This is a genomic window from Clostridium beijerinckii, from assembly GCF_036699995.1.
Taxonomy (GTDB): Bacteria; Bacillota; Clostridia; order Clostridiales; family Clostridiaceae; genus Clostridium; species Clostridium helianthi.
This window is the reverse complement of record NZ_CP144906.1, coordinates 4,972,399-5,030,069: the sequence shown is the minus strand read 5'-3', so window position 1 is coordinate 5,030,069 and position 57,671 is coordinate 4,972,399. Positions and strand designations below refer to the sequence as shown.

The following is a 57,671-nucleotide window of genomic DNA, read 5'->3' as shown; positions in this document are numbered from 1 at the left end:
TTTATAATAATACTAACAGTAAAGAATAAAAAATGTTCGTAAGCATATTTTTCATTATCCTGCATTAGTAAAATGTTTGCGATATACCTAACATAGCATTATTTTGTTTCGTGTTTTATAAGAAGTATTAATATAGCTTTTAGACTGTTACTTTATTTTATGTGCTATAGATGAAATGATTTATAACTTAATGAATTGGTTATATTTTCTAGTAAAAAAGTAAGTTTATATTTAAACTGATAGGTTGTAAAATTTTGCGGGATTTGATTACGAATGTATATACTAAAAAATTAATGGATTATTAATAATATAAATATTGATAGATCTTATTAATTATACTATATTTTATATTAATAGAATTCAAAAGAGGTGAAGTCCATGGATAGGTTAAGAAGATTTATGTTTGGAAGATATGGTGGAGATGAATTATCCAAAGCATTACTTGTTTTATCTTTTATACTGTTGTTGGTAATGAATTTCGTACCAAATAATTTAAGATTTTTAGTAATATTAGCATATACTCCTGCAATGATATGTATGTTTAGGATATTTTCAAGAAATATATATAAGAGGAGAAATGAGAATTATAAGTATTTAAAAATTAAAAATAAAATAGTAATGTGGTTCAAGAATAATATAAATAGAATAAAAACATTAAAGACCTATAAATACTATACTTGCTCAAATTGTAAACAAAAATTAAGAGTACCAAGAGGAAAAGGAAAAATGTCTATTACATGTCCAAAATGCAAAAGTTCGTTTAAAGGAAAATCATAAAGTGTTTCACTTAGGGAATATGAATAAGACTATAGAAGTTTAATAAAAGTACCTTCCATAATATATAACTGCTGTATTATATTATGGAAGGTTATTTTTTATTTAGATATTAATATAATATTAGTCATTATTTTATATTATATGATTTTTAGGCAAATTTAATGAATACACATTAATACATTCATATAAAGGATATAAATGTCTAAAGGCACAAGGAAATGATTCGATAATAAATAATGGAATGTATTTAAAATTAGTAAAATAATAGTAATTTATTATAACATATTAACACATAAAGGATTTATATAAATTTAGGTATTTTTTATTTAATATAATTCTAAGATATGTCTTAATATGATGAGATAAATAGGCGAGCGGCTATATATAAACTAAATTTTGAATTTAAAGCACAATTTAAGGAGGACGAGAATGATGAGCAAGATTAAAAAAAAGTTTATAGCGCTAATAGTGGTATTTACGAGTATAATATCACTTTTACCACTTGGATTTAATTCAGAAGTAGCAAAAGCTGAGGATGTACCAGCAGAAGCTACAGCTAGCAGAGTAAATTTAGATGGGACTATGACACCTCTTCCAAGTAGAATAGATAGCACTACTCAAGAAGAGATACATACTGCTAATTCTCTTGAGGATAATTTTGACATATCTCTTAAAAATATTCAAAAGACTCAAGCTGAATTGATACAACAGGCGAAAGATTCAAAATCATCAATTACTGGAGTAACAAAGCAGGAAATAGTTGTTAAGGCTATAAATGAAGCTATACTAATCAATGATGATGGAACTGCTAATACAGACGGACAAAATGCTGTGGCAGGGATGGGAATAACTTTAAGTTATAGTAACAGTACAGGAAATGGTGGACCGACTCCTGTAGAAAATGATTCGGAAAGAATAGGGGTAAAGATAACAGGTTTACCAGCAGGGGTTAATAAAATTAAATATGCAGTTAAAATAACAACATTGTCAATAATATATAAAGAAACTAAAGATTCTGATGGGACTGTAACACAAGATGCAACTCCGGATCCAGCTGGAGAGAAGACAGTTACAAAATATGAAAAATCAATAACAATAGAAAATGGTAAGGATTATGCAACTAACCAAATAAGTGAAATGACATTTAAAGCTTATGTTGGTGATGCAGATGCATTTAATGATAAAGATGAGATTTCAGATCCTACAAAAAATGAAAATAATACAGTACCATTTTTGTATTCAACTGCAGTGACACCAGATCCGAATATGAAATTAAGATATAATTTTGATGTGCCAGACTCACTTTCAGCATTAAAATATATCATGACTTTTGGAGATATGATTAATTTAGATAAAGGTGTTGAATTATATAAGAATGGTATACGTGCTGTTGATGGAAGCTTCAGTCTTAACGGACAGAAATTATCCGGGGATTTATCAAATCGAAGCAAGTCGGATTTGATAGTAATTAAGGTAAACTCAGTTGCTAACGACAGTAGCTCTACTGTAAAGATAGCGAAGGCATATGCAGTAGAAATTAGATACAATAAATTAGATGCAGAAAAAGATTATAGTTTAAAAAATGCAGGAATAACAAAGCTTGACTTTAATGATGATGATGATGTTAAAGCATATATTGGAAAGTCGTTTACTGTTACAAAAACTACATCTGGCTTTTCAGAATATAAAGGAAAAATATATGTAGATTCAAGAGCTGGAATGATAAGTATAAATCCTACGTTAATAAGATCTCAATCCAGTAACAATGTAGCATATACTGTTACCAATAATTATAAGGATTCATCAGGTAAGACTAAAACTGAACAATCACAGCTAAAGAATGGAAAACAATATGTTAATTTTGATACGAGCTCAGATTATAATCAGATACAGATAGATGCCTATGAAGGAAAAGATGGAAATATAACTAATTCGTCAAAGATATTAGCGAGATATCTATTAGATGTCGTTGTTATAAATAATGATAATAACTTTACAATGAATTTAGAATTTAGTAAAACTACAGATAGCAATAGTGATGTTGTGTTAACACAACCAGGAGTAACTAAAGCGAATAATGGGGAAGTTAGTTTTACTTCATCGAGGCGTAGTTATGATTTGTATTATGGGTCACCTGATGCAAATTCAGTTATAGTTTCTTTTACAGGTCATCAAAGCGATAAGCATGAGTATATAAAAGTATTTTTTGCAGATGATGTAAATAGTACTAATCTTGAGGAGGCCACTGAATCAGTGAATAATCTACCTGATAGCGATCTTTTAAGAAGTACTAGCCTTAATGTGAATATTGCTCATAGTAGAAAGAAAATGGTTGTTCAAGCCTATTATGATAAGGTTGAAATAAAGAAAGATGAGAATGGACAGGATGTAAAAGTCAAAACTGGTACGTATACTGTAGGAGATAGTTATGTGTTTTATCTTCCAGAAAATTTTACAGGTGAAGTGACACCAGATCCAGGCGCAAGTTCAAGCAATGCTTCATTAAATTCATTAAAGATTTCAGGATATACTTTAACTGATAGTGATGGAAATTCTGGATTTTCAAGTGATAAATTAGATTATACAACTACTGTGGCAAAAGAAGATACAACAGAAAAAATAACAGCGATAGCCCAAGATGATAATGTTAAGTCAATTATTGCAAGTATTAATGGAAGTGATGCAACTTACGATTTAACTTCTGGAGAAGCAAATGAAATTCCTTTAAATACAAATGGCAATACAACCATAACTATAGTTGTTACAGCGCAGGATGGAAAAACTAGTAAGACATACAGTATTGTAATTAAAAATAATTCAAAAGGTAGTAATGCTAATTTAAAAAATGTTATTCTTAGCCAAGGAGATTATACATTTGATCCTAAAGAAGATATAACTAAAGTTCGAGTTGATCAAAGTGTATCTAAGATTAATGTAACTCCAATAGCAGAAGATTCTAAATCAACAATTAGTGTTAATGGAGAGGAATATTTAGATTCTGCAATAAGTGTTAGCCTTAAAGGAGCTCAGAAAACGGAGATTGATATAGAGGTTATATCTGAAGATGGCAAAGAGACTAAAACTTACACTTTAGAAGTTTATAGAGTTGATTCTTCGGATTGGGATAATGATGATAATAATGATAGCGGCAGTGATGATGATCAATTTTACGATGATTATAATGATTGTTGGGTAGATCTAACCAAATATGATGAATGGGGAACTGTAAATGGAAAGCCAGTGTATTTCGATAAAAAGAGCAGACAAGTTAAAAATGCATGGGTATCTACTGGCGGAAAGTACTACTATCTAAATAATTTAGGATATAGAGCATCAGGTTGGAAAGTTGATGATAAGACTGGTCAAACATATTATCTAGATCCAACAACTGGAGAGATGAGAAAAGGATGGATGAATTTAAATAATAGCTGGTATTACTTAGGACTAAATGGAGTAATGAAAAAAGGCTGGTTAAATTTAAATGGAAAATGGTATTACTTTACTCCAAATGGACAAATGGTTGTAAATCAAAGTATGTATATCGATGATGGTGTATATAAATTTGGACAAGATGGAGCTATGTACTAAAAATATTTATAGTTTTGTTGAGCTATGACTTCTAAGTGTACATATAGCTCATCGAAATAAAGATTATGCTATTTCTACAGTTTCCAATGAATTATGATTGGTGGATGTAAGATTATATTTACAAATCAAATACGTACGTGTATAGCAGGGATTTAGAAATTTCTATACAAAAGGCACTAAGAGGGAGGTTTTTCAACTTTCGCTTGTCTGATTAAAGATTTAGGCAAGCGAAAAGTGAGTTTGGCTTTCCTCTTAGTGTTTTTTTAAATATTAAGAGTTCAAATTAAAACAAATGTATTTGATTTTAAACAAGTATCATATAGAGGCGAACTTTGGGGCAGAAATATACAAGGGAGTTTTTATTGACAACTGGAATTTTAGGGAATATAATAATTATAGTTCAAAATTCGAACAATAAATGCTATGTTTAATTAAAGGGGAGTTAGGTGTAATATGTTAGAAGATAGGATAGAAATTTTAAAGACGCTGAATGATAATTTTAATATTAATCAAAGAGAATTGGCTAAAAGAACTAATATATCCCTTGGGAAGGTTAATGCAGTTTTAAAGGAATTTACTATGGATGGATTTATTGACAGAATAACAAATAATAGAGGAACTTTATATAAAGTAACTGAAAAGGGCATGAAGTTTTTAGAAGAAAATATTGCTTCTGCAAAAAGTACTAGATTAAAGATTCATGAAGAAGAGAAAAAAATAGTTAAACAAGCTGTAATACTTGCAGCAGGTAAGGCAGAGGAATTTGGGAAACCTGTAGGAATGTTGGATATTGAAGACTTTAGGCTTATTGATAGAACTCTAAATATTTTAAAAGAAAATGGAATAACTAAGACTGTCATAGTAACTGGATATGAAAGTCAGTACTATGAAGAAGCTTTTAAAAATAGTAAAAATATAATATTAGTAAAAAGCGACACTTATAAGTGGACAGGAACAATGCATTCATTATCTTTAGCTAAAGATTATATAGATGATGATTTTTTACTTATTGAAAATGATTTGATTTTCGAAAAAAGAGCTATTAAGGAATTAGCGGAAAGTCCAAATCGTGATTGTATTCTTTTTACAAATGAAAGTGGATCAGGTGATGAAGCATTTGTTGAAATAAGGGATAATCACTTGTTTAAGATGTCCAAAGATATTCATCAATTTAATAGAATTGATGGAGAAATGATAGGACTTACTAAGATATCATATAAATTATATACAATGATGCTTGAAGAATTTAAGGGGAATGTAAATCCGTATTTAAATTATGAATATGTACTTTTAGATGTTGCTAGAAATTATAATATCGGTTTTGTTAAAATAGATGATCTTGCATGGGGGGATGCAGATAGTTCTAAAGAATATGAAAAAATCAAGAATTATCTTTATCCAACTATAAGAAGAAGAGAGTTAAGTTATGAGATAAGCAACATAAAATCTATTGTTAGAGAATCTTTAAAGGTAACAGATGAAGATATTACAGAAGTTGAGCCAGCAGGTGGTATGACAAATAAAAATTATAAAATATGTGTTAAAGGTGATAGATACATATTAAGAGTAGCAGGTGTTGGAACAGAGCAAATGATTAATAGAAACACAGAAATGTTTAATTCGGCGATTGCTTCTGAGAAAGGCTATAATGTAGAAGTACCTTATTTCAATCTTGAAACTGGAGTTAAAATATCTAGGTTTATAGAAAATGCAGAAACTTTAACTCATAGAAGTATTAAGAAAGAAGAAAACTTAAAACAAGTTACAGCTATCTTAAGAGACCTGCATGAATGTACTGATTTTCATATGGATAATGAGTTCAGTATGTTTAGAGAACTTGAAAAATATGAAGGGATTTTAAGAAAAGATAATGGAGACTTTTTTGAGGATTATGCTGAAGTAAGAGAAAAGGTTATGGCTCTTGAAGAAGAGCTAAATAGATGCAACAGAGTATATGTTCCATCTCATAATGATTTGGTTTCGGAGAACTTTGTTAAGGATACTGCAGGCAGAATTTATTTAATCGACTGGGAATACAGCGGGATTAACGATGATATGTGGGATTTGGCAGCTCTTTCTTTAGAAAATGAATTTTCAGAAGATGATATAGAGTTAATGTTTAGATTATATTTTAAAGGAAAAGATGCTGATAAAGATTCAAGAAGAAGATTATTAATTCATCAAATATGCCAAGATTTCTTATGGGCTGTTTGGACATTGATCAAGGAAGCAGAAGGAGACGATTTTGGTACTTATGGAATAGATAGATATAATAGAGCTAAGGAATATTTAAATAAACTTTAATTATAAATCGAATTTATAATTCTGGTTAGATATCACATAAGCCTAGGATATAATTTGTTTATTTATATGTATTGAAATTTAAGATGATTTATATATTTTTAATTAGCTGAGGAGAAAGTAGATATGAGAGCAATTTTAATGGCAGCGGGTATGGGAACTAGATTAAGACCATTAACCGAAAATACTCCAAAATCTTTAATAGAAGTCAATGGGATGTCTTTACTTGAAAGGCAAATAATAAATTTAAAGGAGATTGGGATTAACGAGATTATAGTATTAACTGGATATCTCCATGAAAAGTTTGATGATATAGTTAAGAAATATAATTTAATCAAAGTAGTTAATGATAAATACGATATCTATAATAATATATATACTATGTATTTAGTTAGGCAATACCTTAGGGATGCATTTGTAATTGACGCAGATAACTATATCACAAGGAATTTCTTACCTAAAAGTAAACCGAAAACATCATTATATTATTCAGCTTGTAAAGAAAATATAATAGGTGAGTGGATTTTGAAATATGATGAAGATGGCAGAATACATAGTGTTGAAATTGGAAAAGAAGGAGATAAACCTGATTTTATAATGTCAGGAGCATCTTTTTGGACTGCTAAAGATGGCGAATTTATTTCTAATAAAGTTGAAGAAGCAATAAACAAAGGAGACTTTAGAGATTTATATTGGGATAGTATTGCTGTAGATAATCTTAAGGACATGGAAGTGCATATCGAAAAGATACAATCAAATGATATATTTGAAATAGATTCATTGGAGGATCTAGCATATCTGAAAAACGCACTTAAATTATAATTTAATGATATAAAAGCAAAATATAATATGGAAATATGAAAAACTACACTAAAATATACTTATTTTGATAAAGGTATATTTTTGTGTAGTTTTTTATGTAAAAATATATGTTTAAAAGGCTACTGAATATGTCTATTATGCAAGTGAGATTGATATTTCCAGGAACTTAATTGTATAATATTTGGGCTGCTATCTATAAGAGCGTTATTATCTTTTGAAAAAATCACTTTTCTTAAAATTGATCTTTTCTTATTGTATGTACGATTATGTAGGCCTAATATTTTGTAGGAAAGTTTGAAAATATCCTTATGTATTCTCATTTTAGTTTTTAAACTCACATCTTCCCAACTTATCTCATAAAGAGTTCTACAAAACTTTAAAGTGTTTTTTATTCCTAATGAATTAAGATTTCTCTTTAGAATTTTAGATGTATAAAAAAGACCAGCACCAGAAGTTGTTGATATGGACAATCCTATTTTATCATTTATTTGGGATCTTGAGCTACTTAATAGGTAACAACAAGATAGTCTGTGCAAAAACAGTTTCATTTCATTGCTAATATCACATTTTGATACTGGAGAAGCTATTATAAGTAAATCAGAGCTATCTAATGAATTTATGATGTACTCCATACCATTAACAGTTTTTGAATCAATATCGGGATAAGAAAGACGTCCATTGTAAATATAATCTTTTGATAAGAAAAATTCCGTGACTTTTAATTCAATATTAAGTTTAAGAGCATTTAGCAAGAGTTGCACACAATTATATGTATTTGTCTCGCTTGAGTTATCATAAATGACAATTACATTCACAAGTGATCATCCTTTCACTATATATGTGTCTTTGAATTCTGAAATATGATTTTCTAAGAATCTACGTTCTTTATCAGTTAAGTTTTCGTGCTTATAAAATAGTAAGAAAACTGGGGAGTAAAATTGAAGTGCTAATGTATAAGGGTCTTTTTTTATAAATACGTTTGAACTTATTAATTTTGAAAATACGTCAGTTTGAAAATCTAATATATCATCAATAAATATTTTATTATATAAATCTGAAAGTTTAGAGTTGTTACATTGCTCTATTGTCAGCAATTTTCTGAATTTAATCATATTCTCGTCTTCTAAGTAAAAATTAAAAATGTATGAACTTTTTTTGAAAAAGTATTCGTCAGATAACCAATTTGTTTTATTAGGAAGATTCTCATCAGAATTATCCCTAATTTTGATACTGTTCAAAAATTTATTTACTAGATCTGAATATTTTTGGATTATAGTATCAAAAATATCTTGCTTATTTTTGAAGTGATTATAAAGAGAGCTTGCTTTTATGCCAACTGCTTTGGCGATATCTCTAACAGATATTGCATCAAAACCTTTCCTTGAAAAAAGATTTAATGATTCAGATATAATTTTTTCTCTTGTATTCATAAAAACTCCTCACAAAAATATTATTGCATAACTTTAAAGTGCTTAATTTATATTAATATATATCAAACACAAATACATATAAATTATAATTAGAGTTTGAGAAATAAGCATAATATTCCACTATTATTATCTTATAATTTCAAACTAACAATTGTTAGTTTGATTATAACTCAAAGTAAGAAAAAAGTCCATAAATTTTCAACACTTTCCATAGAATTTGTATATGAATTGACAATGAATAAACTAGAATGTACAATTGAAAAAGCGAAAAATATACACATATAAAAAAAGCGCGAAGCGCAACCAAGAACTTATATAAAAAAAGCGCTAAGCGAAGTCAATAACTTGTTAAGTAGAAATAAATTCAATTGTAACTGTGCATTTTAATAAAATAATTTCTAATTTATCGCAGTGCGCTCAAAGGTCATTAAATGTGCATTGTTGATTAGAATACGTATATGGAGGGCAAACAAATGGCTAAATCTATTTCAAAAAATGCGATATTCAAAGCAATGCTTAACTTATTTAACATAATATTGCCGATTTTGGTAATTCCATTAGTTACTAGATCAGTTGGTAAAGAATTATATGGTTATATGGGATATGGAGATTCTCTAACTGCTTATTTTTTAATATTCGCAAGCTTTGGAATTTACCAGTATGGACTAAGAGAAATAAGTAAAGTTCGTGATGACAAGGCTAAACTTAGACAAACGTTTACGAGCTTGTTTCTTTTTGCAAGTGTTACTAATATCCTAGCTTCAGCTGCATACATGATATTTGTAGCTATTTTTTATAAAAATGAACCATATTTTTATACATGTATAGTTATGGGATTTAATTTGGTATTTAATCTTTTTTATGTGGAGTGGGTTAATGAAGCATTAGAAAATTATGATTTCATTGCTATTAAAACAATGATAGTTAGAATAGTATATTCTGCATTGATTTTGCTATTTGTTAGAAAACAAGAAGATTATTTGTTTTATTTATATTTAGTTATAGGATTTAACTTTATAAATAATATAATAAGTTTCGTATATGTAAAAAGAAAAGTAAGGTTTGATTTTTCTAATCTTGAATTTTTTAGACATTTAAAACCTATGTTTTACGTTGTAATTCTTTCTAATACAGGAGTTTTATATACTCAGCTTGATAAGATTATGCTAAAAGACAGTATTGGAGGGACTACCGATGTTGGATATTATTATATGGCTCAGAGGGTAACTACTATAGTAAGTACACTACTATTAACAGTTATCCAAGTTACTATGCCAAGGCTCTCTAATTACTTGGGAAATGAATCTAAAGGTGAGTATTTGGTCTTACTAAAAAGGGTTATAAAGATATATTTTCTGATTTTATTTCCAGCATCTATAGGTCTTTTGTGCCTTTCCAAAGAGGCTATATATATCTTTGGAGGACCAGAATTTTTAGCAGCAGTTCCGGTTATGGTTATATTTTCAATCCATATGTTGAGTGTTGGAGTTGAAGGGGTAATAGCGAATCAAATAATATATCTTCACGGAAAAGAAAAGTATGATGCAATGTTAGTATTAATTGGAGGAATACTTAATTTGATTTTTAATACAACATTATTTCTAACAGGAACATTTAATATGGTTACTGCTATAAGTACAACTCTTTTAGCAAATCTTATTGTAATAGGTTTAGAATATAGGCTGGTTAAGAAAGTTATAAAATTAGATATACATTTGTTCTCTTACGAGAATATAAAGTATTTCTATTATTCTTTGATATTCATTCCTATAACGTTTGGAATAAAGCTTGTTATACATAACATACTTTTTGGATGCGTAGTGGAGGTTTTTGCATGTGGCTTAATATATGCTGGAATTCTTATATTTACTAAGGATCAGGTATTTTTTGAGCTGGCAGACAAATTACTTTTGAAATTCAAGCTTAAAAGATAATTAGAATTGAATAAGGCATTAATAGGATATTATTTATTAGATAACTCTTAAGTTAGAATCATGCGTTTGTGAGTGCTGTTGGGGATTGACATGTAAAATGTTAAAGATATAGCGCTTTCAAAGGCATGATTTTTCATTAATCCCTTAAATATGAATGAGAATAAATTAGTTTGAATCTTTTTATGAGAATTTATAATATTTTTTGTGTGAACATATTGATTTGAACGATGAACAATGATAATATAACTTTGTTCACAAAATGAACTTGAAATTAAAGCGTAAATAAGTTTAATATATATTCATTTTGTTTATTATATAGTATTAAGAAATAATTTAGTTTAAGAAGATTATTATAAGGTAGAAAACGCTAAAATTATACGAATAAGAAGTTATATTTAAGGGGGAGATTTTTGATGCAAAATATTATAGAAAATACCACAGTTAATGAAGCTGCGGTTATTGCAAAAAGGAAATTATCGGCACAATTTTTTAAAAAGGGTATTACAATAGCTTTATTTTCAGGTCTCATGTATGGATTTTACTCAGCATTTCTAACTTTGGGTATGACTAAAGGAGTTTGGGGAGATTGGACAGGAGTAAATTCAGCTGGTTTATCAGCTTTTGTTATTACGTATTTATTAGGGGCACTTGGAAGTGCAGTAAATGATGTTTGCAGCGCTGTATGGGCAGTGATTTATGCAATTATTAAAGGTAAGTTTGGAGATTTCTTAAGATGTGTTAATACTACCCCAGGTCGTGTAATGATGTTAGCAGCTCTTATAGGAGGACCTATTGCTAGCACGGCTTATGTTATTGGGCTTCAGATGGCAGGGTCAATAGTTATTCCTATTACTGCCCTTTGTCCAGCTATTGGTGCTATTTTAGGTAGAATTTTATTCAAGCAGGAATTAAATAAACGTATGATATTGGGTATTGCTATCTGTGTTTGTGCAAGCTTTATGATTGGAAGTACAGGTATTACAGGGGATGCACCAAAAGGTATGCTATTAGGTATTTGCATTGCTTTCATCGCGGCTCTTGGATGGGGCTTTGAAGGTTGTGTAGCTGGCTATGGTACATCTATGATTGATTCAGAGATAGGTATTACCATTCGTCAGGCAACAGCAGGTCTTTCAAATTTAATTATATTCATTCCTATTTTAGGGATGATAGCAGGTGGAGTTAATATTTCAGCAGGGCTTGTGGCTCAAGCATTTACAAGTGGTTCTGCTATGATTTGGTTTGCTGCAAGTGGCCTTTGTGCATTTATTTCATTTATGACATGGTATAAAGGCAATAGTATGTGTGGTGCTGCACTTGGTATGGCTTGTAATGGTACATATTCATTCTGGGGACCATTTTGCTGTTGGATATTACTTGGTGTAATCTTTGGAATAGATGGATGGTCTCTACCTCCAATCGCTTGGGGAGCAGCAGTACTAATGATAGTTGGTATATTAGTAATTGCAATGAATCCGCTTGATTTATTCAGAAAAAAGGAGGTAAGATAGTATGAAACCACTTAATTATGCTATTTTAAAATACTTTACGAAAGTACCTGAAGCTTGTGCAGAAGACGTTATTGAAGCTCTAAAAGGTGAGTATGGTAAATTTAAGGCCCTTAAAAGAGATGCTGTAATTTCAGCTCTAATGACAGCAGAAGCTAATGGACTTTTAGAAGAAACAAGGTTTGATATGGATGAGGCAGGCAATTTAAGAGTTTATTATCATGCAAATGAAGAAGGAGCAGCTACAATTAATAAATATATTAGAGACTAATGATTATATATTTGTATTAATAAAAAAATGAATAATACTGGTGTAATCGTAGAATAAAAGACAATAATATATTTTAAAGTTCAAATATATGAAATGCACAACTCATACTGAGTGGTTAGGAATAAGGCACATAAACTTTTATTGTGCTTAAGGTTTTATTGAAACCAAAATCTCTAATCATGAAATATGAGGTGTGTATTTTTTTTGCTATAGAACAATAGTCTAAGTTGCAAAATTCTGATATAGAACGTTTCGAAATAATGATTAAATGATAAAGAAGAATGAAATATTGATATTAATTTGTTTATAACTACAAAAAAACACAATAATTAATATAATATGTATAAAATAATTATAAAATCTGATAAAATTAATATATAATTTGTCTATTAATGATATATTAATGAGGTGAAAGATGAATATAAGAAGAAAGTTTATAGTTTTATCTATATTATGGGGAATAATTCCTGCAATTATTTCGACAAGCATATGTATTTCAAATTTTAATACTAGAAACTTAGAATTAACTAAGCAGAATGTAGAAACTTTTTCTAAGGATCAATCTATACACTTAAAAGCTTTTTTTGATGAGAATATTAGTAATCTTAATAATGATACCAATATACCAATAGTAAAAAAAATATTAACTGCATTAAATAATAAAGAAGATTTAGAAGATAAAAGGCATGATATACAAGTTTTAAATGAAATCTTGGCTGGTAGAATGCAAGAAGAATTTTTTTTAAGTAGAGAGGTACTTGTTGACAAGGAGGGTGTAATTATTGCATGTGATAATAGTGAGTTCATAAATAAGAAGGCTATGATTCCTAATAATGAAGTTGAGAAGCTTAAGCAAAACGAAGTTGTTGTAACAAACATTATAGAAAGAGAAGATTTTAATGATGGAGCCAAAAGTGCGATAATTGCAAGCCCTATATTTGTAGGAGGCAAATACCAAGGTTTTATAGCTAATATAATGAATATGAATTATTTTGAAAAACTTGTAAACGATGTTAGCTTTTTTGATACTGGAAGAATACTGATAATGGACCAAAATGGCGCTGTTGCAGCTGGAACTAGCAATAATATAAAAGAAAATATAAAAAAGATAAATGTTCCTAATAATTTGTACGAGCAGTGGGAAAAGATAGATTTTGATAGTACACCTAATGGAATAATCGAATATAAAATTAATAACACTGAAAAAATAGGATATTATTCGAGGATTAGTAATACTGGCTGGATAGTATTAAGTGCAATTGAATTATCAGAATTTAAGACGCCAACTGAGAGAACTATAAAGAATACTGTGGCATTTTTTATAATTATTTCACTATTAATAACAGTATCATATTTATTTATAGTTAATTATTTCTCTAAGCCTATATATAAATTATTGGAGGTAATTAGAAAGATAAAACAAGGTAATATGGATGATCGATTTATATATAATAAGGAGGATGAATTCGGAGAAATAGCAACAGCATTTAATGGATTGATGGATACTATAGAAAAGAATAAAAAGCATATAGAAGAAAAAAATAGAAGGCTACAATCTCTAACATCCAATATACCAGGAGGAGTATATACGTGCAAAATAGAAAATGGAGAATATATTTTAGATTTTGTAAGTAGTGGGTGTCTAAGCATTTTAGGTTACAAAGAAGATGAATTTACTGAAAATCAAAGGCGTAAAAAATTAATTGAATTAATTTGCGAGGCTGATAGAGAAAGAGTAATGAGGGATATAAGAGAACAAATAAGTAAATATGGTAAGTACACTGTAGAATACAGGGTTAAAAGGAGTGATGGAGTCAATGTATGGTTATTAGATAACGGTCAAATAGTAGAAAATAGCTATGGTAAATTATTTAGCTACAGTGTAGTAATAAATATAACTGAATCCAAAACCAAAATAACTCAAGAAGAGCTTAGAATGAGTGAGGAGCGCTATCGTATAATTATGTCTCAAACAGAAGACGCAATTTTTGAATGGAATATCCCCAAAGATACTGTTTATTTTTCTGGAAATTGGGAAAATAAGTTTAGCTATAAATCAGTTGTAAACAATGTTAGTGAGATTATATATAAAACAGATTATATTTATAATGATGATATAAAGAATTTTGGAAAATTGCTTAATGGTATTATATATGGGGATACATATAAAGAAGCTGAAATTAGAATAAAGAAAAATACTAATGAATATATTTGGTGCAAAATAAGAATAACTGCCATGTTTGATGGAAATGGAGATATATTTAAGGCCATAGGGATAATTATTGATATTGATGAAGAAAAGAGAGAGAATGAAAAACTTTTATTTAAAGCACAAAGAGATAGTTTAACTAGCTTATATAATAAAGGAACAGTACAAAATATGATTGAAGAATATATGAAAAGTGCTAAGAAAGGCGATAGTGGAGCGCTATTTGTTGTAGATCTTGATAATTTTAAAGCTGTAAATGATAATTTAGGTCATCTAGCAGGAGATTTTGTTTTAACTGACATTTCACTAATGTTTTCAGAGATATTCAAAGAAGATTCTATTGTAGGACGAATAGGTGGAGATGAATTTGTGATATTCCTTAAAAATATTACATCGGAAGAGTTATTAATTGAAAAAGCAAAAGATCTAATGAATGGTTTTAGGAGTAATAATACCGATGAAGTTTTAAGTCAAAAAGTTTCTGGAAGCATAGGAATAGCAAAATATCCGGAGCATGGTAATAGTTTTAAGGAACTCTTTATAAATGCGGATAAAGCAGTCTACTTAGCAAAAAGTAAAGGTAAAAATAATTATTGCATTTTTGAAGAAAATTAGTTATATGCATAATAAAATTACTGGTGGGATAGTTCTCATCAGTATTATTTTTGATTGGAATCTATTGTTGAGTTGTAGTAGTAAAATCATAAAAGTGCTTTTGAATTATTTAATACTTTAATGGAGAACATAAACTTAGCATTATTATACTTGTATTGTTTAATTGTGCCTTAACATTAAGTTCAAGAAGGAAGGGATGCAAAAGTTATGAGTACAATATTTAAAATTTACAAAAGGGATATAAGAAAAATAACAACTAATATTCCTCTCATGATTATAATAGTAGGGTTACTTTTCGTACCTGCTTTATATGCATGGATTAATATAATAGCTTCTTGGGATCCATATGGAAACACCAAAGGACTTTTAGTAGCAGTAGTAAATAATGATGAAGGCGCTCAATTTCAAAACCTAGAAATTAATATAGGTAGAGAGGTAATAGATAAGCTGAAAGGTAATGAAAGTATTGGATGGACTTTTGTTAACGAGGATGAAGCAGAAAGTGGAGTAAAATATGGCAAGTATTATGCTAGTATAACTATACCTGAAGATTTTTCGAGTAATCTTCTCTCAGTTGCAGCAAGTGGTGAGCCTAAAAAAGCTAAACTTATTTATTCTGTTAACGAAAAAATTAATGCTATAGCACCTAAAATTACAAAAAGCGGATTAACAAGTTTACAAAATGAAATAACTAGTTCTGTTACAGAAGAAGTAAGTAGTACTGTGCTTAATTATATGAATGCTTATGGTATTGAACTTGAGAAAATTAAGCCTCAGCTAGAAGAACTTATGAATATTATAAATGACATAGATAATAACCTACCTCAAATTGGTGAAGGAATAAATAATGCTTATAATGGGGCAGTAGATCTAAATAACTTTATACAAAATATTCAAGGGAATATACCTAATATAACAAATTCACTGAACAACGCTCAAAATGCTGTTCAATCCAGTAATGACTTTTTTATTAAGGTTAATGACACAATAAAAAATATATCTCCGTATGTTAGAACAGATTTAGCTACAGTAAAGGCTAATTCTACTGCAACAAGAGATGCACTTAACAGTATTAATAATTCCGTTGATACAGATGTTAAGGGGCAGCAGGATATTCTAAGATTAGCTTCAACTAAAATGAATAATGCACTATCTGCTGTTAATAATGATATAAATATACTTCAATCTGTAAATAATATTTTACATAGTAGTGCAATATCTAATTTCATAAATAAAATGCAAAATATTAGGGATCAATTGGTTCAAAATAAATTAAATTTAGATTCTTTGATAACTACATTAAGTAATGGTAATAAAATTTCTTCAGATACAGTAGAATCTCTAATACAAGGAATAGATAAAACATCACAACTTATTGATGATTCAATAAACAATTTTGACAGCGCTATTTCGCCAGCAATAAATAGTCTTGTGAACAATACAACAAATATGGCAAACAACTCATTAACACTTTTAGAAAGTGCAAAAAATAATATACCTTTAATAAATAGTCTGCTAAAAGACGCTAATATTGGTACTGATTTGGGAGCAGAACAGATTAAAAATATTAAAGATAAATTTCCAAAAACTGAGGAGACTATTCACAGTAATGTTGAAAAATTTAAAAGTTTGAGTAATGATGAAAAATTCAACGAACTCACAGGTTTTCTACAGAAAAATACAAAGGATGTAAGTGATTTTCTGGCAAATCCAATTGAGCCAGTTCAAAACAGGGTATTTCCTATACCTAATTATGGATCAGCTATGGCTCCATTTTATAGTACTCTTGCTATATGGGTAGGTGGATTTACATTACTTTCTATACTATCTGTCCATGTAGAGCCGCTAGATGATGTTAAGAATTTAGGAACTACAAAAATGTTTTTTGGCAGGTTCCTAACTCTTGGAACGCTTTCACTACTCCAAGCTATTATAATTGTTTTAGGAAATTTATTTTTTATTAAAACTTATTCTGTAAGTCCAGTAATACTTTTAATATTTTCTATGTATGTAAGTATAATTTTTATAATGATTATATACACCTTGGTATCAGTATTTGGGAATGTGGGTAAAGCTTTAGCTTTAATTATAATGGTACTTCAGGTTTCAGCATCAGGAGGAACTTTCCCAATACAGCTTACGCCTAAATTTTTTCAAAATATAAGTCCAATGCTTCCTTTTACATATGCAATAGGAGGAATGAGAGAGGCAGAGGGTGGGATCATCTGGAGTTCCTTATATTACAATATTGGAATTTTATCTATATATTTTTTCATATCAATAATTATTGCTGTATTTTTAAAAGAAAAGATGAATAAGAAGTCAGAAAAATTTGTTAATAGGATGAGGGAAAGCGGATTAGTAGGAGAGTGAAGATAAACGCTAATCAAATTATGTTCATTTTATGTAAATGTATGAGCTTAATTTAATTGCTTAAGGTAGGTATTTACAATAAAGTAAAAAGGCTATAAGATAATTTGTAATTGGACTATTACAAACAAATATTATTATTGTCATTGATAAAGCAGGCGAGGCTAATAAATAGTATGTTATTATATTACTATGTATAGAGTCTCGCTTTATATATTTTAAGTTAAGTAGTGTATGCAAAAATATTTTAAGTTAATAGGGGGGATTAATGAGATGAAAAGAATTGAATTAATTCTTGCAAAGTTAAGAGAAATAAAAGATTTGTTTCCAAATGGAATTTCTGCATTAGAAATTGCGGAGGAGTTAAACCTTAGCAGAGCAAATGTAAGTAATGATTTGAATAAATTAGTAAGTGATGGGAAGGCAATAAAGATAAAGGGGAAGCCGACACTATTTATTGCAATAGATGAGGAAAACGTTACCTCAAATTTATCAGTCATAAATAAGTTTTCGGAAGCTAACCCTAGTCTATATTCAGCAGTAGAGCAAGCAAAAGCCGCAATATTGTATCCACCAAATGGAATGAATATATTATTACTTGGGGAAACAGGAGTTGGTAAATCGACTTTTGCAGGACTAATCTATAAATATGCCATTGAAATGAATGTGAAATCTAAAGATAGTCCTTTTATAACATTTAATTGTGCAGATTATGCAAATAATCCTCAGTTATTACTTGGGCAATTATTCGGAGTAAAAAAAGGTTCTTATACAGGGGCGGATTTTGACAAGGTCGGTTTGCTAGAGAAAGCTAATGGAGGAATTTTATTTCTTGATGAGGTTCATAGATTGCCTGCAGAAGGGCAGGAGATGTTCTTTACATTTATGGATAGAGGGGTATATAGAAGGCTTGGAGAAACAGAAAGTGAAAGAAGTGCAAGTGTTCTTATAATAACGGCTACTACAGAGGATCCAAATACTACATTGCTAAAAACATTTACTCGAAGAATTCCTATGGTTATAACAATACCATCATTAAAGAATAGAGGAATGGAAGAACGATTCAATCTAATAAAACAATTTATGATTGAAGAGTCAGGAAGACTTGGAAAAAGTATTAAGGTGTCAGTAAACTCAATAAAAGCTTTTTTATCATATAACTGTGAGAACAATGTAGGGCAGTTAAGATCTGATATACAATTAGCTTGTGCTAAAGCATATGCTGATTTTCTGTCGAATAGAAAAGATGTAATAAAGATAAATAGTATAGATTTACCGCTATATATAAGGGAAGGTTTATATAAAGAGATAGAACATAGACAGTTATGGAACAAATTGATTGATATAAATAAGAGATATCTAATATTTGATAAGGATGAAGATAGGGAGATATTTGAAGAAGGTACTAATGATAGCAATATCTATGAGATGTTAGATTTAAGGACAAATGAACTTAAAGCAAAGGGAATAAAAGGAGAACATCTAGAGGAAGAAATAGAAAAAGATATTGAAGATTATTTTAAAAAATATATTAACGATTTTAGTACTAAAGTTGATATGACCAATATAAAAAACATCGTAGAGAAAGATGTTATGGATATAATCGAGGAGATTATTTTATTCTGCGAAGAAGAACTGGGAATAAAGCTAGACAAAAAAATAAGTTATGGGTTAGCAGTTCATATTAGTAATTCAATAGATAGAATAAGGAGAAATAAAAAAATTGTTAATCCTAAATTAAGTAGTATTAGAGAAGAAAATAAAAAAGAATTTAGTGTGGCTTTAGATGCTTTGAAGATGATAGAGAGATCAATTGATATAAGTATGCCAATTGATGAAGCCGGATTTATAGCTATGTTCTTAAGTTATAATTATAGAAACGTAAGATATATACAAAATGATGTAAAGATAATAATAATTGCCCACGGTATTAGTACTGCGACATCAATGGCTGAGGCAGTTAATAGTCTGCTTGGAACAGAAAATACTGCGGGTATTAATGCACCCATAGAAGAAAAACCTGAGAATATATTAGAGAAAACTATAGAATATATTAGAGAACAAAAAATTAAATCGGATATATTATTTTTAGTAGATATGGGATCACTTACGACTTTTGGAAAAGAAGTAGAAAATATATCTAATATAAAAACTAGAACCATACCATTAGTCAGCACTTTGCATGCATTAGAAGCAACAAGAAAATCTATGATGGGATATTCTTTGGACGAAATATATAGAGAAACACTAGATGTTAATAGTTTATATGATGATAATGTTGCAGATATAGATTATAAGGAAAACGAGAAAGATAAAAGATTAGCAATAGTAACAGTGTGTACAACTGGTGAAGGTGGAGCTAAGACTATTAAGGGAATATTGGAACGAAATCTAACTTTTGATAAAAATGTAATAGAAATTGTGCCTATAAATTTTATAGGCAAAGAAAATGTATATGAAAGAATAGAAAAATTAAGGAATAAATACGAAATTATTTGTTTTGTCGGACCTTTTGAATTATATGTAAATAGTCCGCAGTTTTCGCTAGATGATATTATAGATGGAGATTGTGCTAAGGATATACAAAACCTTATTGATGCAGAAGAAACATATATAAAAATGGAGGAAACTTTAGAGCGTGATTTAAAAAATGTTGATGGAATAATGGTACTAAAGAGCATAAAGAAATTCAATAGAACTGTTACTGAAGAATTAAAGGTTAATATAAAGATTAATATTCTAATTGGAATAACACTTCATATGGCGTGTGTAATAGATAGATATAAGGAAGGTAAAATTACCTTAGAATTTGAAGGGAAAAAGGATTATATAAAAAATAATTTTAATCTATATAAAATTGTGAAAAATGCATGTGCACCTATAAATACAAAGTATTCAATTAGTGTTTCAGATGATGAAATATGTTATTTAATGACATTCTTTGATAGTAATAACATTTAATAAATGAATCATGAAAAAATAAGAAATATATAAATATCTATTCTGTAGGATAACTAGTAATCTTACTTTATAGATATTTATATTTTTTTTGTTTAAATTTATAGACTAAGTTTTATAATTTAGTGCAAAATATTGTCTTGAATCTATAATATCTAAAAAATTGGGTATAAAACATATAATAAATACACAAAATAAAACACATTGACCATTTGTTTTAAAAAATTTGTGAAAAAGTAAAACACATAATAATTGTTTTTAAAGTGTTTTATTATCCTCAAAAGTGCATAAATGCTACGATTGAACTCATAATCACATTTTTATTTCTGCATCAGAAACTTGGCACGGTTATTGCTTTATATATAAGCATAAGAAAAACAAAACAAAATTAATATAAAGTATAAAAACAAAAAGTATTAAAAGGAGAGAGCAAAATGGAAGAATTAGAATTAGCAATCATGAATATTATAATAAACGCTGGAGACTGCAAAAATCATGCTTATATGGCTCTTAATAATGTAAACGAAGGAAATTATGAGGAAGCTGAAAAAGAAATGCAATTAGCAAATGATGCATTAGCTAAAGCTCATGAAGGTCAGACAATGTTTCTTCATAAAGAAGCTAATGGAGAAAAAGTTGATATATCGGTTTTATTTGTACATGCACAAGATCATTTAATGACAGCAATAACTGAAAAGAATTTAATTGAACAAATAATGGAATTAAGGAAAATTATAAATACATTAGTAAAACAATAAAAGAGATATAAATTTAATTAATCAACAACTATAATTTTTATTTTAATAAACTATATATATTTAAGGAGGAATCAACTATGATGAAAATTAGATTATTTTGCGCAGCAGGAATGTCAACAAGTCTTTTAGTTAGTAAAATGAAGGATGCAGCTAAGGTCAAAGGTGTAGAAGTAGATATAGAAGCTTTTCCAGAAGGACAAATGGATAAACATCTAGATAATGTAAACGTTGCACTATTAGGGCCACAAGTTGGATATACATTAGGAAAAGCAAAAAAGATGTGTGAACCACTTGGAATTCCAGTGGATGTAATACCAATGGTTGATTATGGAATGATGAATGGAGCAAAAGTGCTAGAATTTGCACTAAATTTAGCTAATAAATAAGAACTGAATTTATATAGAAAAATGTAATATAAAACTGAATTATTGTACAAAGTTATATATAATCATTTAAGATATTAGCAGGCTATATGGAAGGTTGTAACTTTAATATAAAAGATAATATTAAGCCTAACATATTTATTATTATATATTCTGACTATCATATTATATTTAATTAAGGAGGAATCATTATGTCAATTGGAAATACCCTAAATGAAAAGGTTATACCAGTAGTTATGAAGTTTGTTAACCTAAAAGGTGTTATAGCATTAAAAGATGGTATTTTATTTACATTACCTTTTATTATGGTAGGATCAGTATTTTTATTACTTGCACAAATACCATATCAGCCATTTAACGATTGGATGGCTAGTCAGCTTGGACCAGGATGGACAGAGCCATTATTTCAAGCTTATGGAGCTACATTCTCAATAATTGCATTTATTGCGGCAATAGGTATAGCATATACCTATGCGAAAAACGAGGGACATGAACCTCTATCTGCAGGAATAATATCATTTGTAGTATTTTTATTAACAACTAATTCTTATGTGATAACTAAGGGAGGAGAAAAAGTAAGCGATGTTATTAGTAAAGAATTTGCTGGTGGAAAAGGAATGGTTACAGCAATTATTATTGGTTTAGTTGTAGGTGCAATTTACTCATGGTTCATGAAAAGGAAGATTACAATTAAAATGCCAGCTGGTGTACCACAAGGGGTTGCAAACTCATTTGCATCATTAATACCAGCAGCAGTTATAGTGCTTGGAGCAACAATACTTTATAGTATTCTTAAATATGGAATGAATACAACATTTATAGAACTAATATATAAGTTAATACAAACACCATTACAAGGAATGACAGATTCTCTAGGCGGAGTTATTGTTATGACATTTATAATCCCATTTTTATGGTGGTTTGGAGTACATGGATCATCAATTATAAGTGGTATAATGACAGGAATACTAACATCAAATGCAATGGAAAATCAAGCTATAGTTAATAGTGGAAAAGCACTTACAGTAGCTAATGGTGGTCATATAGTAACACAACAATTTTTAGACAATATGATTGGTATGACAGGTTCAGGTGTAACAATAGGACTTGTAATATGTATGTTATTGTTTGCAAAATCAGCACAAAGTAAAGAACTAGGTAAATTAGCTATAGTACCAGGATTTTTCAATATAAATGAACCAGTTTCATTTGGAACTCCAATAGTAATGAATCCATTTATGGCAATACCATTTATACTTACTCCAATGGTTACAGGGTTAATTACTTATTTTGCAATGTATACAGGGTTAGTTCCATTATTTACTGGAGTATTAGTTCCATGGACAACACCACCAATAATAGCAGGACTTATCTTAGGTGGATGGAAAATGGCGTTATTGCAATTAGTAATTATGGGAGTATCATTTGTTATTTACTACCCATTCTTTAAGAAACAAGATGCTTTAAACTTTAAAAATGAACAGGCAGCAAAAAATGCATAAAATTGAAATTTGATATAAATTAAATCAAGAACATTTTTAAAAATTAGTAGTCGTAATTTAATTAAAGATAAATTATTATTACTTTTTCTATAATAAATAGCCTCTATATAAAATAGTTATTTTCAAAGACTATTTATATGGAGGCTTATTTATATCAATGTTGTAATTTGAATTCAGAAATTTGCTCATGCATAATTTGCGAGTGAGATGCTAATTCTTCAATAGATGCTGATGTTTCCTCTGCTGTTGCTAGGTTAGTTTGGACAATATCTGATATAATATCCACTTTTAAAGTCATTTTTGATATTGCACTTGTTTGCTCTTCAGAAGCAGTAGCTATTTCCTTTACTAACTCTGAAGTAAATTCAACATTCTCGACAATGCTATTTAAGGCTATACCAGTTTCATTTGCTATCAATTCGCCTTTAGACACAGTGTTTAATGAGTTCTTTATTATTTGAGTAATATTTTTAACAGAATTAGAGGATTGTTCAGCTAATTTTCGTACCTCATCAGCAACAACGGCGAAACCCTTTCCAGCATTGCCTGCTCTGGCAGCTTCTATAGCTGCATTTAAAGCTAATAAGTTAGTTTGTTCAGATATTGACTGAATTGTATTTATAATTGCTGAAATTTCATTTGAGGCAGTAGCAATCTCGTTTATAGATTCCATTAATTGTTTCATTTTATTATTTCCATCAGCAACAATCTTTGTTGTTTCATTGTAATAATTATAAGCTTTTTCAGAGTTATTTGTATTCTTTTTTACTTGATCAAGTATTATATTAAAGTTTCCCTGAAGTTCTTGTACTGCGCTAGCTTGATTAGAAGCTCCTTCGGAAAGTACTTTTGTAATTGAAGAAATTTCTTTCGCGCTATTTGCAGTAAAATCAATTGATTTATCTATATCTAAAAAGCTAGAATTTAAGTTAGCTATAATCGCATCTAAAGATTTTTGTATTGGCGCAAAATCCCCAATGTAATGAACTGATTCCATTTTATTAATATTTAAATTTCTATTTGATAATTCCTCTAATGTATATGTTATATCTTTGATATATAATTTAAGCATATCTATAGATTTCTTCAAATCATTGAACATATCACCCATTTCATCTTTTGAAAAATATTCATTGTCTATGTTTAATATTCCATTTGATAAATTTGTAGAAACTTTTTTTACGTTATTTATTCCTTCAAATATAGAAGATTTTAAAGTTTTACCTAGAGATCTTGGAATAAGTATTAAAAATATAATTATTAAAACAAGAATTACGGTAGCTAAGTTTCTATAAAAAATGGATTCATTTACGAATGTTTGTGCATTTTCTTTAGAAGATTCATATAATTGAGAAATATAATTTTCAACAATATCTATTTGAAAGCTATATGTATCCAACTTAGAAGTTATTGTACTTTTAGGATCATTATTTTTGATAGAATTGCATAGTTCTTTTCTATAGGTATCAGCAATACTTAAATTTTTAGTAAGTTGATCTATGGCAGATTTATCACTTGTATTTTGCTTCAATAAATCTATCTTACTAGTGAGCTCTTCAAGGGCTTCATCGGAATTTCTTATAAAGTCTTCCTTATTTTTAGGACTATTTTCTATTACAGCTCTAGAAATATTTGTATCAGAAACCTGAAATGCAAGCCTAATATCGGATAATGCTTGAGAAATATGATAAGGACCATTATATAGAGAAAAAGTTCTAGCAGATAATGATAGTAGTACACCTATAGATATAACCATACTCAATAATGTAAATATAAGTATAAAATTAAAGGTTGTATCTATTTTTTTACTTATAGAATAGTTTTTGAATTTTTCGTTTAATTTGAATGATTTACTTATGAAGGATTGTTTATCTTTATTAAAAGCTTTTTTAATTTTATTCATACCGAATCACTCCTACTAAATTCAAAGTGAAAACATTAACATATATTATTATATCAAAGTTTACATATTACAGCAATTGAATAAATAGATAAAAATTTATGCATTTTACAGTATATAACTATTAGAAAAATTAATTATGAAAATGTATACAAAAAGGTATTGACTAATTAATATAAAAGCTTTATTATAGACTTATCAAACAACATTTAAAAAGTTATTTTAAAATATATTTAAAGTGAAACATTAACAAGTACTAAAGCTAAATTTAAAACTCGGACAGGCTATGTAAAATAATAGCTAGATTCAATTATTTAGGAATAGGATATTAATTAATATCTAACTTAATAAATCTAATTTGTAGCATTAAAATATCGAATAATATACTTCGTAAAATTTGTCAAGATCTGATTATAAGAATTTAAAATTCATAAAAAATGGAGGAGTTAAAAATGAATAATATACCACAAGTAAAATTAGGAATTGTTGCAGTAAGTAGAGATTGTTTCCCAATGGAATTATCAGAAAATAGAAGAAAAGCAGTAGTAGAAGCTTTTAATGGAGAAATTTTTGAATGTCAAACAACTGTTGAAAATGAAAAAGATATGAGAAAAGCTTTAGCTGAAGTTAAAGAAGCTGGAGTAAATGCATTAGTTGTATATTTAGGAAACTTTGGTCCTGAAACTTCAGAAACTTTACTTGCTAAAGAATTTGATGGACCAGTTATGTTTGCAGCTGCTTCAGAAGAGAGCGGAGATAATTTAATAGGCGGACGTGGAGATGCATATTGCGGAATGTTAAATGCAAGCTACAATTTAGCTCTAAGAAACATTAAAGCATACATTCCAGAATATCCAGTAGGAACAGCTCCAGAAGTTGCAGGAATGATTTCTGAATTTGTGCCAGTTGCTACTGCATTATTAGGATTAAAGAACTTAAAAATAATTTCTTTTGGTCCAAGACCTCAAGATTTCTTAGCTTGTAATGCACCTATTAAACAATTATACAATTTAGGTGTTGAAATAGAAGAAAACTCAGAACTAGATTTATTTGCTGCATTTAATGATCATAAAGATGATCCAAGAATTGCAGACGTTATAGCTAGCATGGAAAAAGAATTAGGTGAAGGAAATAAAATGCCTGGTATCTTACCAAAGCTTGCTCAATATGAAATTACATTATTAGACTGGATGGAAGAACATAAAGGTTCAAGAGAATACATTGTATTTGCAAATAAATGCTGGCCTTCATTCCAAACACAATTTGGATTTGTACCATGTTATGTAAACAGCCGTTTAACAGCTATGGGAATCCCAGTATCATGTGAAGTTGATATTTATGGTGCATTAAGTGAATACATCGGAACTTGCATAAGCCAAGATGTTGTAACATTACTTGATATAAACAATACAGTTCCAGCTGATATGTATGAATCAGAAGTTAAAGGGAAATTTAATTATTCATTAAATGATACATTCATGGCATTCCACTGTGGTAATACAGCAGCTTGTAAATTAACATGTGGAACAATGAAAAACCAAATGATTATGGCAAGAGCTCTTGAACCAAATCAAGAACCAAATATAACTAGAGGAACACTTGAAGGAGATATAGTACCAGGAGATATTACATTCTTCAGATTACAAAGTAATGCAGATGCAGAACTTACAGCTTATGTAGCAGAAGGTGAAGTATTACCAGTTGCAACTCGTTCATTTGGAGCTATAGGAGTATTTGCAATTCCTGAAATGGGAAGATTCTATCGTCACGTATTAGTAGAAGGCAGATATCCTCATCATGGAGCAGTTGCATTTGGACACTTTGGAAAAGCTGTTTACAACTTATTTAGATATTTAGGTGTTAAAGAAGTTGGATTCAATCAACCAAAAGGTATGCTTTACAAAACTGAAAATCCTTTCAAATAGTATTGGATATTTACCAGAATCAAAGGGTTATAGATAAATATTCTTGGCAGTTTTTTTATCTATCTTTGTTTTTGAGGTAATATATTTCAAAGGCTGAAGGCAGGTTCCCCTCCAGCTTTCAGCCTCAATTTATAAAAATTTAATATGTGAATAAAAATATAAATGCCTTCATTATTTAGATAGTATTTTAGAGAACTATTTAAAATGGAGGTTATTTATGCGTTTAATAAAGAAAAATTACAATAGGATATAAAATTATATCTAAAAGACAAATTATTCAATTTTTATTAAACGTTATCAATGCTAATATATAAGTATATCAAATATATGAAAATTCTAGGGGGTAGAAAGGTATATGAATAAGAATTTGAAAAGGATAGCATCAATCATAATGACAGTAACTATGGTTTCTGCATCAATGATTGGCTGCGGAAACAGCACTTCACAGACAAGCGGTGGATCTGCTTCAGGAAAGACAAAATTGACATTATGGCATATCCAAACGTCAACAGCAGCAGATGCAATTAAAGCATCAGTTAAAAGGTTTATGGAAGCTAACCCACAATATGATGTAGAAGTTGTTGATCAGGTTAATGATTCCTACAAACAGAAATTATCTATGGCAATGAGTTCAAATCAGACTCCAGATGTATTTATTCAATGGGGAGGATCAGGATTAATTGATTATGTAAATTCAAATAAAATTGCTGATCTTACAGAATTCATGAACAAAGATAACTACAAAGATAAATTTATAGATGCTGGAATTAATCAATGTTCATACAATGGAAAAATTTATGCCGTTCCAGTTGAAAACGTATCCGTAGCAGGTTTCTTCTATAACAAAGATGTTTTTGCTAAATATGGAATACAAGAGCCAAAAACTATTTCTGAATTAGAAGCTGCATGTGATAAGTTAAAAGCAAACGGAGTAGCGCCATTTGCTTTAGCTAATGCTACAAAATGGACAGGATCTATGTATTATATGTACTTAGCAACTCGTTTTGGTGGGTTAAATGCATTCGCAGATGCAGCATCAGGAAAAGGAAAATTTGAAAACCCTGCATTTGAATTTGCTGGAAGCAAAATTCAAGATTGGGTTAAAAAGGGTTACTTTATAGATGGATTTAATGGTATGGATGATGATAGTGGTCAAGCTAGACAAGCATTATACAAAGGTGATGCAGCTATGGATTTAATGGGCTCATGGTTTACAGGTACAGTACTTGGTGAAAATCCAGACTTTATGAGTAAATTAGGATTCTTCCCATTCCCAGCATTAGACGGTTCAAAAGAAGATCAATCACTTTGTGCAGGAACAGTTGGAGATAACTTATATTCAATTTCAGAAACATGTAAAGACAAAGAAGGTGCTTTTAAATTAATTCAATCTTTATTAGATGATCAAGCATTACAAGATCGTAAGAAATTAGGTAAGATTATTCCACTTAAAGATTTCAAACCAGACGATGCATTAACACAAAAAATCCTAGACACAGTTAACCAAGCAAAAGGAGTTCAATTATGGTATGACCAATACTTACCAGCAGAAGTTGCAGAAGTACACAAATCAACTTGTCAAGAAATATTTGGTTTAACTAAGACTCCACAAGATGCAGATAAGGAACTACAATCTGCTATGGATTCATATAAGGCAAAAAATAAATAATTATAGCAGCATTTAAAAAATAATGTAAAAGCTGTTGCAAAATAAAAATTCTATTATATATAAACAACTGCAAACTTAGACTTGTGGTATAGCTTATCTTTTAATGAGAGGGCGTAAAATATTTATGATTTCTGAAAAAAGAGTATAAATAAGATATATCAGAGATGTAAATATGTTTATATTATAAGTTAAATGCAGAAGTTGAACTTATGCGGTGGAATTAATTTTGTAACAGCTCAATAATTATATAAAGGAGAGAGAGAAAAAGTGCAATCACAAACTAATAGTTTAGCTAAAAGACGTGCCGCGTCAACGAGAAATGCAGCAATTATATTTCTTGTGCCAGCATTTTTATTCTTAATAATATATATAGCATATCCAATTGTCTACTCTTTTAATTTAAGTTGCTATAATTGGAATGGATTTGCATCAAATAAGGTATTTGTAGGATTAAATAACTGGAAAGAACTTATTGCTGACCAAGTTTTTAGAAAAGCGTTTCTAAATAATATTGTTATTATGGTTCTATCTATAATTGTCCAATTACCAATAGGTCTTGCTCTTGCAACATTTTTAGATTTTGGTGGGAAAAAATTTAATATATTTAAAGTAATTTGGTTTATACCAATGTTAATGTCATCTGTTGCAATTGGTTATTTATTTAAGTATGCATTAGATGCAAATTCTGGTATAGTATCAGGAATATCAAAGTTGCTTGGTGGGCATTCAGTAGACTTATTAGGTAACCCTAAGACAGCACTATTAACCATCACAATAGCTATTTGCTGGCAATTTATTCCCTTCTATATGGTGTATTTTTTGGCTGCATATAGTGGAATACCATCAGATTTATATGAAGCAGCAATAATTGATGGAGCAAAAAAAAGTCAGTATTTTTGGAAAATAGCTCTTCCACTTATGAAACCAGCTATTAAAAGTGCAATTGTATTATCAATGGTTGGATCATTAAAATATTTTGATCTTATATATGTTATGACAGGTGGAGGACCAGGTAACGCGTCAGAACTTATGGCAACTTATATGTATAAGAATGCGTTTTTATCTCAAAGAATGGGATATGGTTCAGCAATTGCTTCAGGGATGTTTATTCTTATAACAATAATATCATTAATCACAATTAAAACATTAAATAGAAAGGAAGATTGAATATTATGAAGCAGAATTCATTAATAAAAAAATTATCTATAAAAGCTATCGTTGGAATACTAGCAATAGCATGGCTTTTAATTACAATAGTTCCTTTTATATTTATGTTATTAGCAGGATTTAAACAGCAATTTGAAATGCTTATGGGAAGTGTATTCGATTTACCAAAAAGTTTATATTTAAAGAATTTCATTGACGTATTTAAAGGAAACATATTTGTTTACTTTAAAAACAGTATATTAGTACTTATAGTGTCGTTAGCAATTTTACTATTCTTAAGTGCATGTGCATCTTATCCATTATCGAGATTCAAGTTTAAGTTAAATAAGCCAATATATGCTATAATAGTAGCATGTATGTCAGTGCCAGTTCACGTAACATTACTTCCAATATTTTTGATGACTACCAAGATGGGTTTGTATGATAGTCCTTGGGCATTAATAGGTCCATATGTGGCTTTTAATTTACCAATCTCAGTATTTATATTAGTTACATTTATGCAGGCAATTCCTAGGGAATTAGAAGAAGCAGCTGAGATAGATGGGTGCAATAAATATAAAATTTTTTCAAATGTTATGCTTCCATTAGTGAAGCCAGGGCTAGCAACTTTAGCAATTTATAATGGTGTTGCTATATGGAATGAATTCAGTTTTGCCTTAGTTTTAACTCAAACATTACCTAATAGAACATTACCGCTTGCTATTTGGGAGTATCAAGGTCAATATACAATGAATGTTCCAATGATTATGTCGGTATTAACTATTTCTATGTTACCAATGATCATAGCATTTATTTTTGGACAAGATAAATTAATAAAGGGTATGATGGCAGGAGCTGTCAAAGGTTAATAATATACTTATTGTAGGTATTAACTCTTATATATAAGAATTACAAAAAGGGATACAGGTATGTATAAGGAATTGAGAAAAGTTATAAATAAGCTATCTAAAATGAAATTTAATCAGAAGATTACTACATTTTTTATATTGGCAGTCTTAATTACTAATAGTTTTGTAATTTTTGCTGTTTATCAATTAGCAGGAAAGCAAATTACTGAAAAATCCAGTGGATTAGTGCAAGGACAGTTTGAAACAATAACGGATATTTTAAATATAACACTAAAAAATATTATTGAGACATCGAATATGATCACAGGAGACAGTAGAGTTAAAGAATTCTTAATGAATAATAGGCTGACTTCAAAGAATTATAACAAAGATACAAGTGATGCATATTCGTCAGTAAGATATCTCTTAAATACAAACAGTTATATAGATTATATTGGATTGGTGAAATTTGATGGCCCAGAGTTAATATATGTTGGAGAGTCTTGGACAAGTAGCGATTTCAGGACTCAAACTTTAAAAGACTATCAAGATGCTGTAGGCACAAAGTTTGGTAACTGTAAGATAAGCATGAAGAAAAAAGTATTTTATCCGGATCAGTATGTACTAAATATATATCAACCGATCAATGATAAATACAATTTTAATAAATATACTGGATTTTTAGTAATAGGAATTGGAGAAAAAAGTATAAAAGAATTTTACTCTAATTTGGATAAAGGGTTAAAAGTACAAACATATTTAACAGATAAAGATGGAGTTATTATATCTAATGAGGATAAATCTCTGATTGGAACAGAAAGTCCTTATAAAAGTGTATTACAAGGAAAAAGTGGCCAACAAAAAGTTGAAGATAAGATGGTTATTTATGAGAAGCTTGATAATTGGGATTGGTATATGGTAGGGGAGATACCCACAAGATCAATGTTAAGGGATACCAATGCAGTAATAATTTTAATAATAGCTTTAGTAATAGGTGCCGGAGTATTAATTAGTATAGCTTGCTATAAACTAAGCAATAACTTATATAAGCCGATGGATGACATTGTAAGAAAGATGAGAGAGGTTTCGATGGGAAATCTCGAAGTTAGAATGGAACATGATTATGATGGCAAAGATTTTAGGCAACTAGCAAGTGGCTTTAATATCATGATTGAAGAAATTAATATACTTATGTATAGGATAAAAAAGGAGCAATCTGAGATTAAGCAAATCGAATTAAACAGACTGCAATCTCAAATTAAACCACATTTTTTATATAATACACTAGAGTGTATACATTGGCAGGCTTTATCGGATGGAAATAAAGATGTATCAAAAATGGTAAAAGCGTTAGCTAATTATTATAGATTATGTCTAAGTAGAGGGAAAGATGTTATTCCTATTTCGCAAGAACTAGAAAATGTAGAAAATTATTTGATCATACAAAATATGAGATATAGTGGCATTGCTGAGTGTGAAATAAATGTAGATGAGAATTTCAAAAATGTACTAATACCCAAGCTTACACTTCAACCTTTAATAGAAAATTCCATTTATCATGGAATAAGGGTCAAAGATGGGTATAAAGGTAAGATATTAGTTACCGCAAGAGAAATAAATAATAAGATAGTTATATCAGTTGCTGATAATGGAGTTGGAATGAGACAAGAACAAATTAATGAAATAAATAGCTCTATATCAGTATTTGATGAAAAAACTGGATATGGCTTAAGGAATGTTCATAAGCGAATTGAAATATTATTTGGTAGTGGGTATGGATTATACTACAAGAAAAATGAACATGGTGGAACTACGGTAGATATTATATTACCTAAAGGAGAGAATAATTAATGTATAAAGCTATAGTTGTAGATGATGAGGAAATGATTAGAAAAGGAATATGTAGTGTGATTCCTTGGGAGAAACTCAAGATAGATACTGTTAAAATGGCATCCTCAGGAATTGAAGCTTTAAAAATCATGGAAGAAGAAGCATTTGATATCATGATTACAGATATATGTATGACTGAGATGAATGGATTATCTTTAGTAGAAAAGATGAATTATCTAAATCCTAGGTTAAAAATTATTGTTTTAACAGGATATGATAATTTTGAATATGCTCAAAAATGCTGCAAGATGCAGGTGGAGGATTATCTCTTAAAGCCGGTAGATGAGATAGAACTTGAGAATGCTATCGGAAGATTAATAGAAGATTTAGAGCATGAGAAAACTTTAAGCCATGAGCAAAAGATAAATAGCAGGATACAAGGTGTAACAGAACAATTAAAGCTTGAACAGATTATGCAAAATTTACTTTATGAACGAGTGAAGACAAGTGAATTTAAAAAAGTATTAAGGGAGTATTCTTATGATAAGGAAGAGATGCTTCAAATTGCTTTGGTATGTCCAATTATAGATGATAATTTAGCTTGGAAACAACATTTTGAATTATTAAATTTATCTATTAAAAATATTTGCATTGAATTATTTGATTCTAAGAAACAAGGGATTACATTTGAGGACAAAAATAAAAATATAGTAATTGCCATATTTATAAGAGAAGAGTTAGAAGAAGTAACATTAAGAGTACAACATTTAATTGAGTACTTGAAAAATGAGTATGATATTAATCCTAAAGTGATTCTTGGAAGCGTTGTAGGAGGATTTAATAAGATCAATATTTCATATAACGACGCATGTGTTTTATTAAATAATAAGAGCACATATGGGAAAATAATAACGAAAGAACCTAGAGAAATGCGTTTGACTTTATTTAACGAGAGAGTTCAGGAATTTAAGAAGAATATGATAGATAATATAGATGACCTTGAGAAAGTAATGAGTATTTATGAAGCTTATTCAGAGGCTATAGAGTTTTATAATTTATCAACATCATTAGTTAAGAAAACATGTTTTGATATTGGAGGAGGAATATATTTTTCCTATGCCATGGAAAAAGGAGATATATCAGATAATAAATTAAATTCTTTATTAATTTCATTAAAAAATTGTAGTAGAAGTGATGCGTTGAGAATTACACGAGATTTCATAATACAAATACTTCAGACTGATATCGGAGAAAGCCATGAAATTATAAGAAAAGCAAAACAATATATCAATGATCATTTAAATGAAGACATTTCAGTATATAGTATAGCGGAAATGCTTTATTTAACTCCAACTTATTTTTCAAAGCTGTTTAAACATAGTACAGGAGAAGGCTGTAATAACTACATTATACGTAAACGAATACAGAAGGCCAAATCACTATTAGAAACAACTAGTATGAAAACAGGTAAAATAGCAACTTTAGTGGGATATAAGGATACAAATTATTTTTCTTTAGCTTTTAAAAAACAGACAGGAATGTCACCAACTGAATTTAGAGAAAAAGGAGGAATGTATAATGAGGAAAGCAACTTTGATTTCAACAACAAGGACTGATAGCTTAGTAAGTAGTAATATAAATATTAGTAAAGATAAATCATACCATACATTGGAGTTAAATGGAGAGTCTTATCAAACTATTGATGGATTTGGTGGATGTTTTAATGAGTTAGGATATATAGCATTAAAAAAGATTGCAAATGATAAGAAAGAAGAGGTGCTTAGAAATCTATTTGATCCAGAGGAGTGTAATTTTACTTATTGCAGATTGCCAATTGGAGCAAATGATTATTCAGAAAGCTGGTATAGTCTAAATGAAACTAAGGGCGATTATGAAATGAAGAATTTTAGCATTGAAAGAGACAAAGAATGCTTGATTTCTTATATTAAAGAAGCAGAAAAATATAGTGGGGAGCTTAATTTATTTGCTTCTCCATGGAGCCCGCCCACTTGGATGAAGTTTCCGGAGGTATACAATTTCGGAACATTAATATGGGAGGAGAAAAATCTAAAAGCATATGCTCTTTACTTTAAAAAATTTATTGAAGAATACCAAAAAGAGGGTATTAAGATTAATCAGGTACACATACAAAATGAACCTATAGCAGATCAGAAGTTTCCATCATGTGTTTGGTCAGGAAAACAATTACTTGATTTTATAAAAGAATACATCGGGCCATTATTTGAAGAGAATAAGCTTGATACTGAGATATGGCTTGGAACATTGAATTCTCCTTATGATGATTATGGAGATGAAAATTGGCAATTTGGTCAATATAATAATTTTGCTAACACTGTACTAAGTGATAAAGACGCAAAAAGATATATAAAGGGTGTTGGATATCAGTGGGGAGGAAAGCATGCTTTGCTACAGACAAAAATTGCTTATCCAGAAATGAAATTGATACAGACAGAAAATGAATGTGGAGAAGGAAAAAATAGCTGGGAATATGCTGAATATGTATTCAATTTAATGTGGACATACTTTATAAATGGAGTAAGCGCCTATACCTATTGGAATATGGTACTTGAAGAAGAGGGAATAAGCACTTGGGGATGGAAACAAAATTCACTTATTACGGTGACAAAAGATAATGATGTTAAATATAATCCAGAGTATTATCTAATGAGACATTTTTCGAAATATGTAAAACAAGGAGCAACAATGAAAGGCTTAAAAGGGGACTTTGCAGGAAATGCTCTGGCTTTTGAAAATCCAGATGGAAGTGTTGTATTAGAATTATTAAATCCATTTGATGAATTACAAGAAGTTACATTTAGTGTTAATGGTGAAGATTATAGCTTTAATATTCAGCCACATTCTTTCAATACATTAGTTGTTTAGTCTTATAATTAAAAAAAGTTAGAATAAATATTATGATTATTTTAGGAGATGTGTAATATGGTCGAGGAAAAAAGAATTACTCATGAATATGCGTTAGAAAGAGCAAAAGAATTAGTAGGGAAAATGACGCTAGAAGAAAAAGCAGAACAATTAACTTATAAATCATCAGCTGTAAAAAGATTAAATATACCTAGATATAATTGGTGGAATGAGGGATTGCATGGAGTAGCGAGAGCAGGCACAGCAACAGTATTTCCACAAGCCATAGGATTAGCTGCTATGTTTGATGATGAGTTATTGAATGACATTGCAAAAGTTATCTCAACAGAAGGCAGAGCAAAGTATAATGAAAGTAGCAAAAAAGATGATAGAGACATCTATAAGGGAATAACTTTTTGGTCACCAAATGTTAATATTTTTAGAGATCCTAGATGGGGTCGTGGTCATGAAACCTACGGTGAAGATCCATATTTAACATCTAGATTGGGCGTGGCCTTTGTAAAAGGACTTCAAGGAGAAGGCAAATATTTAAAAGTGGCAGCATGTGCAAAACATTTCGCTGTTCATAGCGGACCAGAAGGATTAAGGCATGAATTTGATGCAGTTGTAAGTAAAAAGGATTTATATGAGACTTACCTCCCTGCTTTTGAAGCTTGTGTCAAAGAAGGTGATGTAGAGGCCGTAATGGGGGCGTATAATCGTACAAATGGTGAACCTTGTTGTGGAAGTAAAACTTTATTAAGAGATATATTAAGGGGAAAATGGAACTTTAAAGGTCATGTAGTATCCGATTGTTGGGCAATTGCTGATTTTCATTTGCATCATAGGGTGACAAGCACTGCTACAGAATCAGCAGCATTAGCTATGAAAAATGGATGTGATTTAAATTGTGGTAATGTGTATCTTCAATTATTGCTTGCCTATAAAGAGGGATTAGTAACAGAAGAAGATATAACAACAGCAGCAGAAAGATTAATGGCAACAAGAATAAGATTGGGAATGTTTGATGAAGAGTGTGAATATAACAAAATACCATATGAGTTAAATGATTGTAAAGAACATAATGAATTATCATTAAAAGCAGCTAGAAATTCAATGGTTTTATTAAAGAATAATGGAATATTACCATTAAATAAAAATAACTTAAAATCAATTGCTGTTATTGGCCCTAATGCTGATAATCAGATCATGCTTAAAGGCAATTATTCAGGAACTGCATCTAGATATATAACTGTGTTGGAGGGAATACATGAAGCCGTAGGAGAAGATGTAAGAGTATATTATTCTGAAGGTTGTCATTTATTTAGAGACAGAGTTGAAGAATTAGCAGAACCTAATGATAGATTAAAAGAAGCAATATCAATAGCAGAAAGATCAGATGTTGCAATTCTATGCCTCGGATTAGATTCTACAATTGAAGGTGAGCAAGGAGATGCAGGTAATAGTGAAGGAGCTGGTGATAAAGCAAGCTTAAATTTACCAGGAAGGCAGCAGGAATTATTAGAGAAAATAATAGAAACAGGTACACCTGTTATATTAGTTATTGGCGCAGGAAGTGCATTGACATTTAATAATGCAGAGGATAAGTGTTCAGCTATATTAGATGCTTGGTATCCTGGAAGTAGAGGTGGCAGAGCTGTAGCTGACTTAATATTTGGAAAGTGTTCACCAAGTGGAAAGTTACCTATTACATTTTATAGAAATACTAAGGATTTACCAGAATTTATAGATTATTCAATGAAAGATAGGACATATCGCTATATGTCTTGTGAAAGCTTATATCCATTTGGATATGGATTAACTTATTCTACTGTAAAATTATCAGAATTGCATGTACCAGATGTAGAAAGTGATTTTGAGGATGTAGAGGTAAGCGTAAAGATAACTAATACAGGAAATTTTGACATAGAAGAAGTTGTGCAATGTTATATAAAAGATCTTGAATCTAAACATGCTGTTAGGAATCATAGTCTAGCAGGATTTAAACGTGTTGGGTTGAAAATAGGAGAAAGCAAGATTGTAAAAATGAAAATCAAGAAATCATCATTTGAAGTGGTAAATGATGATGGAGAAAGGATATTAGATAGCAAAAGGTTCAAATTATTTGCTGGTATATCACAACCAGATAGTAGAAGTATTCAGCTTGTTGGAATATCTCCTTTAGAAGTTGATATCAAGCTAGTATAAATTTTTATAGTATATTATGAAGCTGCTCTAGTCAGAAAATACTTATCAGACTAGGCAGCTTTATTTAATATATTACTTATAATTTTTTAAAGCTTCAATTATTCTGTCAGAAATAGCTTGATAACCGGTGCTATTTGGATGAAAATTATCAGCAGCTAGATAATCTTGTAAGTTGTATTTGAAAAGATCATATGTTGGAATAAAAAGCGCATTTGAATCTAATGATAAAAGCTGTTGACTTTGATAATTCCATTCATTTAATATGCTTACCTTATCAGATGTAAGATCTTTTCCGAATGGGTTATACAAGCCAATGAAAACTACCATAGATGACGGATTATTGGTCCTTATTATATTAAAAATAGATTTTAGATTAGCTAAATAAGTATCTTGAATATCTTTTATCTTTGTTGTGGATGAGCTTATATCTGTATTTTTAAGCTTACTTATTTCATTGCCACCTATAGATATAAATATCATGTTTGATCCTTTAATGTCAGCTAATGTTTGTGACTCTTGAACTACATTTAAAAGCCCATTAGATACATCCCCGTTTATGGCAAGATTATTTATTTTAATCTCCTTTGAAACTTTAGTTTTCCAGTATTCTGAAAAATAGCCTGAAAAGCCAAGTCCTTTTTCATCTCCAGTTCCTTTAGCAAGGGAGTCACCAAGAACTAATATGTTGTAATAATTTTGATCTAATTCTTCACTCTTAGGTTGTTCAGATTCCTTATCTGATATCTCTTTAGGAGGGCGATAACTTATTGATAATGCTGATATAAATCCGGTAACTAAGGTTATGGTGGAAACTATGGATAGCAATAAAATAAATTTCCATTTTATATTTTTAAACATTTTAAATCCCTCCTTTTTAAACTAATACATCTTGTTTTAAAAATACAACAAAACTAACAATGAAGGCACCTATGGACCAAGCTAGAAGTACTAAAGTGCTAAAACTTAATGACATTCCACTTATTGGAGTATATGATCCTGTAAGATACTGAGGTAAGTTTAGATTGATGGCAAAAAAGTACTTTATTGAAGGCCAATCATTTAGAAACAATCTAAGAAAGCCTCCCCCAACTAATGTAGCCATCATTATACCTATGGAAGTAGCTGTATTTCTTACTAAAACTGAAATCATAAATGAAATTGTACCGATAACAATTGATACAAACCATCCAAGAGAGTATACGAGAATTAAATATTGCAATTCGGTTACTTTGATTACATTGGAAACATCTAAGGTTCCAGAAGCAGAGCTAAAACCTGTAGCTACAGGCTCATTAAATCCCCAGTTATTAAAAAATAAACCAGAAATTAAAATTGAAAATAGAGCCATCTCTAGAATTACTATAGAAAACATGATTAGAAGTGCTATATATTTACTAAGTAATATCTTCCATCGAGGAACAGCTCTTGTTAGCAGTACTTTTATAGTTTTAGCAGAAAATTCTCCACATACGCTATCCCCAGCCAATAGAATTATTAGTAAAGGTAGTAATACAGATATGGACTGTTCCATTAGCTTAACTGAAAATTTTGCAGCACTTGGAGTAATTGGATTTATGTTGTTATCTAAATAATACTGGTTTTGCTGAATTTGAATATTAATTGAGGGCTTACTTTCGTCAGGGGTATCAGGTCTATTAAGCCTATTTTTTAGGTCCTGGATTTGTTGCTTTTGTAATGACTGCCAAGGGATAGCGCCACTTTGAGTAGTTGTCTTTAAATACTTATTCAAAGTGTTTTGATATTGATAATTTTGGCCGTATGCAAAAAGTGAAACTAAAATTAGGATTATAGCACTAATAAGTAGGAGTTTTCGCTTATATAATATTTTATTAACTTCATTTTTAACTAATACTAGCAATATATACACCTCCTTAACTAACAATAGAGTTACTTTCTGTAAGTGATAAAAACAGATCCTCCAAAGTTTTCTGATTTATACTTACGAACTTTATTGCTATTCCTTCTTCGATAAACGAAGAATTAATTTTTTCAATTTTTGATACATCAACTTTTGCTATTATCGTATTGTTTATTAGTGAACTATCAATATTCCACTTGTCTTTTAATATTTTAATTCCCTTTGAATTATCACTTAGAACAAAGGAAACTTCTTTATCACTTATAAGTTCAGAGACTGAAGCGTATTTTAGTAAAGTACCACTTTTTATTATTGCAACAGTATCACACATTAATTCAACCTCAGATATCAAATGGCTAGAAACGAGAACAGCAATATTTTCTTTTTTAGCAAGATCTTTAATAATATGTCTAAACTCATTTATTCCTGAAGGATCAAGCCCATTTGTAGGCTCATCTAATATAAGAAGCTTTGGCTTATGAATAAGAGCTTGCGCAAGTCCTAACCTTTGTTTCATTCCCAAAGAATAAGTAGACACTTTCTCATTTATTCTATTCTGCATTCCTACAAGTTCAATTACTCTCGTTATATCTTCATTAGTAATATTTTTATTCATAGAAGCAAGCATCTTCAAATTTTCTAAACCACTTAAATAATTATACATATCTGGACCTTCTATAATACATCCAACTTTAGACATAGCCTTAACATAATCCTTAGTAATTGAATAGCCATCGATTAAAATTTTTCCACTAGTAGGGGAAGAAAGGCCGACAATCATTCTTAAAGTGGTAGACTTTCCAGCACCATTTGGACCAAGAAAACCCAAAACCTCACCTTCATTAATTGAAAAGGTAATGCCTTTAACTATTTCTTTATTTTTTATAGATTTATGAACATTATCTAATAACAATATTTGCTTTGCCATAGTACACCTTCTTTTTATAATTATTTTAAGATTGATTAAAGTATGGAAGATATAGTAATCTATTAAAAATTCGATTCAAATCAGTTTCCTTTGGAAAAGAATTCATGGTGAGAATAAATTCATTATAACTCTTATTATCTATTAATTTTATGTTTTATATTAAATATTACTGAAATTTGTTTAGGTATAATATTCCCATTATTTTGCTTATTGATTCCTAGTAAGTAGTTAGACTAGCTATATTATGAAACAAACTGTTTTATAAAAAAACAAATAACTAAATAGTAGCATGTGTCACTAAATCCGAAAAAATAAGGTATTTTATTTTTGGGTGTGATATCTTTTAGGTAAAGGATTACTTATATGTATTTTATAAAAAGGTAGCTCTTGTATTTTATATCCAAGGAATTTTCAGATTAGGAAAATATCCTAAATTTAAAATTTGCCTGAGGCGAGATTAAGGGAGGAAATAAGTAATGAAAAAAGAAAAAATCAAAATAGTTACTATTGGTGGAGGATCAAGTTACACTCCTGAATTAATTGAAGGGTTTATAAAAAGGAAAGATGAACTGCCTATTAAAGAAATATGGCTTGTAGATATTGAAGATGGAAAAGAGAAGTTAGAAATAGTTGGAGCAATGGCTCAAAGAATGGTTAAGGCAGCAGGATTGGATTGGAAAGTTAATTTAACTTTAGATAGGAGAGAGGCCCTTAAGGATGCGGATTTTGTGTCAACTCAATTTAGAGTAGGACTTTTAGATGCAAGAATAAAGGATGAAAGAATTCCTTTAAGCCATGGAATAATTGGACAAGAGACTAACGGTGCTGGTGGTATGTTTAAAGCATTTAGAACAATTCCAGTAATATTAGACATAATAGACGATATGAGAGAGTTATGCCCTAATGCATGGCTTGTTAACTTCACAAATCCATCAGGAATGGTGACTGAAGCAGCTATAAAATATGGCGGATGGGACAGAACTGTTGGACTATGCAATGTTCCAATCAACTGTATAGAAGATGATGCAAAGATGCTTGGAGTTCCTTCAAGTGAATTATTCTTTAAGTTTGCTGGATTAAATCATTTCCATTGGCATAGAGTATGGGATAAGGAAGGTAATGAAAAAACTGCAGAAGTAATTGAAAAATTGTACAATCCATTATTAGCAGAAGAAAAGAAAGATGCAGGAGTTGCCAACATTAAAGATATCAAGTTTAACTATGAGCAGATTAAAGACTTGGGAATATTACCTTGTCCGTATCATAGATATTACTATATTACAGATGATATGTTGATGGAAGAACTTGAAAGTTACTCAAAAGGTGAAACTAGAGCAGAGGTTGTAAAAAGGACAGAGGCAGAATTGTTTGAATTATATAAAGATCCAAAGCTTGACTATAAACCAGAACAATTGACTAAGAGAGGTGGAACTCACTACAGCGATGCTGCCTGTGAATTAATTGCTTCAATCTACAATGACAAGAGAACAACTATGGTAGTTAGCACAAAGAATAATGGCGCATTAGAGGATCTTCCATATGACTCTATAGTAGAAGTTTCAAGTACAATCACGTCTCATGGACCAGAACCGATTAATTTTGGAAAGTTTGACCCAGCGCCAAGAGGTATGGTTCAAATAATGAAGGGAATGGAAGAAACAACAATTTCAGCAGCAGTTACAGGGAACTACAACAAAGCTCTTCATGCATTTACAATAAATCCATTAGTTCCAAGTGGACAAATTGCTAAAAATTTATTAGATGAAATGTTACTTGCACATAAAAAACACTTACCACAATTTGCTGAAAGAATAGAAAAACTAGAGAAAAATAAGTAGTAAACTTTGCAAAATCAGAAGAACAAAGAATGTTTAATAATAAATTTCAAGGATTGCTAAATGATTTCTTATATGGAGGAGCAATAGCTGCAAACCAATTTGAAGGTGGATATCTAGAATTAGAAGGCGGAACGTATTATCCAAGTCATGAAGCAATAGATTGTTATTATTAGGGAGTAGAAAAATATGATAAAATTTATTGTATCAGATATGGATGGAACATTACTTGGAAAAAATAATGATATACCTGAAGAAAATTTAAAGGCTATAAGCAAAGCAGAAGAAATGGGAGTAAAGTTCGTATTTGCTAGTGGAAGAATGTATGAAGATATTAAGCCATTTCTTGATAGATATAATTTAAAGTGTGAATGTATAGTATTAAATGGTGCAGAATATAGAGATAAAGACGGAAATATATTAGAAGGAATTTATATGGACAAAAGTAAGCTTAAGGACATTTTAGAGATAATAAAAAGAGATGGTCTTAATGTTGAGATATACACGGATAAAGGATTATATACTACTAATACTAAAGAAGAATCTTTAAAAGGAAGTGTACTTAGGGTCAAATATTTTCATCCAGAAGTTACAAATAATGAAGAAATCCTTAAGATGGCAAAAGAAGAACAGCATTTTGTAATTTTAAAGTATATTGATAATATAGATGAATTTTTAAGTAGAGATATTAAAATAGGAAAAATTGAGTCTTATGGTGAATGTGAAGATAAGCTTTTTGAATTAAAGGAAGAGCTTAAAACCATAGAGGGGCTTGCAATTGCATCAAGTATTACAATTAATCTAGAAATAAATCATATAGAAGCTCAAAAAGGAATTATATTAGCTAAGATTTCAGATAAAAAGAGAGTAAAAAAAGAGGATGTTGTTGTAATTGGAGATGGGTTTAACGACTATTCAATGTTTACTGAATTTCCTATATCTTTTGCTATGGAAAATGCAATCCCTGAGATAAAAGAAATAGCAAAATATATAACAGATGCAAATTATAATTCTGGAGTGGCTAAAGCTGTTTATAAAATTTTACACCTATAAAAAGAGCAGCTATGCACATCTGAAAAGAGTGGCTTTGCCACAATACGGAACTTTCCTGCAATACGGATCATTGTACAAATAAACTTATACAGTTAACTGTAAACTGAAGAAAGTGGGGATAAAATGTTAAATAATAAATTTCAAGGATTGCCAAAGGATTTCTTATGGGGAGGAGCAACCGCTGCAAACCAATTTGAAGGTGGATATAGAGAGGGTGGAAAAGGCCTTAGCACATCAGACGTTATGACAGGTGGTACACATACTACACCAAGAAGAATAACTCCAGAATTAGAAGAAGGAACGTATTATCCAAGTCATGAAGCTATAGATTTTTATCATCACTATAAAGAAGACATTAAATTGTTTGCTGAGATGGGGTTTAAGACCTTTAGAATGTCAATAAATTGGACTAGAATTTTTCCGAATGGTGATGAGTTAGAACCAAATGAAGAAGGATTAAAATTCTATGATGATGTTTTTGCAGAATTAAAAAAATACAACATTGAGCCATTAGTTACAATATCTCACTATGAAACACCTTTTGGTTTAACTAAAAAGTATAATGGGTGGGCAAGTAGAGAAGTTATTGATTGTTATGTTAGATATTGCAACACAATATTTAACAGATATAAGGATGTCGTAAAATATTGGCTCACATTCAACGAAATAAATTGTTTAACAATGCCATTTGGTACATTTATGGGTGGTGGAATTTTATTGGATAAAGGTGGTGAACTTGAATTTAATAAAGAGATTGATGATAGTAGACAAATAAGATTTCAAGCTCTTCATCACCAATTCATTGCAAGCGCAAAAGCTGTTAAACTGGCACACCAAATTAATACAGATTTCAAGGTAGGATGTATGATTGCATATATGACAACATATCCTTATACATGTAATCCGGAAGATGTACTTTTAGCTCAGGAAAGAGATAATTTGAATAATTTTTTATGTTCTGATGTTCAAGTAAGAGGAGCTTATCCTGGTTTTGCAAAGAGATTTTTTAGAGAGAATAATATAGAAATAAAGATGGAAGAAAATGATGAGCAAATTCTAAAGGAAGGTTGTGTAGATTTCTATACATTTAGTTATTATATGTCAAACTGTTCAAGCACAGATCCAGAATTAGAAAGAACATCTGGAAATATACTTGGAGGTGTAAAGAATCCATATCTTAAAGCAAGTGATTGGGGATGGCAAATTGACCCTAAAGGATTAAGATGGACATTAAATAATATTTATAATAGATATCAAATTCCTTTAATGGTTGTGGAAAATGGTTTAGGTGCTGTGGATAAAGTTGAAGAAGATGGATCGATTAATGATGGATATAGAATTGACTATTTAAAAGCACATATTGAAGAGATGAAAGAAGCAGTTAATGATGGAGTAGAATTAATAGGATATACTCCTTGGGGATGTATTGATTTAGTTAGTGCATCAACTGGAGAAATGAAAAAAAGATATGGATTTATTTATGTTAATAAAGATAATGATGGAAATGGAGACTTAAGTAGATCAAGAAAAAAGAGTTTTTATTGGTATAAGAAAGTAATAGAAAGTAATGGAGAAGAACTTTAATATAAACTATATTTAAATATAAAACTTACTGAAATGAGTATAATACTTTTATTGTGATTTCTAATGAAACACTTAATAAAAGTATTATACTCAATTTTTTTATATAAAACATATTAATGGAGAAATTTTAATTGTGGAGTATTAGGAATATGAAAAAAGAAGGGATATGTTTGATATATTAATGTAGTTTATTTAAATTATAAGTTTTATTTTGGATAAAAGTATGCAATTTTGATGTAAATCAGGAATTTGCACAAGTAGCTTTTATCCTTTTTTTATCTTAATATGTAAATGATTCCGGGTTGATATTATATAGGTTCTAGTGTAATTTATTAATTATAAAGCTATTTAATCGCATTACTTGATATTTTAAGATAAACTTTGATTAATTAAGCTCTTAAGCGTCGATAAATTAAGGAAATTATAAAATATTTAATAATAATAAGTAATTTTAAACTTATGATAATTAGTAATAATGATTTATAATTTAAGTAAGATTCATATTAACATTAAAATATTGTAATTATCTTTTAATAAAATTATATTGGTAAAAGATAAAGTTTGAGTTATAATGTAGGAAGAAAAATGGATATTAATGGAGAATGAAAATGGAAACAAAAGAAAGAATGAAAAATTTAGTTCGAAGAAATTGGTTATTTATATTTATGGTAGCAATGTTACAAGCTAAATCAACATTGCTATTATCTATGCTAAGGACACAAGATTCATCAAGTATAAGTTTAGGAAGTGCTTATTTTGATAGTCCAGTACTTTGGGTGCATATAGCAATAATAGTATTAGTATGCAGTCCAATATTTCTTTTTAAAGAAAGGGGGAGGCTTGGTGCTGCCTTAATAATAGATATTTTAGTGACAATTCTTTTTGTTGCAGATATCTGGTATTATCGTTCAAATGAAACCTTTTTATCTATAAGACATTTAATGCATACTGAGATATTTAATCCGGAAGGCAAAAGTTTATTTAATTTTAGAATAGTGGATTTAGTATTTATCATTGACTTTGTAATGCTCTTCTTAATACATAAGTTTATTAAAGTTAAAGAAGCGAATGAAAGTCAAGCATATTTTAGGATAGCAAAGACCTTGTATGTATTTATCGCAAGTGCACTTGTTATATGGCTTGGTTATTACACAGTAGATGTCAAGCAAATGGATCAAGGGAAAAATGTATTTAGATTGTCTTGGGCGCCATTTCAGACTTTTGGAGATATGAGCCCACTTGGATATCATGGTTTTGATATTCAGTTCTATAAAAATAAAAATAAGACTTTAACAGAAGAAGACAAGAAAGAAATAGAAAATTGGTTTAGCGCTAATAAGGAAGATTTACCTGACAATAGTTACAAGGGAATGTTTAAAGGGAAAAATGTAATTGCACTACAGGTAGAGTCTTTGGAGAACTTTGTAATTAATGAAAAAGTGTATGGACAAGAAATAACACCAAATTTAAATAAGCTATTATCAAATAGCTTGTATTTTAATAATATACGCGAACAAAATAATTCTGGAACAAGTTCAGATTGTGATTTGATGGTTAATGCATCAGTACTTCCTATAAGAGAAGGCACTACAGTATATTCTTATCCTTGGAGTCAATATAATACACTCCAAAATATTTTAGAAGGTAAAGGATATTCTACAGTTTCTACCCATGCAGAACCACCTGGGAATTGGAATTGGACAGAAATGCATAAAAGTTATGGGGCTGATAAAATATTAGATGTAGGAAAGTTTAATCAAGATGAAATTATAGGTTTGGGACTTTCAGATGAATCATATTTAAAGCAAGTAGCTCAAAAGTTACAAGATGAAAAACAACCTTATTATGCATTTATGACTACGTTGACAAGTCATGGCCCTTTTGAGATGCCAGAAGATAAAAAATATTTGAATCTACCTAAGGAACTTGATGATAATATGTTAGGAAAATATTTTCAATCTGTAAGATATACCGATGAGGCTATCGGAAAGTTTATAGCAGAATTAGATAAGGAAGGTTTATTGGATAATACGGTAGTTATGATTTACGGTGATCATTGTGGTGTTCATAAGTTTTATGAACAAGATATAGAAAATGCACCTTTAGAAGGAGATTGGTGGAAGGATAATCAAAGAAAAATTCCTTATATTATTTACTCAAAGAACTCAAAATCAGAAGTCATATCAACAGCTGGTGGGCAAACAGATTTTAAACCGACAATATTATACTTGCTTGGCGAGGATAGAAGTGAATTTGAGAATAATTCAATAGGAAGAGTATTAGTAAATACGAATAGAGATGCTACAATTTTAAATGAAGGTCAAATTGTAGGAAATCCAAAAGATGAAAAAGAAGTAAAGCATCTAAAAGATGAATTCAAAGTTTCGGAAGCCATCATTGAAAAAAATTATTTTAAAAATAATAAATAACATTAATAAATTATAAAATACATAATTAATACTGATTTTTAATGATAAATTTTAATATGAAATTTAACTTTTTAAAATCAGTATTAGTTATTTAGTCAAATAACATTTTTTATTAAGAATCAGTTAAAAGGAAGTGATGGATTACTTTGAATATTAAAAAAGTACTTACAGTTTTATCAGCATTAATTGCACTAAGCTTCATTCCAACATTAAATGTACAAGCAGATGTTACTGATACAAATATAACATCAAGCATTGGTTGGAAAAACGAAAATGGATCTTGGTATTATTATAAGTCTGACAACACAAAAGCAATTGGATGGATTAAACCGGATAATAATTGGTATCATTTAGATGAAGATAGTGGTAAAATGACAACTGGATGGTTAGAGGATAAAGGAAACTGGTACTATATGGATGATAATGGGGCTATGGTAAAAGGATGGAAAAAGTTAGATGGCGATTGGTATCTTTTGACTGATTCGGGTGCTAGGGCAACTGGAATTCAGCAGGATAATTCTAATTTGTATTATTTCAAAGATTCAGGGGTTATGGCTACAAATATTGGATGGACTAAGATAAATGATAAATGGTACTATTTTGATAAAGATGGGAAGATACATACTGGATGGATTGAGAATAATGATAAGTGGTATTACTCAAACGATGATGGAAGTATGGTAACTGGTACTGATAAAATAGGAAATATAACATATGTGTTTAGCGATACTGGTGAGATGGAAACTGGATGGGTTAATGTGAACAATAACTGGTATTATTTCAATACTGATGGAAGTGTTGCGACAGGGTGGATAAATCTTGATGGAGCATGGTATTACCTAAATGATAATGGATCAATGGCGACAGGATGGGTTACATCAAATGGAAGCGATTATTACTATTTAGATCCTACTTCAGGAAAAATGCTAACGGATACTACCATAGATGGATATAAGATTGGGTCGGATGGAAAAAGGTATAAGACGTTTAATCAAATTCCTTTAAGCACTAGCTCGAAGGGGTCAGGTGATACTATGAAAAAAATATATAACTCAGTAAATGATTCGGCAAATAAATATGGACTAGATTCAAAATTGATACTAGCTATAATTAAAGCAGAGTCAGATTTTGATCCAAAAGCAACGTCAAGCTCAGGCGCAACTGGATTGATGCAGATTATGCCTCAGAATTATTCATATCTTGGAATGACTGACGGATATGATATAGAGCAAAATATCGATGGAGGGTCAAAATTACTAAAAGAATATCTAAACCAATTTAATGGTGATGTAAAAATAGCAATAGCAGCTTATAATGCTGGACCACAAAATGTAAAAAAAGATGGAGTTTTATCAGATGATGATTTATGTAAGATGTCGCAAGGGGTTCAGGATTATGTTGAGAGAGTAATGCAATATTACAAGGATGAAAGCATTGCTATAGATGGAAAAAATCTTATAGAAACATAAAATTAATTTCGTATTCAATTTAATCATATTTTAGCTAAAAAATAAAAAAGGGAGTGACAGGTTGTTTTGAATATTAAAAAGAGACTAACAATATTATCTGTATTAATTGTACTAATTTTAATTCCAGGATTAAATGTACAAGCTGCAACTAGTGATACTAATATAACCTCCAATATTGGTTGGAAGAATGAGAATGGAGTTTGGTATTATTATAAGTCGGATAATACAAAAGCGATTGGATGGATTAAACCAGATAATAATTGGTACTATTTAAATGAAGATGACGGTAAAATGAAAACTGGGTGGGTAAAAGATAAAGGTAATTGGTATTTCTTAACTGATTCAGGTGCTATGGCAACTGGAATCCGAGATGATGGCTCAAATTTGTACTATTTCAAAGATTCAGGAGTAATGGCAACCAATAGTGGATGGAGTAAAATAAATGATAAATGGTATTACTTCGATAAAGGGGGAAAAATTCATATTGGATGGATCAAGAATAATAATAAATGGTACTATTTAAAGAATGATGGAAGTATGGTAACTGGTATTAATAAGATAGACGGTACAACATACAAATTTACTGATAGCGGAGATATGGAAACTGGATGGATTACTATAAACAATAACTGGTATTACTTTAATAATGATGGAAGCATGGCAACAGGATGGGCTTATCTTAATGGAGCGTGGTATTACTTAGACAAAGACACAGGAAAAATGCTTACTAACACTACTAAAGATGGATATAAGATTGGATCTGATGGTAAGAGGTATGAAGATTCAAGCCAAAATACTTCTGGACCAAGTGGCAGCGGAAGTGCGTCAAATCAAAGTTCTACTGGATCAAGTAGTAGTGGAAGCACTCCAGGGCAAAGTTCTTCCGGTTCAAGCAGTAGTGGGAACACTTTAAGCAAATATTATGGTATAGATATTAGTAATTATGATGGGTACATAGATTTTAATTCAGTAAAATCAAGTGGAGTTCAATTAGTGTATATAAAAGCAACTGAAGGAACAACTTTTATAGATCCGTATTTACAGGCTAATTATAATGGGGCTTCATCAGCTGGATTAAAGGTTGGTTTCTATCACTTCTTAGTTGGGACAAGTGCTCCGGAAACTCAAGCTGATAATTTTTATAATAGCATAAAGGATAAAAGAAACGATTTGAAGCCAATGTTAGATATAGAAGCTACAGGATTTGACATTATGGATTATGCTTTAAGATTTATAGCCGAATTCAAGAAAGTAAGTAATATGGATATAGGTATATACACATATAGCAGCTTCATTAGCAATCTAGACGGCAGATTATCTAACTATCCTTTATGGGAAGCAAATTATAATAACACTCCATTTCAAAATCTGCCAACAAATAAAATATGGTTTTCAAGAGTTGGACATCAATACAGTGAGACAGGATTTGTTAATGGAATAAACCATGATGTTGATTTAGATGAATTTACACAAGGAGTTTTCAAATAATTAGCTACAAATACTCAGTATATATGTTGCAATAGTATACTTAACCTTAAAAGTTCTAATAAGACGAATATTTAATTAAGGTAAATTATAGAATTCAATTGCAACATATACTTAATATGCTGCTATCTAATAAAAAATTATTAAGACACACATAGATAAGACATAAGAGGGATGAAAAATGAAGTATAACAATAGAAATAACCCAAATAAAAACATTAAAGTAGCAAAGATCACTATTCTAGTTATTATTATTTCCATATTGGTTATAACATTAGGAAATATAGTAATGCAAAAATTTTCAAATAATACAAAAACTGTACAAGCGCTTGATGATAACCAGAATGCAAAATCTGAATCAAGTGATAATCAGAGTAAAAGCGAAACAGATAGTGACGCACTTAAATCAGAAAGTAATTCGGAAGTAGAAAACTCAGCATTTGTAGAAAAATATTTAAATCAACAAATGAAAGGGCAAAGGCCTGATGGAGCTGATGGTAAGAAAGTTGTTTATTTGACTTTTGATGATGGACCATCAGAAACAGTTACTCCACAGATATTAGATATTCTTAAGAAAGAAGATGTACATGCAACCTTCTTCCTTATAGGAAAATATATAGATAAAGATCAGGCAAGCAAAGATTTAGTAAAAAGGGAATTTGATGAAGGTAATGCAATAGGTAATCATACTTATTCGCATGATTACAACTACTTATATCCAAATGGAAAAATAAATTTAGAGAATTGTATGTCCGATTTTGAGAAAACAAATCAATCTTTGAAAAATATTTTAGGACAAGATTTTGTGGCAAGAGCTGTTAGATTCCCAGGGGGACAAATGACTTGGGATAAGAAAGATCCGTCAGGAGCAGAAGCTATGGACAAAGCATTGCATGACAAGGACTATCATCAAATTGATTGGAATTCGTTATCTGGAGATGCAGAAGGTGCTCCTAAAAAAGCAGAACAGTTAAAACAAGAAGTTATAAAAACTGTGGCAAACAGGGAAAAAGCAATAATATTAATGCATGATACGTACGGAAAAGAAGAAACAGGAAAAGCCTTGCCAGAAGTTATAGAATATTTAAAGGGACAAGGATATGAATTTAAAATTATAAAATAATTATTAGGCAACTGGACTTGTTGTTTTGGGGATTATGCCTTATATGACTATGCTAATTTTCATTTAATGTTTATATAGCTCTTTATGCTAATAAAACACTAAATGAAAGTGGCATAGTTTATTTTTTTATATAAAGATAATTTTTTATACTCCAATTAATAGTAAGGTTTATGACATATTGAATTTAGATAGTTAATGATTTTTAAAATGGATATAAGTATTCAGTTTTTGGATTAGGATCTTTTTCTATATGTTCGACTACTATAACTGGGTTCACTGCATACTTAACTGTTTCAGTTTTAAGTTTGCCCCTTATTTTTACCCATGTATCCTTACTGTAGATTTCTTGATTATTACTATCACATTTAATTCCTACAACTTGTAAATCAGCGGCACAGCACGCCATTACAAATCTACCCACTATGAATTCATTATCGTTAAGGGTTGTGTCTTTATAAACAAATCCTGTTATTTCTATTTCTTGTCCATCATAGTTATTTGCGTTCTCTGTGAGTTCATCAAAGGAGTGCAGAAAATTGTTGATATCTACTTCTATAACATTATCTTTAATATGTAAATCATCATCATATTTACCCTGTTCAACATTGTTGATCTTTTGGTCTGAGGGATTAGGCTTAGAATTGTCATAAGTTAAATTGGTGCTTAATGATCCGCTAAAATTTGCACCTATATCATCATTTTTTATTGAAGAATTAGCACCAGTACTTTGCATGAAAAATACCATAACTAAGGGAATGATGAAGACTACATAATTCCTTAACTTGATACTCTTCTTTTTGGTGCGACGACTGTCTGTAATTAGAAATACCGCAATTGCAAACATTGCTAGCATTCCCAAAATAGCAAAAGGAATAATTCTTGGATGTACATACATTATTATTCCATTATTCCTAATTATCTTAAAATAAAATATTCCAAAGCATAGCAATATCAGTATTTTAATAATTATATCTGAGCTAATTCTTTTCATATGCGACCTCTTTCAATTAAATTTTTCTATAATATCTATAGAATATATGATGATGTATTAATCTATTTTTCAATACTATCAAGTTAATTTGCAGTTAATCAAAATGCTAAATGATACTAAAATAATAGTAAATATTAATTTTAATACAAATTTCTTTTTAAAGCTTCCAAAAAGCATCAGTGTATTTTTTACATCTAACATGGGTCCAACTACTAAAAATCCAAGTATAGAGCTTATTGGAAAGGATCTTAAAAAACCTTTGGCAACAAATGCATCTGAAGTTGAACAAACTGAAAGTAAAAAAGATAATAAAATCATTACCAGAAGAGAAACTCTACTATCATTAGAAATGTAAGTATTGCTACCTATAAATGCCATACTTTGAAAAATACTAGATAAAAAAGTTCCAATAATCATATATTTACCTATATTAAAAAATTCATCTCCTGCATGAACGAATATTGCATTGACTTTTTGTAGCTTATTTTTTGAATAATCCTGTTTACCATCACAAAAACCGCAATCACATGCATCTATATCAGAATTATTTTTTAAAATTTCTTCATCATTCTTAGTAGTAAACTGCATAATTAAACCTACTAAAACAGAGATTAATATTCCAGCAGCTAACCTGTAAATTACGACAGATACCATACCTGGAAAAGCATAGAGAGTTGCAATAATTGCTATTGGATTTACAATTGGCGCTGCAAGCATAAAAGTAATTCCTGCTGCTATAGGAACATTCTTTTTCATAAGTCCTTTAACCACAGGGATTGTCCCACAATCACATATTGGAAATAATAAACCTGAAAAAGCTGCAATTACACAAGATAAAAAACTATTTTTTGAAAATAGTTTAATAAATGTATCTCTTGATATACAAATTTGAATTATTGAAGATACAAAGCTCCCAATAAGAATGAAGGGAAAACCTTGAATTAATATACTTATAAATACATCATAAAATTTTTTAAATCTATCTAAATGCGCACTGGATATCTTAATATTTAATGTGGACATGGTAATCAAAAAAATGAGTAAAAATAGCACAAAACATGAATATAAAAAAGTATTAAAGAATGAAAAACAATACCTTTTAGTTTTCACATACTCTTTTCTATTTGATATTTCATCATCTATTATGTATACATGCCTTAGTATATCAGCAGTTTCATTAATATTTTCAATTTCTTTTTGTATGCTTAAAAGTCCCTTTTTATCTAACTCGTCAACATTGTTCAAAATTATAGTTTCACTATTAAAAATATGAGTGCTAATAATACTTTTCATATTTCTGAAATACATATTAAAGCTTGTTGCATCAATAGTATTTATTATGTTATCAATTCTACATATACTCTTTATCTTTTTTGTATTAAATATATTAATTATTTTAGTAGAATCCTTTATACCATTAATTTCCATAAAAATTCTATTTGGAGCATGTTTACTTACGATTTCGGTTATATAATTTTCATCAATTTCTTTATTCTTATCAACATTAATTACTACAATTGAATTTTTATTATTCAAGTCATCCTGTATTTGACAGTCTCCAAATTCATCTTGGATAACAACGATAGCTTCATCTTGTAATTCTTTTCTTTTTAGCATAGAATTTATAAAACTCGTTTTTCCAGAGCCAAGAAATCCAAGAACTATTTCTACATTTGCTTTCATATTTTCACCTCAAAAAAGCCTATTCTAATTATTTGCGGATTTTTTATTTTAACAAGTTTTGGTATACATTTAAATAAATTATATATATCTACATAAAAAATTACAAGAATAGTACTTACATATGCTATTCTTGTAATAAATTATTAATAATGATTTTGTATCTCGTGCATTTAAAATTTATTAATTAAAAAATTAAGTGAAATCCTTAAAGTATTTCGTTGATGTACATATGTTGCAATTAGTTCTATATATTATATGCCTTGTCTAGTTATTTTGTAATTACATAAATTTTAGCACAGTTTTGTTAGTGAAAAAGATATATCACATGAATTTAAATATGTTATTTCTCTTTTTAAATAGAAAAAGCTATTTAAATATTCATTATAAAACTAAATATTATAGAACTACTAATATTTATTATTTCTTCAAATTAGATTCAACCATAAGTTCATAGAATTGTTTAGGGGAAATGTTGTATTCATTCTTAAAGGCTCTAAAAAAATTTGAGTAATCACCAAATCCAGATTGTTTGTAAACACTATTTATGGGATGATTTTTAAGAATTAATTCTTTAGCTTGTATTAATTTTTTTTGTACGATATACCTATGGATTGTAGTACCAGTATACTTTTTGAATTCTCTAGACAAATGGAATTTACTAAGATAAAATTCTTTAGAAAGCTCATTAATTGTAAGTTCTTCATTAATATGATTATTAATATATTCAACTATTCCATCAATTAAGCTACTCTTAGTTACATCAATGTCAAAATCAGATTTATGACTTAAAACAAGATTATTTAACTGTATGACAAGTTCTATAATATAGGCTTTATATAATAAGTCTTTGCCTAAACCTTTGTAGTTTTCGAGTTCAAGTAGTTTGCTAAGTTGAGCCCTTACATTTTGCTGAATTTGAAAATCAGCTCTTATAACATTTGTTTTCTCTACGTTTTCAAAGCACTGGGTAAGATCCGTTTCTGGCGTTGACAGTTCACGTAGAAAAGATTTGTTGATCCAGAGTACAATACGCTCATAAGGAACTTTCATACTATTAATAACAGCTCGGTGTAGTTCTCTTGTATTGATTAATACCATGTCACCTGACTTTAGATTGTATGACTTACCTTCTATCAAATATGTAACATCTCCAGAAAGGTATAGATAAAACTCATAAAAGTCATGATTGTGTAGGTATTGAAATGGCACATCAGTATTTAAGAAGTGAAAGATTTCGTAGTCACTAGAAAGCATATGTTTGCGTGTAAAAAACTCATGTATTTTTCTTTTCATTGATATCACCTCTTCAACGAATTGTATAAATTGCGATAAAGTTACTGAATTATTAAACAATTAAACGTTTTAAATTACGAAAGAGATTATTTATATAAGTAATTTTTAATAAAACTGAGGTTCATTATATTTTACTATAGCAATTTTTGCAAGTTTTGAAGCAATTAAAACATATTTTTTATACAGTTGTATAGCTATAATTTAATCATAGCAATTAGGGAAAAGCAAGTGAAAAGATTTACTATACAAGTCTTTGTAAACGATTCTTAGACAGCAAGACTATACTCATAGTTACCATACAAGTATGGTAAAACACGCCAATGGGGGAGAATATAAGTATGACTTTTAAAATAAGCAAGAATTCTACAAGTAAAGCTATATATCATAATCTCAGAGAAGAAATTATAAATCTATATCTTGAGCCTGGTACAAGCATTTCTGAAAAAGAACTTTCAGAAAAATATAGAGTAAGCAGAACTCCAGTCAGAGAAGCTCTTGTCCGTTTAGCTCAAGAAGGCTTAGTACAAATTTATCCTCAAAAAGGCACAGTTGTTTCATTAATTGACTTATCTGCTGTTGAAGAAGAAAGATTTTTACGTGAGCATTTAGAAAGAGCTGTAGTAAAAGAAGCGTGCATGGAATTTTCAGAGGAAAATATATTAGCTTTGGAAATGAATTTAAAGTTTCAAAAAATGTATATAGAAAATAAAGACTATAAAAAATTATTTAATACGGACGAGGAATTTCACAAGATAATTTTTGAAGGATGTAGCAAAAAGAGGATATGGAATAGTATTAATGATGGAAGTACCGAATTTCAAAGAATTCGTGTATTAAGATTAACAGTTAATTCTAGTTGGGATAATATCTATCTGCAGCATAAAGAAATATTTAATGCTATAAAAAATAAAAATCCAGAGATGGCAGAAGAATTCATGAAGAAGCATTTAAATATGGTCATCTTTGATAAAACACAAGTAAGAGAAAGTTATCCCAATTATTTCAAAGATTAGGATTATATAACACACTTAAATATTAGATGCTATGATATAAAACCATCTGATATTAAAACGAATTTTGAATTTAGGGAGGTGAGGCCTATATAGAGCATTCAATTTAAACTCTTTATATGCTGGCAAAAAAACTATACGGTAAAACCAAATTAGATAAAATGACAGGAGGTATATTATTATGAAAATGGGTTTCAGATGGTATGGTGATGGTAACGATACCGTAACACTTGATCAAATTAAACAGATTCCCGGTGTAGAAACGATTGTTTGGGCTCTTCATGATATGGCAGCTGGTGATGAATGGCCGATGGAAAAAATTCTTGAAGTAAAGAAATCAGCTGATAAATATGGATTTAATTTAGATGTTGTTGAAAGTGTTAATGTTCATGAGGACATTAAATTAGGACTTCCAACTAGAGATAAATATATTGAAAATTACAAAAAGACAATAGAGAAACTAGCCAAGGTTGGCGTAAAAGTAATTTGCTATAACTTTATGCCGGTATTCGATTGGTTGAGAACTGACTTGTATAAAAAAACAGAAGATGGTTCAACAGCTCTTTTCTATGAAAAAGCAAGGATTACAGATATAGATCCAATGGAGTTGGTTAACAAGATAGCATCAAATCCAGATCTTACAATGCCAGGTTGGGAGCCAGAAAGATTAAAGAATCTGACACAACTTTTTGAAGCATATAAAAATGTTACAGAAGAAGATTTATGGAGTAATTTGAAATATTTCTTAGAGCAAATTATTCCTGTAGCTGAAATCAATGATATTAAGATGGCAGTTCATCCGGATGATCCACCTTGGTCAATATTTGGTTTACCAAGAATAGTTAAAAGTAGAAACGACTTAGCAAGATTATTACAGCTTGTTGATAGTCCATATAACTGCCTTACTCTTTGTAGTGGTGCTATAGGTTCAAATCCTAATAACGATGTGCCAGCAATGATAAGAGAATTTGGAAACAGAATTGCCTTTGCTCATATTAGAAATGTAAAGATTTATGAAAATGGTGATTTTATTGAAACATCTCATAGAACTTGTGATGGCTCATTAGATATATG

Annotated in this window: 40 protein-coding genes (1 of these 40 running past the window's edge); 31 read left to right on the top strand and 9 right to left on the bottom strand. The window is 29.6% G+C overall.

What is annotated here, in order from left to right; all coding sequences use genetic code 11:
- Positions 1-378 precede the first annotated feature (378 nt).
- From PZA12_RS22785 to PZA12_RS22770, 4 genes are all read left to right on the top strand, one after another.
- Positions 379-777 (top strand): hypothetical protein, encoded by a 399-nt coding sequence (locus tag PZA12_RS22785; RefSeq protein ID WP_103698914.1) that lies wholly within the window; start codon positions 379-381, stop codon positions 775-777.
- Between the two features lie 432 nt (positions 778-1,209).
- Entirely contained in the window at positions 1,210-4,365 is a 3,156-nt protein-coding gene (locus PZA12_RS22780; RefSeq protein ID WP_103698921.1) for an N-acetylmuramoyl-L-alanine amidase family protein, read from the top strand.
- A gap of 453 nt (positions 4,366-4,818) precedes the next feature.
- Positions 4,819-6,669, top strand: a complete 1,851-nt coding sequence (locus PZA12_RS22775) for a winged helix-turn-helix transcriptional regulator (protein ID WP_078114340.1) — start codon at positions 4,819-4,821, stop codon at positions 6,667-6,669.
- A gap of 123 nt (positions 6,670-6,792) precedes the next feature.
- Entirely contained in the window at positions 6,793-7,488 is a 696-nt protein-coding gene (locus tag PZA12_RS22770; protein WP_012060848.1) for a sugar phosphate nucleotidyltransferase, read from the top strand.
- A gap of 119 nt (positions 7,489-7,607) precedes the next feature.
- Here the strand turns inward: PZA12_RS22770 and PZA12_RS22765 are convergent, their stop codons facing one another.
- The gene (locus PZA12_RS22765) at positions 7,608-8,303 is read right to left on the bottom strand and encodes an NAD(P)H-dependent oxidoreductase (protein ID WP_078114341.1); all 696 of its coding nucleotides are present in this window, start codon (positions 8,301-8,303) and stop codon (positions 7,608-7,610) included.
- Positions 8,304-8,309: 6 nt separating this feature from the next.
- A complete protein-coding gene (locus PZA12_RS22760) occupies positions 8,310-8,918 on the bottom strand; it encodes a TetR/AcrR family transcriptional regulator (RefSeq protein WP_078114342.1) in 609 nt (202 codons plus the stop codon).
- A gap of 473 nt (positions 8,919-9,391) precedes the next feature.
- On the opposite strand from PZA12_RS22760, the gene PZA12_RS22755 reads away from it, so the two are divergent.
- The 9 genes from PZA12_RS22755 (at position 9,392) to PZA12_RS22715 (ending at position 23,426) form a co-directional block, all read left to right on the top strand.
- Complete coding sequence (locus PZA12_RS22755; RefSeq protein WP_078114343.1) at positions 9,392-10,852, top strand: oligosaccharide flippase family protein; 1,461 nt, start codon at positions 9,392-9,394, stop codon at positions 10,850-10,852.
- Positions 10,853-11,265: 413 nt separating this feature from the next.
- On the top strand, positions 11,266-12,363 hold the full coding sequence (locus PZA12_RS22750) for a hypothetical protein (protein WP_103698915.1): 1,098 nt from the start codon (positions 11,266-11,268) through the stop codon (positions 12,361-12,363).
- Between the two features lies 1 nt (position 12,364).
- Positions 12,365-12,631: a hypothetical protein gene (locus tag PZA12_RS22745; RefSeq protein WP_017212125.1), complete on the top strand. Its 267-nt coding sequence runs from the start codon at positions 12,365-12,367 to the stop codon at positions 12,629-12,631.
- Positions 12,632-13,046: 415 nt separating this feature from the next.
- Positions 13,047-15,455, top strand: coding sequence for a diguanylate cyclase (locus PZA12_RS22740; protein WP_103698916.1), 2,409 nt, complete (start codon positions 13,047-13,049; stop codon positions 15,453-15,455).
- Between the two features lie 207 nt (positions 15,456-15,662).
- Positions 15,663-17,828: a YhgE/Pip domain-containing protein gene (locus PZA12_RS22735; protein ID WP_103698917.1), complete on the top strand. Its 2,166-nt coding sequence runs from the start codon at positions 15,663-15,665 to the stop codon at positions 17,826-17,828.
- A 270-nt stretch (positions 17,829-18,098) separates the two neighbouring features.
- Positions 18,099-20,786: a sigma 54-interacting transcriptional regulator gene (locus PZA12_RS22730; protein WP_103698918.1), complete on the top strand. Its 2,688-nt coding sequence runs from the start codon at positions 18,099-18,101 to the stop codon at positions 20,784-20,786.
- Between the two features lie 431 nt (positions 20,787-21,217).
- Positions 21,218-21,541 carry a PTS lactose/cellobiose transporter subunit IIA gene (locus PZA12_RS22725; protein ID WP_017212129.1) on the top strand — a complete coding sequence of 108 codons (324 nt, stop codon included), beginning with the start codon at positions 21,218-21,220 and terminating at the stop codon, positions 21,539-21,541.
- Positions 21,542-21,618: 77 nt separating this feature from the next.
- Positions 21,619-21,927: a PTS sugar transporter subunit IIB gene (locus tag PZA12_RS22720; protein WP_023976101.1), complete on the top strand. Its 309-nt coding sequence runs from the start codon at positions 21,619-21,621 to the stop codon at positions 21,925-21,927.
- A gap of 188 nt (positions 21,928-22,115) precedes the next feature.
- The gene (locus PZA12_RS22715) at positions 22,116-23,426 is read left to right on the top strand and encodes a PTS sugar transporter subunit IIC (protein WP_103698919.1); all 1,311 of its coding nucleotides are present in this window, start codon (positions 22,116-22,118) and stop codon (positions 23,424-23,426) included.
- A gap of 154 nt (positions 23,427-23,580) precedes the next feature.
- Here PZA12_RS22715 and PZA12_RS22710 read toward each other — a convergent pair whose 3' ends face one another.
- On the bottom strand, positions 23,581-25,329 hold the full coding sequence (locus PZA12_RS22710; RefSeq protein ID WP_103698920.1) for a methyl-accepting chemotaxis protein: 1,749 nt from the start codon (positions 25,327-25,329) through the stop codon (positions 23,581-23,583).
- A 449-nt stretch (positions 25,330-25,778) separates the two neighbouring features.
- Between PZA12_RS22710 and PZA12_RS22705 the strand changes: the two genes are divergently transcribed.
- The 8 genes from PZA12_RS22705 to PZA12_RS22670 all read left to right on the top strand — a co-directional run bounded on the left by PZA12_RS22705 (position 25,779) and on the right by PZA12_RS22670 (position 37,835).
- Entirely contained in the window at positions 25,779-27,251 is a 1,473-nt protein-coding gene (locus PZA12_RS22705) for an L-fucose/L-arabinose isomerase family protein (protein WP_054249045.1), read from the top strand.
- Positions 27,252-27,606: 355 nt separating this feature from the next.
- Entirely contained in the window at positions 27,607-28,920 is a 1,314-nt protein-coding gene (locus tag PZA12_RS22700) for an ABC transporter substrate-binding protein (RefSeq protein WP_012060834.1), read from the top strand.
- 267 nt (positions 28,921-29,187) lie between these two features.
- The gene (locus PZA12_RS22695) at positions 29,188-30,087 is read left to right on the top strand and encodes a carbohydrate ABC transporter permease (protein WP_077838613.1); all 900 of its coding nucleotides are present in this window, start codon (positions 29,188-29,190) and stop codon (positions 30,085-30,087) included.
- Between the two features lie 5 nt (positions 30,088-30,092).
- Positions 30,093-30,935, top strand: coding sequence for a carbohydrate ABC transporter permease (locus PZA12_RS22690; protein ID WP_103699148.1), 843 nt, complete (start codon positions 30,093-30,095; stop codon positions 30,933-30,935).
- 60 nt (positions 30,936-30,995) lie between these two features.
- Positions 30,996-32,765 (top strand): cache domain-containing sensor histidine kinase, encoded by a 1,770-nt coding sequence (locus tag PZA12_RS22685; protein ID WP_103699149.1) that lies wholly within the window; start codon positions 30,996-30,998, stop codon positions 32,763-32,765.
- Positions 32,765-34,360, top strand: a complete 1,596-nt coding sequence (locus PZA12_RS22680; RefSeq protein ID WP_103699150.1) for a response regulator — start codon at positions 32,765-32,767, stop codon at positions 34,358-34,360. Before PZA12_RS22685 ends, PZA12_RS22680 begins: the two co-directional genes overlap by 1 nt.
- A complete protein-coding gene (locus PZA12_RS22675) occupies positions 34,323-35,648 on the top strand; it encodes a glycoside hydrolase family 30 protein (RefSeq protein WP_103699151.1) in 1,326 nt (441 codons plus the stop codon). The genes PZA12_RS22680 and PZA12_RS22675 overlap by 38 nt, the downstream gene beginning before the upstream one ends.
- Before the next feature lie 57 nt (positions 35,649-35,705).
- Entirely contained in the window at positions 35,706-37,835 is a 2,130-nt protein-coding gene (locus tag PZA12_RS22670; protein WP_206490965.1) for a glycoside hydrolase family 3 C-terminal domain-containing protein, read from the top strand.
- Positions 37,836-37,907: 72 nt separating this feature from the next.
- Here PZA12_RS22670 and PZA12_RS22665 read toward each other — a convergent pair whose 3' ends face one another.
- The 3 genes from PZA12_RS22665 to PZA12_RS22655 are packed head-to-tail and all read right to left on the bottom strand — an operon-like array spanning position 37,908 to position 40,642.
- Entirely contained in the window at positions 37,908-38,693 is a 786-nt protein-coding gene (locus PZA12_RS22665; protein ID WP_103699152.1) for an SGNH/GDSL hydrolase family protein, read from the bottom strand.
- A gap of 16 nt (positions 38,694-38,709) precedes the next feature.
- Positions 38,710-39,714 carry an ABC transporter permease gene (locus PZA12_RS22660; RefSeq protein ID WP_103699153.1) on the bottom strand — a complete coding sequence of 335 codons (1,005 nt, stop codon included), beginning with the start codon at positions 39,712-39,714 and terminating at the stop codon, positions 38,710-38,712.
- Positions 39,715-39,727: 13 nt separating this feature from the next.
- Positions 39,728-40,642: an ABC transporter ATP-binding protein gene (locus PZA12_RS22655; protein WP_103699154.1), complete on the bottom strand. Its 915-nt coding sequence runs from the start codon at positions 40,640-40,642 to the stop codon at positions 39,728-39,730.
- A 476-nt stretch (positions 40,643-41,118) separates the two neighbouring features.
- Between PZA12_RS22655 and PZA12_RS22650 the strand changes: the two genes are divergently transcribed.
- From PZA12_RS22650 to PZA12_RS22615, 8 genes are all read left to right on the top strand, one after another.
- Positions 41,119-42,480, top strand: coding sequence for a 6-phospho-beta-glucosidase (locus PZA12_RS22650; RefSeq protein WP_023975918.1), 1,362 nt, complete (start codon positions 41,119-41,121; stop codon positions 42,478-42,480).
- Between the two features lie 29 nt (positions 42,481-42,509).
- Complete coding sequence (locus tag PZA12_RS22645) at positions 42,510-42,653, top strand: hypothetical protein (protein ID WP_181006039.1); 144 nt, start codon at positions 42,510-42,512, stop codon at positions 42,651-42,653.
- Positions 42,654-42,666: 13 nt separating this feature from the next.
- Complete coding sequence (locus PZA12_RS22640) at positions 42,667-43,530, top strand: Cof-type HAD-IIB family hydrolase (RefSeq protein WP_103699155.1); 864 nt, start codon at positions 42,667-42,669, stop codon at positions 43,528-43,530.
- A gap of 123 nt (positions 43,531-43,653) precedes the next feature.
- On the top strand, positions 43,654-45,114 hold the full coding sequence (locus PZA12_RS22635) for a glycoside hydrolase family 1 protein (RefSeq protein ID WP_077868666.1): 1,461 nt from the start codon (positions 43,654-43,656) through the stop codon (positions 45,112-45,114).
- A 608-nt stretch (positions 45,115-45,722) separates the two neighbouring features.
- Positions 45,723-47,543 (top strand): LTA synthase family protein, encoded by a 1,821-nt coding sequence (locus tag PZA12_RS22630; RefSeq protein WP_077868665.1) that lies wholly within the window; start codon positions 45,723-45,725, stop codon positions 47,541-47,543.
- A gap of 146 nt (positions 47,544-47,689) precedes the next feature.
- The gene (locus tag PZA12_RS22625) at positions 47,690-49,012 is read left to right on the top strand and encodes a transglycosylase SLT domain-containing protein (RefSeq protein ID WP_078114365.1); all 1,323 of its coding nucleotides are present in this window, start codon (positions 47,690-47,692) and stop codon (positions 49,010-49,012) included.
- 66 nt (positions 49,013-49,078) lie between these two features.
- Positions 49,079-50,500: a GH25 family lysozyme gene (locus PZA12_RS22620; RefSeq protein ID WP_103699156.1), complete on the top strand. Its 1,422-nt coding sequence runs from the start codon at positions 49,079-49,081 to the stop codon at positions 50,498-50,500.
- A 178-nt stretch (positions 50,501-50,678) separates the two neighbouring features.
- Positions 50,679-51,620: a polysaccharide deacetylase family protein gene (locus PZA12_RS22615; protein ID WP_103699157.1), complete on the top strand. Its 942-nt coding sequence runs from the start codon at positions 50,679-50,681 to the stop codon at positions 51,618-51,620.
- Positions 51,621-51,822: 202 nt separating this feature from the next.
- On the opposite strand, the gene PZA12_RS22610 is transcribed toward PZA12_RS22615, so the two are convergent.
- From PZA12_RS22610 to PZA12_RS22600, 3 genes are all read right to left on the bottom strand, one after another.
- Positions 51,823-52,611 carry a TIGR03943 family putative permease subunit gene (locus tag PZA12_RS22610; RefSeq protein WP_103699158.1) on the bottom strand — a complete coding sequence of 263 codons (789 nt, stop codon included), beginning with the start codon at positions 52,609-52,611 and terminating at the stop codon, positions 51,823-51,825.
- Between the two features lie 78 nt (positions 52,612-52,689).
- Positions 52,690-54,294, bottom strand: a complete 1,605-nt coding sequence (locus PZA12_RS22605; RefSeq protein WP_103699159.1) for a permease — start codon at positions 54,292-54,294, stop codon at positions 52,690-52,692.
- Positions 54,295-54,711: 417 nt separating this feature from the next.
- Positions 54,712-55,587, bottom strand: coding sequence for an AraC family transcriptional regulator (locus PZA12_RS22600; protein ID WP_077838633.1), 876 nt, complete (start codon positions 55,585-55,587; stop codon positions 54,712-54,714).
- A 338-nt stretch (positions 55,588-55,925) separates the two neighbouring features.
- Here PZA12_RS22600 and PZA12_RS22595 point away from each other — a divergent pair, with 338 nt between their 5' ends.
- Positions 55,926-56,600 carry a GntR family transcriptional regulator gene (locus PZA12_RS22595; protein WP_103699250.1) on the top strand — a complete coding sequence of 225 codons (675 nt, stop codon included), beginning with the start codon at positions 55,926-55,928 and terminating at the stop codon, positions 56,598-56,600.
- Positions 56,601-56,778: 178 nt separating this feature from the next.
- On the top strand, positions 56,779-57,671 hold the 5' portion of the coding sequence (gene uxuA / locus PZA12_RS22590; protein ID WP_103699249.1) for a mannonate dehydratase. It continues 169 nt past the right edge of the window; 893 of the gene's 1,062 nt are visible here — the first part of the coding sequence; the start codon lies at positions 56,779-56,781; the stop codon falls past the right edge of the window.

Coding starts and splice junctions, on each gene's coding strand:
- PZA12_RS22710 (WP_103698920.1), bottom strand. CDS start 25,329: ATGAATAAAATTAAAAAAGCTTTTAATAAAGATAAACAATCCTTCATA.
- PZA12_RS22760 (WP_078114342.1), bottom strand. CDS start 8,918: ATGAATACAAGAGAAAAAATTATATCTGAATCATTAAATCTTTTTTCA.
- PZA12_RS22670 (WP_206490965.1), top strand. CDS start 35,706: ATGGTCGAGGAAAAAAGAATTACTCATGAATATGCGTTAGAAAGAGCA.
- PZA12_RS22650 (WP_023975918.1), top strand. CDS start 41,119: ATGAAAAAAGAAAAAATCAAAATAGTTACTATTGGTGGAGGATCAAGT.
- PZA12_RS22720 (WP_023976101.1), top strand. CDS start 21,619: ATGATGAAAATTAGATTATTTTGCGCAGCAGGAATGTCAACAAGTCTT.
- PZA12_RS22640 (WP_103699155.1), top strand. CDS start 42,667: ATGATAAAATTTATTGTATCAGATATGGATGGAACATTACTTGGAAAA.
- PZA12_RS22715 (WP_103698919.1), top strand. CDS start 22,116: ATGTCAATTGGAAATACCCTAAATGAAAAGGTTATACCAGTAGTTATG.
- PZA12_RS22615 (WP_103699157.1), top strand. CDS start 50,679: ATGAAGTATAACAATAGAAATAACCCAAATAAAAACATTAAAGTAGCA.
- PZA12_RS22680 (WP_103699150.1), top strand. CDS start 32,765: ATGTATAAAGCTATAGTTGTAGATGATGAGGAAATGATTAGAAAAGGA.
- PZA12_RS22745 (WP_017212125.1), top strand. CDS start 12,365: ATGAAACCACTTAATTATGCTATTTTAAAATACTTTACGAAAGTACCT.
- PZA12_RS22595 (WP_103699250.1), top strand. CDS start 55,926: ATGACTTTTAAAATAAGCAAGAATTCTACAAGTAAAGCTATATATCAT.
- PZA12_RS22655 (WP_103699154.1), bottom strand. CDS start 40,642: ATGGCAAAGCAAATATTGTTATTAGATAATGTTCATAAATCTATAAAA.
- PZA12_RS22735 (WP_103698917.1), top strand. CDS start 15,663: ATGAGTACAATATTTAAAATTTACAAAAGGGATATAAGAAAAATAACA.
- PZA12_RS22705 (WP_054249045.1), top strand. CDS start 25,779: ATGAATAATATACCACAAGTAAAATTAGGAATTGTTGCAGTAAGTAGA.
- PZA12_RS22750 (WP_103698915.1), top strand. CDS start 11,266: ATGCAAAATATTATAGAAAATACCACAGTTAATGAAGCTGCGGTTATT.
- PZA12_RS22740 (WP_103698916.1), top strand. CDS start 13,047: ATGAATATAAGAAGAAAGTTTATAGTTTTATCTATATTATGGGGAATA.
- PZA12_RS22635 (WP_077868666.1), top strand. CDS start 43,654: ATGTTAAATAATAAATTTCAAGGATTGCCAAAGGATTTCTTATGGGGA.
- PZA12_RS22755 (WP_078114343.1), top strand. CDS start 9,392: ATGGCTAAATCTATTTCAAAAAATGCGATATTCAAAGCAATGCTTAAC.
- PZA12_RS22770 (WP_012060848.1), top strand. CDS start 6,793: ATGAGAGCAATTTTAATGGCAGCGGGTATGGGAACTAGATTAAGACCA.
- PZA12_RS22665 (WP_103699152.1), bottom strand. CDS start 38,693: ATGTTTAAAAATATAAAATGGAAATTTATTTTATTGCTATCCATAGTT.
- PZA12_RS22775 (WP_078114340.1), top strand. CDS start 4,819: ATGTTAGAAGATAGGATAGAAATTTTAAAGACGCTGAATGATAATTTT.
- PZA12_RS22605 (WP_103699159.1), bottom strand. CDS start 54,294: ATGAAAGCAAATGTAGAAATAGTTCTTGGATTTCTTGGCTCTGGAAAA.
- PZA12_RS22600 (WP_077838633.1), bottom strand. CDS start 55,587: ATGAAAAGAAAAATACATGAGTTTTTTACACGCAAACATATGCTTTCT.
- PZA12_RS22630 (WP_077868665.1), top strand. CDS start 45,723: ATGGAAACAAAAGAAAGAATGAAAAATTTAGTTCGAAGAAATTGGTTA.
- PZA12_RS22645 (WP_181006039.1), top strand. CDS start 42,510: ATGTTTAATAATAAATTTCAAGGATTGCTAAATGATTTCTTATATGGA.
- PZA12_RS22725 (WP_017212129.1), top strand. CDS start 21,218: ATGGAAGAATTAGAATTAGCAATCATGAATATTATAATAAACGCTGGA.
- PZA12_RS22690 (WP_103699148.1), top strand. CDS start 30,093: ATGAAGCAGAATTCATTAATAAAAAAATTATCTATAAAAGCTATCGTT.
- PZA12_RS22610 (WP_103699158.1), bottom strand. CDS start 52,611: ATGAAAAGAATTAGCTCAGATATAATTATTAAAATACTGATATTGCTA.
- PZA12_RS22700 (WP_012060834.1), top strand. CDS start 27,607: ATGAATAAGAATTTGAAAAGGATAGCATCAATCATAATGACAGTAACT.
- PZA12_RS22685 (WP_103699149.1), top strand. CDS start 30,996: ATGTATAAGGAATTGAGAAAAGTTATAAATAAGCTATCTAAAATGAAA.
- PZA12_RS22785 (WP_103698914.1), top strand. CDS start 379: ATGGATAGGTTAAGAAGATTTATGTTTGGAAGATATGGTGGAGATGAA.
- PZA12_RS22780 (WP_103698921.1), top strand. CDS start 1,210: ATGAGCAAGATTAAAAAAAAGTTTATAGCGCTAATAGTGGTATTTACG.
- PZA12_RS22675 (WP_103699151.1), top strand. CDS start 34,323: ATGAGGAAAGCAACTTTGATTTCAACAACAAGGACTGATAGCTTAGTA.
- PZA12_RS22730 (WP_103698918.1), top strand. CDS start 18,099: ATGAAAAGAATTGAATTAATTCTTGCAAAGTTAAGAGAAATAAAAGAT.